This is a genomic window from Streptomyces sp. NPDC048185 (assembly GCF_043202495.1).
In the GTDB taxonomy this organism is placed as follows: Bacteria; Actinomycetota; Actinomycetes; order Streptomycetales; family Streptomycetaceae; genus Streptomyces.
The window spans coordinates 464,125-520,496 of the sequence record NZ_JBIDAN010000006.1 but is presented as its reverse complement, the minus strand read 5'-3'; the positions used below and the strand labels follow the sequence as shown (position 1 = coordinate 520,496).

General features: G+C 72.9%; 47 protein-coding genes (1 of these 47 running past the window's edge). 20 read left to right on the top strand and 27 right to left on the bottom strand.

Features of this window, described 5'->3' with window-relative positions; translation table 11 throughout:
* Positions 1-37 precede the first annotated feature (37 nt).
* The 6 genes from manA to ACGF3H_RS20980 form a co-directional block, all read right to left on the bottom strand.
* Complete coding sequence (manA, locus tag ACGF3H_RS21005; RefSeq protein WP_362500023.1) at positions 38-1,189, bottom strand: mannose-6-phosphate isomerase, class I; 1,152 nt, start codon at positions 1,187-1,189, stop codon at positions 38-40.
* A 72-nt stretch (positions 1,190-1,261) separates the two neighbouring features.
* Positions 1,262-2,389, bottom strand: a complete 1,128-nt coding sequence (locus tag ACGF3H_RS21000; protein ID WP_362500024.1) for an SIS domain-containing protein — start codon at positions 2,387-2,389, stop codon at positions 1,262-1,264.
* A gap of 70 nt (positions 2,390-2,459) precedes the next feature.
* Positions 2,460-2,630 carry a Trm112 family protein gene (locus ACGF3H_RS20995; protein ID WP_358867960.1) on the bottom strand — a complete coding sequence of 57 codons (171 nt, stop codon included), beginning with the start codon at positions 2,628-2,630 and terminating at the stop codon, positions 2,460-2,462.
* Positions 2,631-3,073: 443 nt separating this feature from the next.
* The gene (locus ACGF3H_RS20990; RefSeq protein WP_362500025.1) at positions 3,074-4,438 is read right to left on the bottom strand and encodes a phosphomannomutase/phosphoglucomutase; all 1,365 of its coding nucleotides are present in this window, start codon (positions 4,436-4,438) and stop codon (positions 3,074-3,076) included.
* Positions 4,439-4,498: 60 nt separating this feature from the next.
* Entirely contained in the window at positions 4,499-6,115 is a 1,617-nt protein-coding gene (locus ACGF3H_RS20985; protein WP_362500056.1) for an L-lactate permease, read from the bottom strand.
* Positions 6,116-6,264: 149 nt separating this feature from the next.
* Positions 6,265-6,636 (bottom strand): DUF3499 domain-containing protein, encoded by a 372-nt coding sequence (locus ACGF3H_RS20980; protein WP_362500026.1) that lies wholly within the window; start codon positions 6,634-6,636, stop codon positions 6,265-6,267.
* A 343-nt stretch (positions 6,637-6,979) separates the two neighbouring features.
* Here ACGF3H_RS20980 and ACGF3H_RS20975 point away from each other — a divergent pair, with 343 nt between their 5' ends.
* On the top strand, positions 6,980-7,432 hold the full coding sequence (locus ACGF3H_RS20975; protein ID WP_362500057.1) for a metallopeptidase family protein: 453 nt from the start codon (positions 6,980-6,982) through the stop codon (positions 7,430-7,432).
* A 31-nt stretch (positions 7,433-7,463) separates the two neighbouring features.
* Here the strand turns inward: ACGF3H_RS20975 and ACGF3H_RS20970 are convergent, their stop codons facing one another.
* From ACGF3H_RS20970 to ACGF3H_RS20960, 3 genes are all read right to left on the bottom strand, one after another.
* Positions 7,464-8,948, bottom strand: a complete 1,485-nt coding sequence (locus tag ACGF3H_RS20970) for a DUF5719 family protein (RefSeq protein ID WP_362500027.1) — start codon at positions 8,946-8,948, stop codon at positions 7,464-7,466.
* Positions 8,945-12,697, bottom strand: a complete 3,753-nt coding sequence (locus tag ACGF3H_RS20965) for a glycosyltransferase family 2 protein (RefSeq protein WP_362500028.1) — start codon at positions 12,695-12,697, stop codon at positions 8,945-8,947. Before ACGF3H_RS20965 ends, ACGF3H_RS20970 begins: the two co-directional genes overlap by 4 nt.
* Before the next feature lie 250 nt (positions 12,698-12,947).
* The gene (locus ACGF3H_RS20960; RefSeq protein WP_003975777.1) at positions 12,948-13,211 is read right to left on the bottom strand and encodes a WhiB family transcriptional regulator; all 264 of its coding nucleotides are present in this window, start codon (positions 13,209-13,211) and stop codon (positions 12,948-12,950) included.
* 686 nt (positions 13,212-13,897) lie between these two features.
* Here ACGF3H_RS20960 and ACGF3H_RS20955 point away from each other — a divergent pair.
* The 4 genes from ACGF3H_RS20955 (at position 13,898) to ACGF3H_RS20940 (ending at position 17,972) form a co-directional block, all read left to right on the top strand.
* Positions 13,898-14,413 (top strand): cysteine dioxygenase family protein, encoded by a 516-nt coding sequence (locus ACGF3H_RS20955; protein WP_362500029.1) that lies wholly within the window; start codon positions 13,898-13,900, stop codon positions 14,411-14,413.
* Between the two features lie 44 nt (positions 14,414-14,457).
* Entirely contained in the window at positions 14,458-15,417 is a 960-nt protein-coding gene (cofD, locus tag ACGF3H_RS20950) for a 2-phospho-L-lactate transferase (RefSeq protein ID WP_362500030.1), read from the top strand.
* On the top strand, positions 15,414-16,721 hold the full coding sequence (locus ACGF3H_RS20945; RefSeq protein ID WP_362500031.1) for a coenzyme F420-0:L-glutamate ligase: 1,308 nt from the start codon (positions 15,414-15,416) through the stop codon (positions 16,719-16,721). The genes cofD and ACGF3H_RS20945 overlap by 4 nt, the downstream gene beginning before the upstream one ends.
* A 240-nt stretch (positions 16,722-16,961) precedes the next feature.
* Positions 16,962-17,972 (top strand): DNA-3-methyladenine glycosylase 2 family protein, encoded by a 1,011-nt coding sequence (locus tag ACGF3H_RS20940; RefSeq protein ID WP_362500032.1) that lies wholly within the window; start codon positions 16,962-16,964, stop codon positions 17,970-17,972.
* 181 nt (positions 17,973-18,153) lie between these two features.
* Here the strand turns inward: ACGF3H_RS20940 and ACGF3H_RS20935 are convergent, their stop codons facing one another.
* Together ACGF3H_RS20935 and ACGF3H_RS20930 are read right to left on the bottom strand one after the other, a co-directional pair.
* Positions 18,154-19,239: an NDP-sugar synthase gene (locus ACGF3H_RS20935; protein ID WP_362500033.1), complete on the bottom strand. Its 1,086-nt coding sequence runs from the start codon at positions 19,237-19,239 to the stop codon at positions 18,154-18,156.
* Positions 19,240-19,342: 103 nt separating this feature from the next.
* A complete protein-coding gene (locus tag ACGF3H_RS20930; protein WP_362500034.1) occupies positions 19,343-20,821 on the bottom strand; it encodes an N-acetylmuramoyl-L-alanine amidase in 1,479 nt (492 codons plus the stop codon).
* Positions 20,822-20,960: 139 nt separating this feature from the next.
* On the opposite strand from ACGF3H_RS20930, the gene ACGF3H_RS20925 reads away from it, so the two are divergent.
* From ACGF3H_RS20925 to ACGF3H_RS20900, 6 genes are all read left to right on the top strand, one after another.
* Entirely contained in the window at positions 20,961-21,725 is a 765-nt protein-coding gene (locus ACGF3H_RS20925) for a TIGR03089 family protein (protein ID WP_362500035.1), read from the top strand.
* Positions 21,726-22,645: 920 nt separating this feature from the next.
* Positions 22,646-23,857: an LCP family protein gene (locus ACGF3H_RS20920; RefSeq protein ID WP_362500036.1), complete on the top strand. Its 1,212-nt coding sequence runs from the start codon at positions 22,646-22,648 to the stop codon at positions 23,855-23,857.
* 261 nt (positions 23,858-24,118) lie between these two features.
* Entirely contained in the window at positions 24,119-25,852 is a 1,734-nt protein-coding gene (locus tag ACGF3H_RS20915; RefSeq protein WP_362500037.1) for an LCP family protein, read from the top strand.
* A gap of 164 nt (positions 25,853-26,016) precedes the next feature.
* Positions 26,017-27,738: an LCP family protein gene (locus tag ACGF3H_RS20910; protein WP_362500038.1), complete on the top strand. Its 1,722-nt coding sequence runs from the start codon at positions 26,017-26,019 to the stop codon at positions 27,736-27,738.
* A gap of 204 nt (positions 27,739-27,942) precedes the next feature.
* Complete coding sequence (locus ACGF3H_RS20905; RefSeq protein ID WP_362500058.1) at positions 27,943-29,682, top strand: LCP family protein; 1,740 nt, start codon at positions 27,943-27,945, stop codon at positions 29,680-29,682.
* 79 nt (positions 29,683-29,761) lie between these two features.
* Positions 29,762-31,384 (top strand): LCP family protein, encoded by a 1,623-nt coding sequence (locus ACGF3H_RS20900; protein WP_362500039.1) that lies wholly within the window; start codon positions 29,762-29,764, stop codon positions 31,382-31,384.
* Between the two features lie 6 nt (positions 31,385-31,390).
* On the opposite strand, the gene ACGF3H_RS20895 is transcribed toward ACGF3H_RS20900, so the two are convergent.
* On the bottom strand, positions 31,391-32,437 hold the full coding sequence (locus ACGF3H_RS20895; protein ID WP_362500040.1) for a glycosyltransferase family 2 protein: 1,047 nt from the start codon (positions 32,435-32,437) through the stop codon (positions 31,391-31,393).
* Between the two features lie 273 nt (positions 32,438-32,710).
* On the opposite strand from ACGF3H_RS20895, the gene ACGF3H_RS20890 reads away from it, so the two are divergent.
* Complete coding sequence (locus tag ACGF3H_RS20890) at positions 32,711-34,087, top strand: LCP family protein (RefSeq protein ID WP_362500041.1); 1,377 nt, start codon at positions 32,711-32,713, stop codon at positions 34,085-34,087.
* 12 nt (positions 34,088-34,099) lie between these two features.
* Here ACGF3H_RS20890 and ACGF3H_RS20885 read toward each other — a convergent pair whose 3' ends face one another.
* Entirely contained in the window at positions 34,100-35,386 is a 1,287-nt protein-coding gene (locus tag ACGF3H_RS20885) for an LCP family protein (protein WP_362500042.1), read from the bottom strand.
* Positions 35,387-35,504: 118 nt separating this feature from the next.
* On the opposite strand from ACGF3H_RS20885, the gene ACGF3H_RS20880 reads away from it, so the two are divergent.
* Positions 35,505-36,071 (top strand): acyl-CoA thioesterase, encoded by a 567-nt coding sequence (locus tag ACGF3H_RS20880; RefSeq protein WP_350717556.1) that lies wholly within the window; start codon positions 35,505-35,507, stop codon positions 36,069-36,071.
* 69 nt (positions 36,072-36,140) lie between these two features.
* Here the strand turns inward: ACGF3H_RS20880 and ACGF3H_RS20875 are convergent, their stop codons facing one another.
* Positions 36,141-37,298: an acyl-CoA dehydrogenase gene (locus ACGF3H_RS20875; protein ID WP_362500043.1), complete on the bottom strand. Its 1,158-nt coding sequence runs from the start codon at positions 37,296-37,298 to the stop codon at positions 36,141-36,143.
* A gap of 180 nt (positions 37,299-37,478) precedes the next feature.
* Here ACGF3H_RS20875 and ACGF3H_RS20870 point away from each other — a divergent pair, with 180 nt between their 5' ends.
* Positions 37,479-38,822 (top strand): UDP-glucose/GDP-mannose dehydrogenase family protein, encoded by a 1,344-nt coding sequence (locus ACGF3H_RS20870; RefSeq protein ID WP_362500044.1) that lies wholly within the window; start codon positions 37,479-37,481, stop codon positions 38,820-38,822.
* A 113-nt stretch (positions 38,823-38,935) separates the two neighbouring features.
* Here the strand turns inward: ACGF3H_RS20870 and ACGF3H_RS20865 are convergent, their stop codons facing one another.
* Complete coding sequence (locus ACGF3H_RS20865) at positions 38,936-39,442, bottom strand: CGNR zinc finger domain-containing protein (protein WP_362500045.1); 507 nt, start codon at positions 39,440-39,442, stop codon at positions 38,936-38,938.
* 91 nt (positions 39,443-39,533) lie between these two features.
* On the opposite strand from ACGF3H_RS20865, the gene ACGF3H_RS20860 reads away from it, so the two are divergent.
* Complete coding sequence (locus ACGF3H_RS20860) at positions 39,534-39,905, top strand: VOC family protein (protein WP_362500046.1); 372 nt, start codon at positions 39,534-39,536, stop codon at positions 39,903-39,905.
* Between the two features lie 28 nt (positions 39,906-39,933).
* A complete protein-coding gene (locus ACGF3H_RS20855) occupies positions 39,934-40,326 on the top strand; it encodes a VOC family protein (RefSeq protein ID WP_362500047.1) in 393 nt (130 codons plus the stop codon).
* Positions 40,327-40,337: 11 nt separating this feature from the next.
* On the opposite strand, the gene ACGF3H_RS20850 is transcribed toward ACGF3H_RS20855, so the two are convergent.
* Entirely contained in the window at positions 40,338-41,468 is a 1,131-nt protein-coding gene (locus tag ACGF3H_RS20850; RefSeq protein WP_362500048.1) for a dipeptidase, read from the bottom strand.
* A gap of 107 nt (positions 41,469-41,575) precedes the next feature.
* A complete protein-coding gene (locus tag ACGF3H_RS20845) occupies positions 41,576-41,932 on the bottom strand; it encodes a MerR family transcriptional regulator (protein ID WP_362500059.1) in 357 nt (118 codons plus the stop codon).
* Between the two features lie 55 nt (positions 41,933-41,987).
* Here ACGF3H_RS20845 and ACGF3H_RS20840 point away from each other — a divergent pair, with 55 nt between their 5' ends.
* On the top strand, positions 41,988-43,130 hold the full coding sequence (locus ACGF3H_RS20840) for an alkene reductase (RefSeq protein WP_362500049.1): 1,143 nt from the start codon (positions 41,988-41,990) through the stop codon (positions 43,128-43,130).
* Here the strand turns inward: ACGF3H_RS20840 and ACGF3H_RS20835 are convergent.
* The 3 genes from ACGF3H_RS20835 to ACGF3H_RS20825 are packed head-to-tail and all read right to left on the bottom strand — an operon-like array spanning position 43,079 to position 45,941.
* Complete coding sequence (locus ACGF3H_RS20835) at positions 43,079-44,257, bottom strand: dipeptidase (protein WP_362500050.1); 1,179 nt, start codon at positions 44,255-44,257, stop codon at positions 43,079-43,081. The genes ACGF3H_RS20840 and ACGF3H_RS20835 overlap by 52 nt on opposite strands.
* A gap of 5 nt (positions 44,258-44,262) precedes the next feature.
* Positions 44,263-44,805 carry a 5-(carboxyamino)imidazole ribonucleotide mutase gene (purE, locus tag ACGF3H_RS20830; RefSeq protein WP_362500051.1) on the bottom strand — a complete coding sequence of 181 codons (543 nt, stop codon included), beginning with the start codon at positions 44,803-44,805 and terminating at the stop codon, positions 44,263-44,265.
* Positions 44,802-45,941: a 5-(carboxyamino)imidazole ribonucleotide synthase gene (locus ACGF3H_RS20825; protein WP_362500052.1), complete on the bottom strand. Its 1,140-nt coding sequence runs from the start codon at positions 45,939-45,941 to the stop codon at positions 44,802-44,804. The genes purE and ACGF3H_RS20825 overlap by 4 nt, the downstream gene beginning before the upstream one ends.
* Positions 45,942-46,105: 164 nt before the next feature.
* Here ACGF3H_RS20825 and ACGF3H_RS20820 point away from each other — a divergent pair, with 164 nt between their 5' ends.
* Positions 46,106-46,678 (top strand): GtrA family protein, encoded by a 573-nt coding sequence (locus tag ACGF3H_RS20820; protein WP_362500053.1) that lies wholly within the window; start codon positions 46,106-46,108, stop codon positions 46,676-46,678.
* A gap of 7 nt (positions 46,679-46,685) precedes the next feature.
* Here ACGF3H_RS20820 and draK read toward each other — a convergent pair whose 3' ends face one another.
* Both draK and ACGF3H_RS20810 read right to left on the bottom strand, forming a co-directional pair.
* A complete protein-coding gene (draK, locus tag ACGF3H_RS20815; protein ID WP_362500054.1) occupies positions 46,686-47,957 on the bottom strand; it encodes a two-component system sensor histidine kinase DraK in 1,272 nt (423 codons plus the stop codon).
* A gap of 35 nt (positions 47,958-47,992) precedes the next feature.
* A complete protein-coding gene (locus ACGF3H_RS20810; protein WP_355175935.1) occupies positions 47,993-48,670 on the bottom strand; it encodes a response regulator transcription factor in 678 nt (225 codons plus the stop codon).
* A gap of 547 nt (positions 48,671-49,217) precedes the next feature.
* Between ACGF3H_RS20810 and ACGF3H_RS20805 the strand changes: the two genes are divergently transcribed.
* The gene (locus ACGF3H_RS20805) at positions 49,218-50,714 is read left to right on the top strand and encodes an MFS transporter (protein WP_393816518.1); all 1,497 of its coding nucleotides are present in this window, start codon (positions 49,218-49,220) and stop codon (positions 50,712-50,714) included.
* Between the two features lie 544 nt (positions 50,715-51,258).
* Here ACGF3H_RS20805 and ACGF3H_RS20800 read toward each other — a convergent pair.
* Positions 51,259-51,834 carry an ATP-binding protein gene (locus tag ACGF3H_RS20800; protein ID WP_362497735.1) on the bottom strand — a complete coding sequence of 192 codons (576 nt, stop codon included), beginning with the start codon at positions 51,832-51,834 and terminating at the stop codon, positions 51,259-51,261.
* Between the two features lie 188 nt (positions 51,835-52,022).
* Positions 52,023-52,400 carry an STAS domain-containing protein gene (locus tag ACGF3H_RS20795; protein WP_362497737.1) on the bottom strand — a complete coding sequence of 126 codons (378 nt, stop codon included), beginning with the start codon at positions 52,398-52,400 and terminating at the stop codon, positions 52,023-52,025.
* A gap of 239 nt (positions 52,401-52,639) precedes the next feature.
* Here ACGF3H_RS20795 and ACGF3H_RS20790 point away from each other — a divergent pair, with 239 nt between their 5' ends.
* On the top strand, positions 52,640-53,566 hold the full coding sequence (locus ACGF3H_RS20790; protein ID WP_362497739.1) for an RNA polymerase sigma factor SigF: 927 nt from the start codon (positions 52,640-52,642) through the stop codon (positions 53,564-53,566).
* Between the two features lie 74 nt (positions 53,567-53,640).
* Here the strand turns inward: ACGF3H_RS20790 and hutI are convergent, their stop codons facing one another.
* The 3 genes in view from hutI to ACGF3H_RS20775 are tightly spaced (at most 38 nt apart) and all read right to left on the bottom strand, a layout consistent with a single transcriptional unit that may run on beyond the window.
* Positions 53,641-54,816 (bottom strand): imidazolonepropionase, encoded by a 1,176-nt coding sequence (hutI, locus tag ACGF3H_RS20785; protein WP_362497742.1) that lies wholly within the window; start codon positions 54,814-54,816, stop codon positions 53,641-53,643.
* A gap of 38 nt (positions 54,817-54,854) precedes the next feature.
* Complete coding sequence (locus ACGF3H_RS20780; RefSeq protein WP_362497744.1) at positions 54,855-56,198, bottom strand: formimidoylglutamate deiminase; 1,344 nt, start codon at positions 56,196-56,198, stop codon at positions 54,855-54,857.
* Positions 56,195-56,372, bottom strand: the 3' portion of a protein-coding gene (locus tag ACGF3H_RS20775; RefSeq protein WP_362497747.1) for an allantoate amidohydrolase. Its footprint extends 1,040 nt past the window's final position; the window shows 178 of its 1,218 coding nt (coding positions 1,041-1,218); the start codon falls outside the window, past its right edge; the stop codon is at positions 56,195-56,197. The genes ACGF3H_RS20780 and ACGF3H_RS20775 overlap by 4 nt, the downstream gene beginning before the upstream one ends.

Sequence of the window (56,372 nt, the reverse complement as noted above, 5' to 3'; positions counted from 1 at the left end):
GGGCGCCGGTGCGCCTGACCGGGTTGCCGCAATACCGTCAGACACGCACGGTGGCGCGGAAGAGCGTGCCGTTGCCGGACACTTCGGCCTTTTCGCCCGCCGGGACGAAGACGGACCGGCCGGGGGTGAGGTCGTGCTCGCCGGCCCGTACGGAGCCCGCCGTGCAGAGCAGGATCTGCGGGGCGGCGAGGGTGAGGTCGCGGGGGGCGGTCCCCTCGGGGAGGACGTGGCGCGAGAGGCGGAACTCGTCGATCGGGGTGTCGTAGACCTCCTCGCCGTCGGGGGACGCCTCCGGGCGGAGGACGCCCGGGTCGCCGGGCTCGAAGCGGACGACGCGCAGGAGTTCGGGGACGTCGACGTGCTTGGGGGTCAGGCCGCAGCGCAGGACGTTGTCGGAGTTGGCCATGATCTCGACGCCGAGGCCGTTCAGGTAGGCGTGCGGGATGCCGGCGCCGAGGTACAGGGCCTCGCCGGGCTGGAGCCGGACGTGGTTGAGGAGCAGGGCGGCGAGGACGCCGGGGTCGCCCGGGTAGTGGTGGGCGATGCCGGCGTAGGGCGCGTAGGCGCCGCCGAGGCGTTCGCAGGCGGCCGCGGTCTCGGCGACCGTGCGGGACATCTCCTCGGGGTCGGCGGTGAGGATCGCGGTGAGGACCTCGCGCAGGGCGGCGTCCTCGGGGTGGGCGCGGAGCAGGTCGACGTACGGCTTGAGGGAGGCGACGCCGAGGCCGTCGAGGAGGCCGGCGGTCTCGGTGGGGGCGCGGAAGCCGCACAGGCCGTCGAACTCGGTGAGGGCGCAGATCAGTTCGGGCTTGTGGTTGGCGTCCTTGTAGTTGCGGTGCGGGGCGTCCAGGGGGACCCCGCGGCGTTCCTCGTCGTCGTAGCCCTCCTTGGCCTGCGCCAGGTCGGGGTGGACCTGGAGGGAGAGCGGGGCGCCCGCGGCGAGGAGTTTGAGGAGGAACGGCAGGCGGGGGCCGAACCTGGCGACGGAGGCGCGGCCCAGTTCCTTCGCGGGGTCGGCGGCGACGACGTCGGCGAGGGTGCCCCGGTCGGTGCGGGAGGGGGCGCCGGGGTGGGCGCCCATCCACATCTCCGCCTGCGGTTCGCCGGTCGGCTCGGTGCCGAGCAGGGCCGGGATGGCGGTGGTGGATCCCCAGGCGTAGGGGCGGACGGTGTTGTCGAGGCGGTCCATGGGCTCTCTCTGCCGGTGCGTGCGCGGTGTGTGCGCGGTGCTTTTCCTGGTGCGTGCCTTGCGGGTACGAGATCAGGCGCCGGAGGCGAGCGCCAGGTAAACGGCGGCGAAATCCGTGATGGCGATCAGTTCGGCGAGGGTCTCCAGGTCGCCGCCCTCCTCCGGCTCGAGCTCGCTGATCGGCGTGTCGTGCCCCAGCGCCAGGTCGCGGGCGGCGGGGGCGGCGCTGAGGCCGCCGCCGGGGCGGTCGCGCAGCAGCACCACGCGCGCGTGCAGGACGGGTGCCTCGTCGACGCGGTCGCGGAAGAAGTCGTCGGGGTCGGCGGCCGCGGCGAGGCGGCCGGCGAGCAGGGTGCTGTGCGCGGCGAGCGCCTCGGGCAGTTCGGCGACGACCGCGGGGGTGCCGGCGAGTTCGGCGAGTGCGGCGGCGAAGCGGCGGCCCGCCGGTCCGGCGGAGGTGCCCTCGGTCCAGACGACGGGCAGGGAGTCGGCCACCTCGGCCGCCAGGGTCTTGGCGGGGTTGCTGTACGTCACGATGGCGGGCCCGCAGCGTTCGGCGACCTGGTCGAGGCGGTCGGCGACCTTCTCGACGGCCTCGGGCGGCGCCTCCAGCAGGCCGGTGCGGTCCAGCAGCGCGAGCAGCGGGGTGAGCAGCGCCCACAGGACGCCGGGGGCGGCGCCCGCGAGGGGCTCGTCGTGGTCGTAGGGGGCGGTCGCCATGGGGATGAACAGGCCGTGGGAGCCGTTCACCGACTCGCTGAGCGGGGTGCGGTCGGGGGCCACGGCCACGACGGTGCAGCCGCGGCGGTAGGCCTGTTCGGCGAGGAGGGCGAGGCCCGGTTCGGTGCCGTCGGGGGTGGCGATGAGCAGCAGGTCCACGGAGCCGGCCCAGCCGGGCAGTTCCCAGCGGAGGGCGCCCGCCGCGGCGGCCACGCCGGCGGGGGCGAGGCGGGCGACGGGGCTGCCGGCGCCGGCCAGGGTGCCGAGGAGGTCGGCGGCGTGGGTGGCGGCGGCTCCGGGACCGGCGATGAGGACGGCGCGGGGGCGGCCGTCCGGTTTGAGGTTGCCGACGCCGGCCTCGGCGGCGAGCCGGGCGGCGGTGCGTACGCGGGCACCGGCCTCGGCGGCGCCGCGGAGCAGGCCGCGGCGGTCGGCCTCGGCGAGGCCGTCCGGGGCGTCGAGGAGCGATTCGTCGAGCATGGCGGCAGTCTCCGATCGCCGGGGCGTTCGTTCGGTCGCGGGCGCGCGGCGCCTGGCCGGCGGTTACTCGCTACTCGGGGCGGCGGGCCTCGTCGACGAGGAGGACGGGGATGCCGTCGCGGACCGGGTACGCCAGGCCGCAGCCCTGGCCGGTGCAGATCAGCTCCGCGTCCTGCTCCTTGAGGGGGGCGTGGCAGGCCGGGCAGGCGAGGATCTCCAGGAGGCCGGCTTCGAGCGGCATGGGGGTTCCCTTCGGGGGCGGTGGGGCTCGTGTGGATCTGCTGGTCAGGGTACCGCCGGAGGGTGGGCGTGTGCCCCTGGGTGGGGCGGGGTGGCTTGGTGGGGGCGTGAGTGTGGGGGGGCGGGCGGGGTGGGCGCGGGCCGGGGTGGGGTCGGCGGTGCGGGCCGGCGCCGGCGAGGTGCCGGGGATGGGGTGGCCCGGTGGGGACCCGGCGAGGGTGCGGGCCGGGGGTGGGTGAGGCGGGCCGGCGCCGGCCGGGTGCCGGGGATGGGGTGGCCTGGTGGGCACCCGGCGACGGTGCGGGCCGGGGGCGGGTGAGGCGGGCCGGCGCCGGCCGGGTGCCGCTGCGCCCACCCGTGCCGCCCCAGCGGCACGACTGCCCGCAGCTACCGCACGACTGCCCGCAGCTACGACCGCGCCGCGGGCGGCCCGCGGGGGGTGGGTCAGGTGCGGATGAGGGTCAGGGCCTCGTCGCGGATCTTGGTCATCGTCGCCTCGTCGCGGGCCTCCGCGTTCAGGCGCAGGAGGGGCTCGGTGTTGGACGGGCGGACGTTGAACCACCAGTCGGCCGCCGTGACGGTCAGGCCGTCGAGTTCGTCGAGGGTGATGCCGTCGCGGCCCTCGTAGGCGGCGCGGATCGAGGCGAGGCGGGCCTGCTGGTCGGCGACGGTGGAGTTGATCTCGCCCGAGCCGGCGTAGCGGTCGTACTCGGCGACGAGGGCGGAGAGCGGGCCGTCCTGCCCGCCGAGGGCGGCGAGGACGTGGAGGGCGGCCAGCATGCCCGTGTCGGCGTTCCAGAAGTCGCGGAAGTAGTAGTGCGCGGAGTGCTCGCCGCCGAAGATCGCACCGGTCCTGGCCATCTCGGCCTTGATGAAGGAGTGGCCCACGCGCGTGCGTGCGGGTGTGCCGCCGTTCTCCTTCACGACCTCCGGCACGGACCAGGAGGTGATCAGGTTGTGGATGACGGTGCCCTTGCCGCCGTTGCGGGCGAGTTCGCGGGCGGCCACGAGGGCGGTGACGGCGGACGGGGAGACCGGGTCGCCGTTCTGGTCGACGACGAAGCAGCGGTCGGCGTCGCCGTCGAAGGCGAGGCCGAGGTCGGCGCCCTCCTCGCGGACGCGCTTCTGGAGGTCGACGAGGTTGGCCGGGTCGAGCGGGTTGGCCTCGTGGTTGGGGAAGGTGCCGTCCAGCTCGAAGTACATCGGCACCAGGTCGAGGGGCAGGCCGGCGAAGACCGTGGGGACGGTGTGGCCGCCCATGCCGTTGCCCGCGTCGACGACGACCTTGAGGGGGCGTACGGCGGTGAGGTCGACCAGGGAGCGCAGGTGGGCCGCGTAGTCGGCGAGGGTGTCGCGCCGGGTGACGGTGCCCCGGCGGGCGGACGGCTCCGGGGCGCCGGACGTGCTCCAGCCCTCCACGAGGGCGCGGATCTCGGCGAGGCCCGTGTCCTGGCCGACGGGCGCCGCACCGGCGCGGCACAGCTTGATGCCGTTGTACCGGGCGGGGTTGTGCGAGGCCGTGAACATGGCGCCCGGCAGGTCGAGTGCGCCGGAGGCGTAGTACAGCTGGTCGGTCGAGCACAGGCCGATCTCGGTGACGTCGGCGCCGCGGGCGACCGCCCCGCGCGCGAAGGCGCCGGACAGTCCCGGGGAGGAGGGCCGCATGTCGTGGCCGACCACGATGGCGTCCGCGCCGGTCAGCTCGACGAAGGCCGCGCCGAACAGCTCGGCCAGCGATTCGTCCCACTGGTCCGGGACCACACCGCGTACGTCGTACGCCTTCACGATCTGCGACAGATCAGCAGCCACGGCCAACCTTCCTGAAAGTCCTGTCGGAGCCCACAAACTACCCGTACGCACCGGTCCGGGTCAGGGCAGCATCCAGCCCAGGACCGGCGTGGACTGTCCGACCACGATCAGGCACATCACCAGCAGCAGGCCGAGGCTCCACGGCAGCACCTTGCGCAGCAGGTCGCCCTCGCGGCCGGCGAGACCGACGGCCGCGCAGGCGATGGTGAGGTTCTGCGGGGAGATCATCTTGCCGAGCACGCCGCCGGAGCTGTTGGCGGCGGCCAGCAGCTCCGGGGACAGGCCGGACTCGCGCGCGGCGGTCACCTGGAGGGCGCCGAAGAGGGCGTTGGCGGAGGTGTCGGAGCCGGAGACGGCGACGCCGAACCAGCCGAGCACCGGGGAGAGTAAGGCGAGTCCGGCGCCGGCCGCGGCGACGAAGTGGCCGATGGTGGCGGCCTGCCCGGAGAGGTTCATGACGTAGGCGAGGGCGAGCACGGAGGTCACGGTGAGGATCGCGTACCGCAGTTCGTACACGGTCGCGAGCCACTCCCTGACCGCCACGCGCGCGTGGACGCCGAGGACGACGGCCGTGGCCAGCCCGGCGAACAGCACGAGCGTGCCGCCGGTGGAGACGACGGGCCAGGAGAAGACGTTGCCGCCGACGGGCTCGCCGCGCGGGTCCGCCACGTCCAGGAACGGCCAGTCGAAAGTTCGGGTGGCCCTGGCCAGCCAGTCCTTCACGGGCGGGATCTGCGCGACGGAGAAGACGGCGAGGATCAGGGCGTAGGGGGCGTAGGCGCGCAGCACCTCACGGCGGGGGTCGTCCTCGTCGAGTTCCTCGCTGCGGGCACCGGTCAGCACGGACGCCCGGACGGGTTCGGCGGCGGGCCTGCGGGCCTGGGGTACGGCGACCAGGGCGCCGGCGCCGATCAGGGCGGCGCCGATGTCGGCGAGCTGGGCGGAGACGTAGTTGGAGGCGGCGAACTGGGCGACGGCGAAGGCCACGCCGCAGGCCAGGGCGGGCACCCAGGTCTCGCGCAGTCCGCGGCGCCCGTCCACCAGGGCGACCAGCAGCAGCGGGACGACGAGCGCGAGCAGGGGCGTCTGGCGGCCCACGACGGAGGCGACGTCGTCCAGCGGGAGTCCGGTGACCTGGGCCAGCGTGACCACGGGGGTGCCCATGGCGCCGAAGGCGACCGGTGCGGTGTTGGCGACCAGGGACACGACCGCCGCGCGCACGGGGTCGAAGCCGAGCGCGACCAGCATGACCGAGCAGATCGCCACGGGCGCCCCGAACCCGGCGAGGGCCTCCAGCAGGGCGCCGAAGCAGAAGGCGACGACCAGCGCCTGGATGCGCGGGTCGTCGGAGAGCCGGCCGAAGGAGCGGCGCAGGATGTCGAAGTGCCGGGTGCGGACGGTCATCCGGTAGACCCACAGGGCGTTGACGACGATCCACAGGATGGGGAAGAGCCCGAACACGGCGCCCTGCGCGGCGCTGGAGACCGTCTGGTCCAGCGGCATGCCGTAGGCGAGCCGGGCGACGAGCACGGCCGCGAGGAGGCCGGTGAGGCCCGCCAGGTGTGCCTTCATGCGGACACCGCCGAGCAGGACGAGGACGATCACCAGCGGCAGGGCCGCCACGAGGGCGGACAGGCCGAGGGAGTCGGCGAGGGGTTCCAGTTCCTGGACGTACACGGGCGCCTCCCCGGATTCCGCCATGCGAAAGCGTTTTCTCGCGGCTCCCGGAATGGTCGTGTCCGCGACAAGGAGACGTCAATGGGTGTGCGGGAAACGGATGTTCAGGAGTGAGCGCGGGTGACCGTGAGGCGCGGGGCGGGCGGGACTCAGTTGTCCGGCGAGCGCAGGACGCGCAGGTGGCCGCGGCGCGCGACCTCCATCGGGTCGGCCGAACGCGCCCCGCCGCCTCCCGCGGCCCGCTCCTGGGGACGGGCCGCCTCGCGCACCGCGTTGGCGAGCGCTTCCAGGTCGTCGCCGCTGGGGCGGGCCGGGGCCGAACCGTCGAGAAGCCGGACGACCTCCCAGCCGCGCGGGGCGGTGAGGCGCTCGGAGTGCTCGGCGCACAGGTCGTAGCAGTGGGGTTCGGCGTAGGTGGCGAGCGGGCCGAGGACCGCGGTCGAGTCGGCGTAGACGTACGTCAGCGTCGCGACGGCGGGACGGCCGCAGGCGGTGCGCGAACAGCGACGTACAGGGCTCACGATGTTGGACGGTACCGCACTCTTGAGCGGGCCGCGACGATCCCCCGCCAGGTCACACCACCGTGTCGCGATGTGAGACGGGCCACGGCCACCGCCGAGCGCACCCGCCTGACCTGCGTCGACGTGCATTTCCGTCATGCCGGGCGGGCATGGCGGCGGTCATAAGCTGATACAAACAGCGACATTTGCCATGCGCTTCATGGTCACGGAGAGATACGGAATCGAGCCCTGACTTGGCCGGAATGGTCATCCGATGACATCCGGTCCGGCGTGGCGCGGCGGCCGCCGGTGTGTCGTGCGGGGTCCGGCGCCCGGAGGCGGCGGGGACTACCCTTCACCAGTGATGGACAACCCCGTGACGCCCCGTGAGGCCGGCCGCCCAGGACCCCGCCGTCGTGATCGCCACGGCCGGGGCATGCGCGGCCCGATCGCACCGCCGCAGGTACCGCTCGCCGCCAGCCGCGCCGACCTGTTCGCGGACCTGGTGCAGGACTCCGTCGAACGCCTGGAGCGGCGGTGGCCGCAGCTCGCCGACATCGATTTCCACGTCCTGGAGGTCCCGCGGCTGGACGGGGCCGGGCAGGCCTGGAACGACGAGGCGGTGCCGCTGGGCGGCACGGTGCCCGCGGGGGACGGCCGGCGGGGGCGGGTGGTCGTCTACCGGCGGCCCGTCGAGATCCGCACGAAGGGGCGGGACGAGCGCGCGGCGCTGGTGCACGAGGTGGTCGTCGAACAGGTCGCGGAGCTGCTCGGGCTCACCCCGGAGACGGTGGACCCGCGGTACGGGGAGGACTGAGAGGCCCGCCGGCCGGGGCGGGCCGGCTCTGTCACCTCTGCAGCACCGACAGGTCCTCCTCCGCCTCCGGGACCGCCACCGTGCCCCGGTCGTCCGGGAGGGTCTGCACCGTGAAGGCCGCCGCGTCGTCGTCCGGCTGGGTCAGCGTGCGGGCCGCGTACACCGGGCCGCCGGACACGGGCTCCACCGTCAGCGCGTAGGTGCCCTTCAGACCGGCCGGGACCGGTGCCTGCACGTCCTGCGTGGTGCCGCTCTTGATCGTGTACGTCCGGGAGGCCGTCGCCCCGCCCTCGCTGCCCGCCGACGCCGTGACCTTCACCTGCGCGGTCCCCCGGGGCGCGGCCAGGGACAGGGTGGTTGCCTTGGCGCGGTTGTCCGCCGCGGTGGCGCGCGCCCCGACCGGGGCGGAGGCGGGGATGAACGCCGTCTCCTGCTTCTCGCCCTTGCCCCGGACCACCCGCAGCGCGGCCACGACCGGCACGGACCGGTCCGTCGGCGTCAGCACCACCGACCCGGCCTCGCCGCGCGTGACCTCGCCGAGGTCGACGCCCGTCGTCATGCCCGCCTTGACGCGCACCGTCTCGTGTCCGGCGGGCGTGATCAGCCCGGTCGGCGAGGCGAGCCGCACCTGCAGGTCGGCGTCGGTGTCACCGGGCGTGAACAGCACCAGGCGTACGGCCGTGGCGTCCTTGGGGATGCCGGGCAGCACCTGGCTGGCCGCCGGGTCCGCTGCCGCGGCCAGCCAGTCGCCGCCGGTCTTGTCGCTCAGGGCCTGCACCGCGGCGCCGACCCGTCCGCTGCGCACGCCGACGTGCACGGTGAGGTCGGTCTCCTGCGCGTCGCTGAGCGTGGAGAGCAGGATCGTCTCGGTGCCGTGGGCGGGCACCGTGATGCCTTCGCCCACCGGCGACTTCACGGCGCCGTCCTTGCCGAAGAGCTCGATGTCGACGACGGCCGCCGAGTCGTCGGGGTTCGTCAGGTGGACGTAGTCGGTGCGGTCGGCCGTCGTGGCGGCGCCGGGGAACCAGAACTGTGTGTCCGGGGCGGTGCAGTTGACGCCCAGCAGTCCGCGGCCCGTGCCGGCGGCGACCTCCGTGGTTGCCTGCACCGTCCAGCCCGGGGCGTAACTCCCTTCCGCGGTGCCGACGAACGCGGGCGTGCCGGCGCCGGTGGTCTTCGCGGTGACCGGGGTGCCGGGCGCCTTGGGCGTGACGACGGGCTTGCCGGCCTTCGCGTCGCCCTTCCCGCCCGAGTCCTGTGTCGCCGCGGCGAGTTGGGCCTTGCCCTTGGCCTCGGCGCCCTTGGTGACGGGCGTGAACGACGTGTACGACGTCTCGGCCAGGTCGGAGGTGCTGGGCGACGGGCACAGCAGGCTGGTCCGCTCCACCGGCAGCCGGGCGGCCGCGGCGCCGGCGGGGTCGGCGCCGGAGGCGTCCGGCGTGGACAGCGCCGCGAATCCGGTGACGGCGGCGAGCGCGGTGACGCCGGCGATCAGGGACAGGGTGGTGCGGTTCACTGCTGGCTCCCGTCGGGACGCTCACTGTCCGTGCCGTGCGGCTGGTGGGCCTGGGAAGGGTCGTACGGCGCCTCGTATCCGCCCTGGCCGTACGCCTGGTCGTACGCGGGGTCGTACGCGGGGTCGTAGGTGCCGACGGGGCCCGGGGCGCCGTAGGCGTACGGGTCGTACGGGGCCGCCTCGTACGGGCCGTCCTGGGCGCCCTGGTAGGCGTCCGTCCCGTACGGCTGCTGCTCGCCGTAGGCGGCCGGGTCGTACTGCTGGGCGTCCTGGTACTGGCCGACGCCGTACGTGCCGTAGGAGCCGTACTCGGCGCTCTCGTGACCGGACGGGTCCCAGGCGCCGGGCGCCTGCTGGGGGACGGTCACCGGGGGCTCCTGCGGCGGGGCGGGGACCGCGGCGGGGTCCGCCGCTCCGGTCTCAGGCCCGGCACCGGCGCCCGGGCCGGCCTCCGCCTCCGCCTCGGCCTCCGCCTGGGCCCGCAGGCGCCGGGCGCGGCGGCCCTCGCCGGCGACCGCCTGCGCGGGGACGACCGGCTCCTCGGGCAGGTCGTCGTCGATGTCGCGGCGGCGGCCGGGCAGGGCGAGGACCACCAGGACGACGGCGAGCAGGCCCTGGGCCCACAGCCAGGCGGTGTGGGTGAACGGATCGTCGTAGGTGACGTCCAGCCTGCCGCCGGAGGCGGGCAGTTCGAAGCCCTGGGCCCAGCCGTCGACCGTGGTGCGGGTGAGCGGCTTGCCGTCGAGGGTGGCGGTCCAGCCGTCGGCGGCGGTGTCGGCGAGGCGCAGCACGCGGCCCTCGGCGCCGGACGGGATCTTCGTGTGGATCTCCACCGGCCCCGCGGCGACCGGCTGCGGCTCGCCGGTGGCGGCGGCACCGCCGGACACGATGGTCGCGCGTGCGACGTCCCGGTCCACCTGCCACAGTCCGCTGCCGTCCTGCTGGCTGAGCCGCCTCAGGCCCGGGGTGGCGTCCAGGACGCGGACCACGTCGCGGGGGGCGCCCGCGTGCACGAGGACGTAGCGCACGGCGAACCCGCCGAGCTGATCGGCCTGGTCGGCGCCGGAGCCGGCCACGAGGTTGGCCACGACCTTGTCGAGCCCGCTGTCGCCCCCGTCGGCCGCGAGTTCGCCGTCGCCCAGGCGGACGCCCGCGCCGCGGACCAGCGTGTAGCTCACGTGGGCGGCGGAGTCGCTGTCGAGGACCAGGGTGCGGGCCTGGTCGCGGGTGACGCTGTCCTCGGCGACGAACGCGGGGACCTGCACGGGGTCACGGCGCTCCAGCGGACCGTCGGCACCGCCGGTCATCCAGCCGGCGGCGGCGACGAGCGGGCCGACGGCCGCGGCGAGGGCGATGAGCGCGGCGACCGGCTGACGCCAGCCGAAGCTCTGCTCGGCGACGCGGAAGCGTGCCCCGTCGGCGCCCAGGGCGGCGGCGGACAGCAGGGCGATGCCGTAGACGAGGGTCGCCGGGCCCGCCCAGGCGGAACGGTTCGACAGGACCGCGAGGACGAGGGCGACCAGCGCGACGGCCCAGGCCGTCCGGATCGCCACCTGCCGCTCGGAGCGCAGCAGGGCGGCCAGCGCGGCCAGCACGATGCCGATGAGGACCAGCCCGCCGACCGTGCCGGGGCCGCCGGGGCTGGCGCCGAGCAGGTCGAGCGCGGAGGCGGCCGACGCGCCGTACTCCAGGCCGGCCTCGTCGAAGAAACCGAACGGGAGCAGCGACAGCGACCAGGGCGCGAGCAGCAGCAGCGGCGTGCCGAGCTGGGCGAGCAGACGCAGCCCGTACGCCGTGATGTCGCCGCGCCGCAGGACCAGGACACCGATGCCGAGCAGCAGTGCGATGGGCCACACGACGGGTGTGAAGGCGGTGGTGACGGTCAGCAGCAGTGCGTACGCCCAGGTGGCGCGCCAGCTGCCGCGCGCGCCGGACCGGCCGGTCAGGCCGGCGGCGGTGACGCCCGCGCGCGCGGCGAGCGGGAGCAGCACGGCGAGGACGGCGGTGCCGATGCGGCCGCCGGCGAGCGCGCCGGTGGCGGCGGGCAGGAAGGCGTAGGCGACGGCCGCCCACGCGCGCAGCAGCCGGGAGGGCACGAGCGGGCGGGAGGCGAAGTACGCGGTGACACCGGCGAGGGGCACCGAGCAGACCAGCAGCAGGGTGACGGCCAGTCCGGTGGAGCCGAGCAGGACGGAGGCGAGCGTGGCGACGATGGCCAGGTAGGGCGGCGCGGAGGCGGTGCCGCCGGTGCCCACGGTGTGCCAGGCGTCCACGTACCGCGACCACAGCTCGCCGGCGCCGGCCGGGGCGGGCAGCAGTGCGCCGCCGGCCAGTGCGCCGCCGCCGAGGAGCGCGCGGCACGCGGCCAGGGAGACGAGCAGCAGCACCAGGAAGAGCACCGGGCCGGGTTTGCGGGCGATGCGCTTGAGGCGGGCGAACTGCTCGATCTCGAGGAAGTCGGCGTCGTCGCCGCCGGGTCCGGACTCGATGGCGCCGCCGTGCCGTCCGGCGCCCGCGGCCGCTTCGGCGTCGGAGCTGCCGGCGAGGCTGCCCGCGATCTGTTCGACGGTGACGCGGACGGTCGCGCCGGGGGGCGGGAACAGGGAGCGCAGTTCGTCCTTCTCGATCTGCGGGCGCCCGCGTTCGCGCCGTCCCGCGACGATGCGCTCGGGCCGCAGCAGCACGCTCAGCAGGCCCCGGATCTCGTCCAGCGCCTGACCGGGGACCTTGCCGACGAGATAGGCGAGGGTCCGCAGCAGGGTGCCGAGGACGAGGCGCAGCAGCACCCAGGGCAGGGCGGCGGTGCGGACGTTGACGAGGAGGGTGTGGACGGCGCCGGCCTTGTCCACCTTGTGCGGGGAGGCGGTGGTGCGCCCCGCGCAGTCGACGGCGCGGCGTTCCCGGGAGGCCGCCTCGGCGTGGCGTACGACGGCCTCCGGGGCGACGAGGACGCGCAGACCGGCGGCGTGCGCGCGCCAGCACAGGTCGACGTCGTCGCGCATCAGGGGCAGCCGGCGGTCGAACCCGCCGAGCCGCTCGAACACGTCACGCCGGATCAGCATGCCCGCGGTGGACACGGACAGGACGGACCGGACGTGGTCGTGCTGGCCCTGGTCCTGTTCCCGGCGGTCCAGGCCGGTCCAGCGGCGGCCGGAGTTGGCGATGGAGACGCCGACCTCCAGCAGTTGCCTGCGGTCGTACCAGCCGCGGAGTTTGGGGCCGACGACGGCGACGTCCTCGCGGCCGAGTTCGTACTCGTTGTCCACGACGCGCAGCAGCTGTGCCAGGGCGTCGGGTTCGGGGGCGCAGTCGTCGTGCAGCAGCCACAGCCACTGCACCGGGTCTCCGTGGGGCAGGTCGGGCAGGTCGTAGGCGTCGTCGCGCCAGGTGCGCGTGACGGGGTCCCACCCGCTGGGCCGCCGCAGGTACGCCAGGTCCTCGGGGGTGAGCAGCGGTGCGGTGCGCGCGGCCTCCTCGACGGCCTGGCCGAAGCCGGTGCGCCGGGCGAGGTGCAGCACGCGCTCGTCGCCGAGGGCCTCGCCGACCAGCCGGGCCGAGTCGTCGGCGCTGCCGGTGTCGGCGGCCACGGCGTACTGGACGGGGCGCTCCTGGCCGAGCAGCCCGGCGAGCGCGTCGGGCAGCCAGCGGGCTCCGTCGTGGGAGACGAGGACGGCCGTCACGACGTGGCGCGGGAACTCAGGTGTGGCAGCGAGGTCTTGCTGGGCTGCCGTGTGGCTGTGCACGGACATCGAGGTACGGGCCCCGGTTCGATGGACTGCGGTGGACACCCGTGCCTGTGGGGAACGGCGGGGCGTCTCGGACGAGCGCCCACACTATCGGCTGGGCATGGGGACGGCCCGCCGCCTGTGGACAACCCACCTGCGAGGGGCCGTTCATGCCGTTGTGCACATATGGGGGGGCGCCGTGCACCCGAAGGCGGGCCGGACGCCGGGTCAGGGCGGATCGGACGGCGGGTCAGACGGCGGGTCAGACGGCGGGTCAGACGGCGGCCTTTTTCAGACGGCGGCGTTCCCGCTCCGACAGGCCGCCCCAGATACCGAAGCGCTCGTCGTTGGCGAGGGCGTACTCGAGGCACTCGGAGCGGACCTCGCAGGCGAGGCAGACCTTCTTGGCCTCCCGGGTGGAGCCGCCCTTCTCGGGGAAGAAGGACTCGGGGTCGGTCTGGGCGCACAGTGCGCGCTCCTGCCAGCCGAGCTCCTCGTCCGCGTCGTCGACCAGCAGTTGCTGCACCAGCTCGGTCATGTGCGCCCCTCGTCCGTCCTTCGCGTCCCCGTGATCCAGCCGTTATCGATTCCGGCTGAACGACACGAGTGAAATTACAAGTGTGCTGCTCCGGGCGAGTCAAGCCGAGATCTGCTATTAGGGCCCTTATTCACTCTGCAGAACCAAGCCCCTGCAGAAAGTGTTCAAATCGCCATAAACCTCGACACGCCGACGAGGCCGCCGGAACCTCCACCCCCGCACAGACCCTGTGCAGGGGAGGACGTCCCGGCGTTCGTTCTCGTTCCGAAACACACGCCGAAGCGAACCTGATCACATTCGGATCACGGGATCGCAACGGGGGTTGTGCGCCCGGCTTGTGCCGCATGTGTCCCGGAACCCCCAGGGGCAAACCTTTCGCCTGCGAGATGAACCGGATGAGGTGAAACACGTCCCACATCACGGGCATCGAGTTGACAGTGCTGGTGTGAGCGGCTGTCCTTGTGGGCATGCTCGCGAACTTGGCGCTCGCCTCGACCCGCACCGCCGGGTCCCACGGTGCTGCCCGCGCTCGCTGTAGCTGTTGCCGCTGTACCAGCTGTTGAGCCATCACGCTCCGGCTGACCCGGGCCCACTCGACCCGGCCGTGTGATCCCACGCCCCGACCAGGGCGCCTTCCGCGTACCGCTCCTCCCCGCACCCTCCCCCGCCGAGGAACCACCGCACCCATGAACAGCGACAGCGACCTCCAGATCGCCGGCGACATCCTCGAAGTCCCGCACCTCCTCCAGGCACCGCGCGAGCACCCGGCCACCGTCGCCGAGTTCGCCGGGCTGCTCCGCTCCCTCGCCGCGGACCGCGCCCAGTGGGAGCACCTCGTCCGCTACGACGCGACGACGCGCTGGTACCACCGGCTGCGCACCGGCCCCGGCTACGAGGTGTGGCTGCTGTCCTGGCTGCCGGGACAGGGCAGCGGTCTCCACGACCACGGGCCCTCCTCCGGTGTGTGGACGGTGCTGGACGGCACCCTGACCGAGCACACCGAGCGCGGCACACGGGCGCTGGGCGCGGGGGCGCAGAAGGTGTTCGCGCCGGGGTACGCGCACGAGGTCGTCAACGACACCCTCGAGCCCGCTGTCAGCCTGCACGTCTACTACCCGGGGCTCACCGAGATGCCCATGCACTCCGCGCGCTGCTCGGCCGCCGCGCCGCACGACGCGGACGCCGGCGCCGGGGCGCTGTGACCACTGGCTGACGCAGTGTCGTGGCCGCCTGCGAGACTGGGCGCATGCGCATTGTGGTTCTGGCAGGCGGCATCGGCGGTGCACGGTTCCTGCGTGGTCTGAAGCGGGCCGCGCCGGACGCGGACATCACGGTCATCGGCAACACCGGCGACGACATCCACCTCTTCGGGCTGAAGGTCTGCCCGGACCTCGACACGGTGATGTACACGCTCGGCGACGGCATCAACGAGGAGCAGGGCTGGGGGCGGGCCGACGAGACCTTCCACCTCAAGGAGGAGCTCGCGGCCTACGGCGTCGGGCCGGAGTGGTTCGGTCTCGGCGACCGGGACTTCGCCACGCACATCGTGCGGACCCAGATGATCACCGCCGGGTATTCGCTCAGCGCGGTGACCGAGGCACTGTGCGACCGCTGGAAGCCCGGCGTGCGCCTCCTGCCGATGACCGACGACCGCGTGGAGACGCACGTGGCCGTCGAGCTGGACGGCGAGCGCAAGGCCGTCCACTTCCAGGAGTACTGGGTACGGCTGCGCGCCTCGGTGCCCGCCGAGGCGGTCGTGCCGGTCGGCGCCGAGCAGGCGACGCCGGCGCCCGGCGTCCTGGAGGCCATCGCCGAGGCGGACGTGATCCTCTTCCCCCCGTCCAACCCCGTCGTCTCGGTCGGGACGATCCTCGCCGTGCCCGGCATCCGGGAGGCGATCGCCGACGCCGGGGTGCCTGTGGTCGGCCTCTCCCCGATTGTCGGGGACGCTCCCGTGCGCGGGATGGCCGACAAGGTCCTCGCCGCGGTCGGCGTGGAGTCCACGGCGGCGGCGGTCGCCGAGCACTACGGCTCGGGGCTGCTGGACGGCTGGCTGGTCGACACGGTCGACGCGGACGCCGTGACGCGGGTCAAGGCGGCCGGCATCCTGTGCCGCGCGGTGCCGCTGATGATGACCGACGTCGAGGCCGCGGCGCAGATGGCCCGGGAGGCACTGGCGCTGGCGGAGGAGGTGCGGGAGGCGTGAGCGGGGGTGCTCCCGGCTACCGGGTCCGGGCGGTCGTCGGCCTGCCGGAGGTGCAGCCGGGCGACGACCTGGCCAAGCTGATCGCGGCGGCCGAGCCCGGTCTTGCCGACGGGGACGTGCTCCTCGTCACCTCCAAGATCGTCTCCAAGGCGGAGGGCCGCGTCGTACGGGCCACCGACCGGGAGGCCGCGATCGACGCCGAGACCGTGCGGGTGGTGGCCCGGCGCGGTGCGCTGCGCATCGTGGAGAACCGGCAGGGCCTGGTCATGGCGGCGGCCGGGGTCGACGCCTCGAACACGCCCGCCGGGACGGTGCTGCTGCTCCCCGAGGATCCGGACGCGTCCGCGCGGGCCATTCGCGAGGGTCTGCGGGACGCCCTGGGCGTCGACGTCGGCGTGGTCGTCACCGACACGTTCGGACGCCCCTGGCGGGCGGGCCTCACCGACGTGGCGATCGGCGCCGCGGGCGTGCGGGTCCTCGACGACCTGCGCGGCGGCACGGACGCGCACGGCAATCCGCTGGGCGCCACCGTCGTCGCCGTCGCCGACGAACTCGCCGCCGCGGGCGACCTGGTCAAGGGCAAGGCCGCCGGGCTGCCCGTCGCCGTCGTGAGCGGGCTGCGGCGGGTGGTGACCGGGGACGACGGCGAGGGCGCCCGGGCCATGGTGCGCGGCGCCCGCGACGACATGTTCCGGCTCGGCACGTCCGAGGCGGTCCGCCAGGCGGTCACGCAGCGGCGTACGGTACGGGCCTTCACGGACGAGCCGGTCGATCCCGGTGCCGTACGCCGGGCGGTGGCCGCGGCGGTCACGGCGCCGGCGCCGCACCACACGACGCCGTGGCGGTTCGTGCTGCTGGAGTCCGCCGAGTCCCGCACCCGGCTGCTGGACGCGATGCGGGACGCCTGGATCGCCGACCTCAGGCGGGACGGCAAGAGCGAGGAGTCGATCGCCAAGCGCGTGCGGCGCGGGGACGTGCTGCGCAACGCGCCGTACCTCGTCGTGCCCTGCCTGGTCATGGACGGCTCGCACACCTACGGGGACGCGCGGCGCGACGGGGCCGAGCGGGAGATGTTCGTCGTCGCCACCGGCGCCGGCGTGCAGAACCTGCTGGTCGCGCTGGCCGGGGAGCGGCTGGGCTCGGCGTGGGTGTCCTCGACGATGTTCTGCCGGGACGTCGTACGGGAGGTGCTGGGGCTGCCGGCGGACTGGGACCCGATGGGTGCCGTCGCGGTCGGTCACCCCGCGGAGGAGCCCCGGCCGCGGGCGGAGCGAGACGCGGAGGCGTTCATCGAGGTGCGGTGACGTGCCCTCGCGGGGAGCGGTGACGCGGACGGTGTCGGGGGCCGGGGCGAGCTTCGGGGGTACGGGCCTCGGCGCGGGTCCGGGACGCGCCTCGGGACGCGGGCGGCGTCGCGCGGCCGGGGCGGGCTTTGTGGCGGCGGACACCGTCGCGGGGCCGGGGCGCGCTTCGGGGACGCTCTACCCTCGTAGGGGCCTCTCGTTCCGCAGGGGTCGCTCCGTTTCCGTCCCAGGGGCTTGATCGTGGCAGGACGTTTCGCTCCCCGGCCCACGCGTACCACCGTGCGCGGCGGGGAGACCGTCGTGCCTGTGGCCGGGTTGCCGGTGCCCCGACAGGCCGTCGCCCCCGGGAAGGTACGGGTGTGGGTCCCGGACGGGCCGCTGGAGCTGGGGCTGGTCCTCGGGCCGCTGCGGCGCGGGCCGGGCGACCCGACCTTCCGGACGACACCGGACGGCTCGGTGTGGCGGGCCAGCCTCACGCCCGCCGGGCCGGGCACGCTGCGGGTCTGCGCGCGCGGCGGTGAGGTGCGGGGCGAGGCCTGGGGGCCGGGGGCGGAGTGGCTGCTGGAGCAGCTGCCGCGGATGCTGGGCGCCGACGACGACCCGTCCGCGTTCGTGCCCCGGCACCGGCTGCTGGCCCACACCTCGCACCGGCGGCCCGGGCTGCGGCTGACGCGGACCGGGCTGGTGCTGGAGTCGCTCATCCCGTCGATCCTGGAGCAGAAGGTCACGACGCTGGAGGCCTACCAGGCGTGGCGGCTGCTCGTGCGGAAGTACGGCGAACCGGCGCCGGGGCCCGTGGCCGGGCGGATGTACGTGATGCCGGCGGCGCGGACGTGGGCGCTGATCCCGTCCTGGGAGTGGCACCGGGCCGGGGTCGACAACAAGCGCGCCTCGACGATCCTGCGGGTCGTGCGGGTCGCCGCGCGGATGGAGGAGGCGGCCGGGATGGAGCCGGCGGCGGCGCAGGCACGGCTGGAGCTCGTGTCCGGGATCGGGCCGTGGACCTCGGCGGAGACCGTGCAGCGCAGTCACGGGGCGCCGGACGCGGTGACGGTCGGGGATCTGCACCTGCCGGGGATCGTGGGGTTCGCGCTGGGCGGGGACCGGGACGCGGACGATGCGGCGATGCTGCAGCTGCTGGAGCCGTATGCGGGGCAGCGGCATCGGGCGGCTCGGCTGGTGTTGCTGAGTGGGCGGGTGCCGGGGAGGCGGGCGCCGCGGATGGCTCCGCGGGGGATCGAAAGGCTCTGACGGGTGTCCGGCGCCGGGGCTCGGCCGGGGGTGGGTCGCGTGGCCCGGTGCTGACGGGGTGCCGCTGCGCCCACCCGTGCCGCCCCAGCGGCACGACTGCCCGCAGCTACGACCGGCGTCTTCGGGGGTGGCTGTCCGCAGTCGGGGCAGGGGCGGCTGTCCGGCGCTGGGGCGGGGGGCGTTATGTCGCGTCTGAGGAGAAGCGGAGGGCGGCTGCCGGTATGTGGGCGTTGCACCAGACCCGGGCGCCTGCGCGGAGTTCGTTGTCGGCGCCGATGACCGCGCCGTCGCCGATGACCGTGTCCGTGAGGACCGAGCGGGTGCCGACGCGGGCGCGGGTGCCGATGAGGGAGTCGGTGATGACGGCCCCCGGTTCGATGACCGCGCCGGGGAGGATCGTGCTGCCGAAGACGCGCGCCCCCTCCGCGACGAAGGCGCCCTCGCCCACCACCGTGCCGCCGGTCAGCTTGGCGTCGGGCGCCACCGTGGCCGTGGGCAGGATCAGCCGGTCACCGCAGCGGCCCGGTACCGCCGGGGAGGGAGCGCGGCCCAGGACCAGGTCCGCCGAACCGCGCACGAAGGCCGCCGGGGTGCCCAGGTCCAGCCAGTACGTGGAGTCGACCATGCCCTGGAGGTGCGCTCCGGTGGCGAGGAGTTCCGGGAAGGTCTCCCGCTCGACCGAGACCGGGCGGCCCGCCGGGATGGTGTCGATGACCGAGCGGCGGAAGACGTACGCCCCGGCGTTGATCTGGTCGGTGACGATCTCCTCCGGGGTCTGCGGCTTCTCCAGGAACGCCAGGACCCGGCCCGTGCCGTCCGTGGGGACCAGTCCGTACGCCCTCGGGTCCGTGACCTTCGTCAGGTGCAGGGAGACGTCCGCGCCCGTCGTCTCGTGGGTGCGCACCAGCGCGCGGATGTCCAGCCCCGTCAGGATGTCACCGTTGAAGATCAGCACCGGCTCGTCGGGGCCCGAGCGCAGCCGCGACGCCACGTTGCGGATGGCGCCGCCGGTCCCGAGCGGCTCCTCCTCCGTGACGTACTCGAGGTGGAGGCCCAGGGCCGAGCCGTCTCCGAAGTACGGCTCGAAGACCTCCGCCAGGTAGCTCGTCGCGAGGACGATGTGCTCGACGCCCGCCGCCTTCGCCCGCGCCAGCTGATGGGTGAGGAACGGCACCCCGGCCGCTCTCACCATGGGCTTCGGGGTGTGCACCGTGAGCGGGCGCAGCCGCGTGCCCTTACCGCCGACCAGGAGGATCGCTTCTGTCACCTGTCGTCTCTGCTTCCTGCCGGGACCGGCCGAAGTGTCTTTCGGCCGGCCAGTGTATGCAGACCGTGCGATGGCGCCTTCGATCCGTGCGGTGTTCGGTGCCTCAGCGGCCCTGGTACCTCGCCGCCGTGGAACGGGCCGTGCCGAGCTTGCCGTAGAGCTGCTTGCCGGGGCAGCTCGTGGCGAAGCCGTCGCGGTGACCCGAGATGACGTTCAGTCGTACGTTCTTACCTTTTCGGTAGAGATTGCCACCCCCGGACTTCAGGTATGTCTTGCCGCGCGGATTCATGCCGTGGAGACCGAGCTTCCACGCGGTGAGCCGGGCGACGGCCTTGACCGCGGCGGACGACGGTTTCTTCGAGCCGTAGGTGCCGAGGACCGCGATTCCCATGCTGTTGGAGTTGAACCCCATGGTGTGGGCACCCAGGACCGGCTTCGACACTCCCCCGGCCCGGCCCTCGTAGATCTTTCCGCACTTGTCGACGAGGAAGTTGTAGCCGATGTCCCGCCAACCCATGCTCTTGACGTGGTAGCGGTAGATACCGCGAATGACCGACGGGGCCTGCGAGCAGCGGTAGTTGTTGCCCGTGGCCGAGTGGTGCACGAAGGCCGCCTTGACCTTCTTCGTGTACACGAACTTCTTGTCGCGCAGCTTCTCGTCCGCGCCCCAGCCGCGGCGCGTGGTGATGCGCGGGCGCGGACCGACGTACGGCTTGGCCTTCTGCTGTTCCGTCAGCGTGCCGAGGGCGAGCAGTTCCTTCTCGGTCTGGGTGCGGCTCAGCGCGGGGATCTCGGTGGCGCCGAGGGGGGCGAGGCCGGCGTTGGCGGCGGAGGCGTCGAGGCCCTCGAGGGACGCGAAGACCTCGGCGGACTCGGCGGACCCGAGGGCCTCGACCGCCGCGGCGGCGTCGACGGGTTCGGCGGGTTCGACGGGTTCGACGGATCCGGTGGTGGTGCGGGACGCCTCGCCGGGGGCCGTCGCCTCCGCGGGGGGCTGCGGCGGTGCGCCCTCGCCGGGGTCGACGAGTTCGAGACGCATGCCGGCGGGGAGGGGGGACGTGGCGGGGGCGGCGTCCGTGGGGCCGTCCTCGTCCGCGGCGCGTACCCGCGCCTCGACGCCGTCCGAATCGCCCACCCACAGCGGTGCGGTGGCGCCGCGCACCCGGCCCGACGCGCTTTCGGCGGTGCCGGGGTCGGCGGCGTGGTCGGCGTTGTGCGTCTCGAGGTCCTGCCAGTCGGACCAGGCGCCGGTGGCGGTGGCACGGGTGCGGACCTGGACGCGGCCGTGCAGTTCGTTCGCCGGGTCGTCCCAGACGACGCCGACCAGGGAGAAGCGCCGTGTGTCCCGGCGGGGGACGCCCTGTGCGGGGGTGCCGGGGGCGGTGGAGGCGCGGTCGCCGGCGAGGGCCGCGAGCGGCACCGACTGGGTGCTGCCGGGGACGTACGCCGTGGCCGGGGCCTGAGCTGATGCCGGTGCCGCCCTTCCGGTGGCTGCCGTCGCCGTCGTGGGCGCTGTGGTGAGCGGGAGGGACAGTGCGGCCGCGCAGGTGACGCCTATGGAGGAAGTGAGGAATCCATGCATGCCCCTGATCTTGGACATGACCGGACAAATCTGTCCATGCGGGAATTGACGGTCCGTAGGGTTCGTTCGCCCGATCCGGTGGTGGTGCCGTGCCCCGTCCGCCCGGGGCGCGCTGCCGGACCCGCGTACGCTTGCGCGGGTGAACGCGACCGACCGCACCCCTGCCGACCTGCTGAGTTCCGCGCTCGCCGCGGACCCGGGACGCCCCCTGGTGACCTTCTACGACGACGCCACCGGCGAACGCGTCGAACTGTCCGTGGCCACCTTCGCCAATTGGGTGGCCAAGACCGCCAACCTGCTCCAGGACGAACTGTCCGTCGAACCCGGTGACCGGGTCGCGCTGCTGCTGCCCGCGCACTGGCAGACGGCGGTGTGGCTGCTGGCCTGCGCGTCGGTGGGCGTCGTCGCCGACGTGGCCGGTGACCCGGCGGCGGCGGACGTGGCGGTGAGCGGGCCGGAGCCGGAGTCGCTGGAGGCGGCGCGGGCGTGCTCGGGCCCGCGGATCGCTCTGGCGCTGCGGCCGCTCGGGGGGCGGTTCGCGCCGGCCCCGCCGGATGGCTTCGCCGACTACGCGGTGGAGGTGCCGGGGCAGGGCGACCGGTTCGTGCCGTACGCGCCGGTGGATCCGGAGGCTCCGGCGCTGATCGTGGCCGGGCGGGAGTTCAGCGGGGCGGAGGTCGTGGAGCGGGCGCGGGCGGAGGCGTCGGGACTCGGGCTCACGGGGCCGGGGGCGCGGATCCTGTCGGGGCTGCCGTACGACACGTGGGAGGGGCTGAACGCGGGGTTGTACGGACCGTTGGCGTCGGGGGGGTCGGTGGTGCTGTGCCGGCATCTGGAGCGGGCGGGGGACGGTGTGGTGGACCAGCGGATCGAGGCGGAGCGGGTTTCGGCTACGGCGCGGTGAGTATTTCGCGGTGTTGAGTGGTCCGGCGTCGGTGGGGGCGGGTGACGCGGGCGCCTGCCGGCGGGTGCCGCCGGGGGCGGGTGACGCGCGCCGGCGCCGACAGGGTGGTGCCGGCGGGTGACGCGGGCCCGCGCCGGCAAGTGCCGCCGGTGGGCGGGTGAAGGGGCCCGGCGCTGGTGCGGTGCCCCGGGTCGGTGACGCGGGTGGGTGACGCGGCCCGCGTGGACGGGTGCCGCCGGTGGGCGGGTGACGCGGGCCCGCGCCGGCAAGTGCCGCCGGTGGGCGGGTGAAGGGGCCCGGCGCTGGTGCGGTGCCCCGGGTCGGTGACGCGGGTGGGTGACGCGGCCCGCGTGGACGGGTGCCGCCGGTGGGCGGGTGACGCGGGCCCGCGCCGGCAAGTGCCGCCGGTGGGCGGGTGAAGGGGCCCGGCGCTGGTGCGGTGCCCCGGGTCGGTGACGCGGGTGGGTGACGCGGCCCGCGCTGACGGGTGCCGCCGGTGGGCGGGTGACGCGGGCCCGCGCCGGCAAGTGCCGCCGGTGGGCGGGTGAAGGGGCCCGGCGCTGGTGCGGTGCCCCGGGTCGGTGACGCGGGTGGGTGACGCGGCCCGCGCTGACGGGTGCCGCCGCGCCCACCCGTGCCGCCCTGGGGGTACCTCCCAGGCCGTTCAGGCGCTGGCGGAGGCACGACTGCCCGGCGGCTGGGGGTGGGGCGGGCGGGGGCGGGGCCGGGGCCAACGGTGACCCCTCGTCGGCGCGGCGGTCCGCGGCTGGGGTGGGACAGAGGCCGGCGAGGCGGATCGGGTTTCGTGTGGTGACCCGTTCGGCTCAGTCAGGTCCAGGGGTGTGTCGGTCTTCGGGTCATGATCGGGGGAGCGCGGGCACGCAGGGCGCGCTCGTACGGCACGAGGGGTTGAGGCAGACGTGAGCGACAGCGCGGGCGTGTCCTCGGACGGAGCCGGGACCCCGGGGCCGGGGGCGGGGCCGGGGGCGTCCGCGAGCGGGGACGGGCTGCGGCGCAGACGCCGGCGGCGCCGGCTGCGGATCTCGGGCCTCGTGGTCGCCGTGCTGGGCGTCACGGCCGTGGGCGTCGGGTGGGCGGTGTACGCCAAGCTGAGCGGGAACATCACCGCCGACGAGGCGGCGGCGGCCGAGCTCGCCCGGTACGAGAGGGAGCGGCCCACCTCCCTGGTCCGCGGCGCGCAGAACGTGCTGGTGATCGGGTCGGACTCGCGCTCCGGCGACGGCAACGAGCGCTACGGGCGGGACACCGGCACCGAGCGGTCGGACACCACGATCCTGCTGCACCTGGCGGCGGGCCGGGACAGCGCCACCGCCGTCTCGCTCCCCCGCGACCTGATGGTGGACGTGCCCGGCTGCCACCGCCGCGACGGCTCCGCCACCGCTCCGGTGTTCACCCAGCTCAACTATGCCTTCGAGGCGGGTGGTTCGGCGTGCACCATCCGCACGGTTGAGAAGCTGACCGGGATCCGGATCGACCATCACGTGGTCGTCGACTTCCAGGGTTTCAAGAAGATGGTCGACGCGCTCGACGGCGTCGAGGTGTGCCTGAGCAAGCCGGTCGACGACAAGGCCGCCCGGCTGAAGCTGCCCGCCGGCCGGGTGACGCTCGACGGGGAGCAGGCCCTCGGTTACGTCCGGGCCCGCAAATCCCTCGGCGACGGCAGCGACACCGACCGCATCGACCGGCAGCAGCGGTTCCTGGGGGCGCTCGTCAACAAGGTGCAGAGCGACGACGTCCTGCTGAATCCGGTGAAGCTCTACCCCGTGCTGGACGCGGCCACGTCGTCCCTCACGACCGATCCGGGTCTGGCGAGCCTGCGGGGCGTGTACGACCTCGCGCGCGGCCTGCGCGGCATCCCCACCGAACGGGTGCAGTTCCTGACCGTCCCCCGGGAGTCGTACGTGCGCGACGCCAACCGCGACCAACTCGTGCAGCCCGACGCCGGGAAACTGTTCGCCCGCCTGCGGACCGACGAACCGGTGGCGGTCGGCACGGGGCGGACGGGGGGCGGAGACGGGCCCGGTTCCGCGGCCGCGCGCGAGCCCCGGGCCGGGGACTCCCCCCAGCCGACGTTCAGCGGGAACAGCGCCGCCGAGGACATCTGCGGGTAAAGCGCGCCCCAAGACGGCGCAAGACAGGGCCAAGACGCGCACGACGCGGCGGACACTTCTCCAGCAAAAGGGACGGATTGACCGGTTGTAAGGATCGTGGAATGTGTCACCGTCGTCGCCGCACGCCGAATCGGGCGGTTAGTGTGAGCGATCCGGTGTGCCCGCCCATGAGGTTCCGTCCTGTGGTCGCGCACTGAGTGACCGAGACCGGGCGCCTGGAGGGGACGGCGCCGCGTGGCCCCGACGGAGGATCGGACAACCGTGGACGCGCAAGGCCGTGGGCGGGCAGAGGACATCGACCCCGCAGACCAGTGGGTGCTCAACCCGGACACCGGCGAATACGAACTGCGACTGACCCCTTCCGGACCGCAGTCGGAGGCCCCGGGCCCCCGGGCCGCCGGCTCCGGCGCGACACGCGGCCGCACCGCGAAGGCGTCCGCGCCCGCGACCGCCCCGGGGCGTGCGGTCCCGGGTCCGCGGCGGCGGCGTGGCGCACCGGAGGAGCCGCCTCCCGGGGGACGGGGCCGACGGCGGCCGGCGAAGAAGCGGTCGACGGGCAAGAAGGTCCTGATGTGGACCGGCGTCACCATGGCGATCGTCGTCCTCGGTGCCGCGGCGGGCGGGTACCTCTACCTGGAGCACCTCAACGACAACATCCAGTCCGTCGCCGACGACGGCGCGAGCACCGGTGGCTTCCAGAAGGACAAGGCCATCAACATCCTGCTGATCGGCACCGACAAGCGCACCGGCGACGGCAACGAGGGCTACGGCGACAGCGGAAGCGTCGGCCACGCCGACACCACGATCCTGCTGCACGTCTCCAAGGACCGCTCCAACGCGACCGCGCTCAGCATCCCCCGCGACCTGATCGTCGACATCCCCGACTGCCCGACCACGCAGGAGGACGGGACCAAGAAGGTCATCCCCGGTTCCACCGGTGTGCGCTTCAACACCAGCCTCGGCCAGGACGACCGTACGCCCAGCTGCACCATGCGGACCGTCACCGAGCTGACCGGGGTCACCCCCGACAACTTCATGGTCGCCGACTTCAACGCGGTCAAGACGCTGACCTCGGCGGTCGGCGGTGTCGAGGTCTGCCTGGCCAAGGACATCGACGACCCGGACTCGCACCTGAAGCTGGCCGCGGGCACGCACAACATCGAGGGCGAGCAGGCACTGGCGTTCGTGCGCACCCGGCACTCGGTGGGCTTCGGCGGTGACCTGAGCCGCATTCAGATACAGCAGCAGTTCCTCAGCGCGCTGATGCGCAAGCTGAAGTCGAACGACACGCTCACCAGCCCGTCGAAGATGGTGAAGCTGGCGGAGGCGGGCACCAAGGCGCTGACCGTCGACTCCAAACTGGACAGCATCGGCAAGTTGAAGGACCTCGGCCTGGAGCTGGGCAAGCTCAACACCAAGAACCTGACCTTCACCACGGTGCCGGTGGTCGACAACCCGGCCGAGAAGGTCAAGGCGACGGTCGTCCTCCAGGAGCAGCCCGCCGCCGAGGTCTTCAGCATGATCCAGAACGACGTCTCGTTCACCGAGGTCAAGCAGCAGCAGAAGAAGGAGGCCGCCGCCGTCGCGGCGCGCCTGCAGGGCACCAAGTCCGACCCCTCCGACGTCCGCGTCCGCATCCTCAACGGCGGTGCCGTCAGCGGCAGCGCCGGCAAGGAACTGCTCTACCTCCAGACCGAGGCCGGCGTCACCAAGTCCGAGAACGCCGGCAACGCCCCCGCGGAGGTCGCCAAGACCACCCTCGAGTACGCCCCCGACCAGGCCGACCAGGCCCGCGCCCTCGCCGACATCCTCGGCCTGTCCGGCGCGGCCATGAAACCCGGCCAGAGCGTCACCAACTCCCAGGGCCTGCCCACCATGACGCTCACCCTCGGCAAGGACTTCAAGGGCGCGGGAGTCAAGCTCAACGCCACCTCCGGAAAGGCCCCGGAAGGGGTGGAGAAGTCCACGGCGGACAAGGTCCAGTGCGCCAAGTGACCTGAGGGCTCCCTCTCGCGTCTTACCGGGCGGCCGTGTCGCGGCAGCGGCGCGCAAATCCGTCGGGGCGGCCGTACAGCCAACGGGGCGGCCCGTACGTCCAACTGTGCGAACAGAACGCGCCTGTGGGCATGTCGGCCGGCGCTAGGGGTGGGGAGAGGGACATGACGCAGAGTGGTGTGCGCGGGCAGGGCACGCGATCGGGTGCCGGCCGGCGCGGCCGGGGCGCCCGGCAGGAGGGCGGGGGCGAGGAGGGCCCCGGCGCGAGCGCGGAGGCCCGCTCCGGGGGGCACGGCGGCCGACGCGGCGCGGGGCACGGGAACGGCCGGCGGTCCGGGCGGCGGCGGGCGGGGCGCGGGCGCCGCGTGCTCAGGTGGTCGGCGTCGACGCTCGCGGTGCTGATACTCGGCACGGCCGGCGCCGGATACCTGTACTACCAGCACCTGAACGGCAACATCGAGAAGGGCGAGCGCAGCAGCGGCGACTCCAAGGCGCACAGGACCGAGCCGAACGCGGCCGGGCAGACGCCCCTGAACATCCTGCTGATCGGCTCCGACAGCCGCGCGTCCGACGCGAACGTGGCGCTCGGCGGCGGCAAGGACCACCGCGACAACCCGCCGCTGGGTGACGTGCAGATGCTGATCCATCTGTCCGCGGACCGCAAGAGCGCCGCGGTGGTGAGCATCCCCCGCGACACCCGGGTCGACATCCCCGCCTGCACGGACCCCGAGACGGGCGACGAGTACCCGGCGACCAACACGATCATCAACGAGTCTCTGGGCCGCGGCGGCGCCGGCTGCACCCTGGCCACCTGGCAGAACCTGACCGGTGTCTACATCGACCACTGGATGACGATCGACTTCGCGGGTGTCGTGTCGATGGCGGACGCCGTCGGCGGGGTCGAGGTCTGTGTGAACCAGAACGTGTCGGACCGGCCGCTGCCGGGGGTTCCCGGCGGCTCCGGGCTGAAGCTGACGGCCGGCCCGCACAAGGTGCGGGGCGAGCAGGCCCTCCAGTGGCTGCGGACCCGGCACGCCTGGGGCAGCGACCTGATGCGGGCCCGGGCGCAGCACATGTACATGAACTCGATGATCCGCACGCTGAAGGGTCAAAACGTCTTCACCGACACCGGCCGGCTGATGGACCTGGCCGAGTCGGCGACGAAGTCCCTGACGGTCTCGGAGGAGGTCGGCACGGTCAAGAAGCTGTACGACCTGGGGATGCAGCTGAAGACCGTGCCGACGGACCGCATCACCATGACGACGCTGCCCACCGTCGAGGACCCCGAGGACGAGAACCACCTGCTGCCGGACGGCGCGAACGCCGAGAAGGTGTGGGCGATGCTCCGCGACGACGTGTCCTTCGACGACAAGGGCGCGAAGACCGGCGGCAAGGGCACCGGCGCGGGTGACGGCGAGGGCGCCACCGGCGAGGACGGCGCCGGCAAGACCCCCGCGGACTCGGCCGCCGCCGACGCCGAGATCGACGTACTCGTGCAGAACGCCACCCGGTCCGACTCGCTCGGCCCGGTCAGCGGCCGTGCGGGCACGGTCGCCGAGGCGCTGGCGGAGAAGGGCTTCGACCGGGCGGCGAAGGACACCTCGGCGGCACTCTCCGAGGAACGGACCGTCGTCCGCTACCCGAGCGCCGACCTGGCCGGGGACGCGCGGCGGGTCGCGGCCGCGCTGGCCATCCCGGCGAACGCGGTGCAGAAGTCGGCGGACGTGTCCGGGGTCACGGTCGTCGTCGGCACCGACTGGCGCTCGGGCACGTCGTATCCGAAGCAGAAGACGCCGGAGGCGGGCGACCTGCCCGACAACAGCGACGCCCTCAACGGCGCCGACACCGGCAAGTGCATGGACGTCTACAAGCCCTACCGCTGGTAGGCGTTCACAGAAATGGTGCGGAATGCCCTGTTGTAGGGGAGTCGAATTTGTCACCGGTGTCGTTCGACGCTGAACTGGGCGGATAGTGTGAGCGCTCCAGTGCCCCCGCCGCGAGGTCCGCCCTGGCGTCGTGCACTTGTTGACCCCTTTACCGTGCGCCTTCGGGGAAGGCGCCGCGTGGCCCCGACGGAGGACTGGGAGACCGTGGACGCGCAAGGACGTGGGCGGGCGGACGACATCGATCCCGCAGACCAGTGGGTGCTCAATCCGCGGACCGGCGAATACGAACTGCGGATGCCGTCTTCCGCGCCGCAGCCGGGCGTTCCGAAGCCCCGCAGGAGCGCGCCGGACGAGGGCGACACCGGGGCCGGCGCCGACGGCCCGGCCCGTCGCCGCACGACGGCCCCCGGCCGGGACGTCCCCGCCCAGCGGCGCCGCGGCCCCGCACCGGAGGAACCGGCGCCCGGACGGCGCGGCCGGCGCCCGGCGAAGAAGAAGTCGACGGGCCGGAAGGTCCTGCTGTGGACCGGCGGCACGACGGCGTTCGTCGTCCTCGTGGCCGGTGTCGGCGGCTACCTCTACCTCAAGCACCTCGAGGGCAACGTCTCGACGACGGACGTCGGCAGCGCGGGCAGCAGCAGCTTCAGCAAGGACGAGGCCTTCAACATCCTCATCATCGGCACCGACAAGCGCACCGGTGAGGGCAACGAGGGTTACGGCGACGCCGGCAGCGTCGGGCACGCCGACACCAACATCCTGCTGCACGTGTCCAAGGACCGCTCCAACGCGACCGCGCTCAGCATCCCCCGCGACCTGATAGTCGACATCCCCGACTGCCCGACCACGCAGGAGGACGGGACCGAGAAGGTCGTTCCGGGCCAGCAGGGTGTGCGCTTCAACCGGAGCCTCGGCGAGAGCGGCCGGGACGCGGGCTGCACCATGCGCACGGTGAAGGAGACGACCGGCATATCGGTCGACCACTTCATGATGGCCGACTTCAACGCGGTCAAGACGCTGACCACCGCGGTCGACGGCGTGGAGGTCTGCGTGGAGCACGCCGTCGACGACAAGAAGTCCAAACTCGTCCTGCCCGCGGGCAAGTCCAAGGTGGAGGGCGAGCGGGCCCTCGCCTTCGTCCGCACCCGGCACGCCTTCGGCAACGAGGGCGACCTGGACCGCATCAAGGTGCAGCAGCAGTTCCTGGGCTCGCTGATGCGGAAGATGTCCTCCAGCGACACCCTCACCAGCCCCACCAAACTGGTGAAGCTCGCCGAGGCCGCCACGAAGGCACTCACCGTGGACAAGCCCATCGGCAACGTCGGCACGCTCAAGGACATGGCCCTGGAGCTGAAGAAGGTGCCGACCAAGAACATCACGTTCGCCACGGTGCCGGTGAAGGACAACCCCGCCGAGAAGATCCCGGCGACGGTCGTGGTGGACGAGGCGAAGGCACCGCAGGTCTTCAGCATGGTCCAGAACGACGTCTCGTTCACCGAGGTCAAGCAGCAGCAGAAGAAGGAGGCCGCCGCCGTCGCGGCGCGCCTGCAGGGCACCAAGTCCGACCCCTCCGACGTCCGCGTCCGCATCCTCAACGGCGGTGCCGTCAGCGGCAGCGCCGGCAAGGAACTGCTCTACCTCCAGACCGAGGCCGGCGTCACCAAGTCCGAGAACGCCGGCAACGCCCCCGCGGAGGTCGCCAAGACCACCCTCGAGTACGCCCCCGACCAGGCCGACCAGGCCCGCGCCCTCGCCGACATCCTCGGCCTGTCCGGCGCGGCCATGAAACCCGGCCAGAGCGTCACCAACTCCCAGGGCCTGCCCACCATGACGCTCACCCTCGGCAAGGACTTCAAGGGCGCGGGAGTCAAGCTCGACGCCACCTCCGCGAAGGCCCCGGAGGGGATGGACAAGTCCACGGCCGACCAGGTGCAGTGCGCGAGTTGACCTGACGGGCCCGCCGTGCGTCTCACAGGGTGCACGGCGGAACAGCGGTGGGCCGGCAGGGGTGGGGAAGGACGCGGAAGTGACGCAGAGCGGTGTGCAGGGGGAGGACACGCGGCAGGCCGCGTCGGACGCCACCGAGGGAGACGAGGCGGTCCCGGGCAAGGGGGACGACGCCGAGGGCGGCGCCGAGGCCGGCATACCCCGGCCCCGCCGGGGGCTGCGGTTGCTGCGCCGGATCGCGCTGGCCCTCGCCGTGCTGCTGATCGGCACGGCCGGTGCCGGCTACCTCTACTACCGGCACCTCAACGACAACATCGAGCACGACGTCCTGAACCTGGGCGACAGCAAGGTCGCCGCGCCGACGCCGAACGCCGCCGGCCAGACCCCGCTGAACATCCTCGTCATCGGCTCGGACGCCCGGGACAGCGAGGAGAACCAGCAACTCGGCGGCGCCCGCGAGACGTTCGGCTCCACTCCGCTGGCGGACGTGCAGATGCTGGTGCACCTGTCCGCCGACCGCAGCAACATGTCGGTCGTCAGCATGCCCCGCGACACCCTGGTGAAGATCCCGAAGTGCACCGACCCGGACGACGGGACGGTCTACCCGGCGAGCGAGGGCCGGGTGATGACCAATCAGAGCCTCGGCCACGGCGGCCCCGGCTGCACGGTGGCCACCTGGCAGGAGCTCACCGGCATCCACATCGACCACTTCCTGATGGTCGACTTCGCGGGCGTGGTGTCGATGGCGGACGCCGTCGGCGGCGTCCCGGTCTGCGTGGACGCCAACATCCACTCGCGTGTCGCCACGGGCCACGGCTCGGGCCTGAAGCTGGAGAAGGGCACCCACCCGGTGAAGGGCGAGCAGGCCCTGCAGTGGCTGCGGACCCGCTACGGCTTCGAGGACGGCAGCGACCTGGCCCGCGCCAAGGCCCAGCACATGTACCTGAACTCGATGGTCCGCGTGCTGCGCGAGAACGCCACGCTCGGCAACCCGGGCCGGCTGCGCGCGCTGGCCGAGGAGGCCACCGAGGCGCTCACGGTCGACCCGGGCCTCGACACCGTCAAGAAGCTGTACGACCTCAGCGGCGAGCTGCGCACGGTGGAGCCGGAACGCATCACCATGACCACGATGCCCAACCGGTACGTGGGCGCCCGCGTGGAGCCGACCGAGGACGCGGAGCAGCTGTTCCGGCTGGTGCGGGAGGACATCGCGCTGGACGGCAAGGACGCGAAGCCGAAGGAGCCCGGTCCCGGCCCGGCGTCGACGGCCCCCGCCGACCCGGCCGCCGCCGACGGCGAGATCGCGGTGCAGGTACGCAACGGCACCCGCACCGAGGACCTCGCGGCGGCCGGCGGGCGCGCCGACACGGTCGCCGGACTGCTGGTGGAGAAGGGTTTCACGCGCGCCGTCGCCGACCCCTCGGTGCTGCCGAGCGAGGACCGCACGGTCGTCCGCTACCCCAGCGCCGATCTGGCGGGCGACGCGCGGCGGGTCGCCGACTCCCTGGGGATCCCGGCGAGTTCGGTGCTGCGGTCGACCGACGTCTCGGGCGTCACGCTCGTCGTGGGCGCGGACTGGCGCGAGGACACGGCCTACGAGGCACCCGCGGCCGACGACAGCACCCCGGAGTCGGCCGAGGCCCTCAACGGCGCCGACACGAGCGCCTGCATGCACGTGAACCCGGGCTTCACCTGGTCCTGAGCGGCGTCACCGGGCGCCGGCGGCGTCGGCGTCCGGCTGGACCGCCGGGCGCCGCGACGCGATGACCCGCTTCGCCAGCGACTTGGGGCTGGTCAGGAAGCCGTAGCCCCACGACATGTGCATGGTCGCCAGCGCCACCGGGATCTGCGCCCGTGCCTTCAGGCCGAGGCCCTTGCCCGCCGGGAGCGAGCCCGCGACGATCGCGGCGAGGTAGCCGCCGGGCACGACGAAGCCCCAGGGGGTCAGCGCCACGCCCACCACGACGCCGGCGGCGATCGCGCACACGGCGGCCGGCGGGGCGAGGTAGCGCAGGTTGATGGAGCCGGAGTGGTAGCGGGCGACGACGTGCCGCCAGCGGCCGTAGTCCTTGTACTGCTTGGCCAGCGCCCGCACGGAGGGCCGGGGCCGGTAGGACACCTTCAGCTCGGGCGAGAACCAGATCAGGCCGCCGGCCTCCCGGATGCGGAAGTTCAGCTCCCAGTCCTGGGCGCGTATGAACTCCTCGTTGTACCCGCCCTGCCGCTCCAGCGCGTCGCGGCGGAACACGCCCAGGTACACCGTCTCGGCCGGACCCGCCTGGCCGCCGGTGTGGAAGGCCGCGTTGCCCACGCCGATCTTCGACGTCATCGCGGCGGCGACGGCGTCCTCCCAGGCGTTCTCGCCCTCGGCGTGCATGATGCCGCCCACGTTCTGCGCGCCGGTCTCCTCCAGCAGCCGTACGGCCGTGGCGATGTAGTCGGGCGACAGCATGCCGTGGCCGTCGACGCGGACGACCACGGGATGGCGCGAGGCCTTGATCGCGGCGTTCAGCGCGGCGGGCGTGCGGCCGGTGGGGTTCGGCACGGTGTGGACGCGGGGGTCCTCGCGGACGAGTTCGGCGGCGATCTCTTCCGTGCGGTCCGTGGACGGACCGACGGCGATCACGACCTCCATCTCGCCGGGGTACTCCTGGGCGAGGATGGCGCGGACGGCACCGCGCAGGTGCCGCTCCTCGTTGAGGACGGGCATGATCACGGAAACGGCGGGCAGCCGCACGTCGGACTTGGCGTTCATCGGTGCTCACGTTACCGCGAACGGGGGACACGGGTGCGCGCCGCGGGGGTCACGGCCCCGGGCAGCAGATCGTATGGGCCTACGGTGCTCACGGATCCCACGTCCGGCCCCAGGTCCCGCCCCCGCGGAGGTGTCACCTTGCCCACGCCGCCCCGCTCCCCCAGGGTCCCGGCATCGCCCCCACAGGGCGGTCCCCCGCCCCAGCGCACCCGTCCGCGGCCCTCCCGCCGCCCGCCCGGAGGTGCCGTACGGCGGAAGAGGCCACGCTGGGCCGTGCGGGCGGTGACGGCGCTGTCGGTGGTGGTGCTCGCCTCCGCCGGGATCGGGCACGCGGTGCTCTCCGGTCTGGACGCGGACATCGCCCGCGTCGACGCATTCAAGGACATGAAGAACCGTCCGCGGGGCGGTGACGGCATGAACGTCCTGCTGGTCGGCACCGACGGCCGCGACCGGATCAGCGCGGAGGAGCGGCGGAAGTACCGGCTCGGCGGTGCTCCCTGCCACTGCACCGACACCATCATGATCGTGCACATCTCGGAGGACCGGGAGCGGGCGAGCGTGGTCAGCCTGCCGCGCGACTCGTACGCCGTGACGCCCGACCACACCGACCGCACGACCGGCAGGCACCACCGGGGACACCCCGTCAAGCTGAACGCGGCCTATGCCGAGGGCGGGCCGCAGCTCACCGTCCGCACGGTCGAGAGCATGACCCACGTGAAGATCGACCACTATCTGGAGGTCGACTTCACCAGCTTCATGAAGACCGTGGACGTCCTCGGCGGCGTGCGGATCTGCACCGTCCAGCCGCTCAAGGACAGGTACACCGGGCTCGACCTGCCGGCCGGCAGCCACGAGCTGACCGGCGGGCAGGCCCTGCAGTACGTCCGCGCCCGCCACCTCGACGGGGCCTCGGACCTGAGCCGGATGAAGCGCCAGCAGCGCTTCCTGGCCGCGCTGATCGACCGGGCGACCTCCTCCGGGCTCCTGCTGAACCCGCTCAAGTTCCGCGACGTCACGCGGGCGGTGCTGGGTTCGGTGCGGGCCGACAGGGGATTCGGCACCGACGAGCTGCTGGCCCTCGGGCGGGCGATGCGGAACTTCTCGCCGTCGTCCTCCGAGTTCACCACCGTGCCGATCGGGCAGATGGGCTACGCCGTCAAGGGCGTCGGATCGACCCTCAAGTGGGACCCCGCCGAGTCGAAGCGGATCTTCGACGCCCTGCGCCGGGACGAGCCGCTGGCCCCGCCCGGCCCGAAGCCGGCGGGCCCGGCGCCGGTGCGGGTACCGGTCGACCCGAAGCAGATCCGGGTCCAGGTGGAGAACGGCACGCACACCGCGGGGCTGGGCAGGCGCGTGGACGACGCGCTGGCCGCGACCGGCTTCCTCACCACCCGGGCGCCGGTGAACGCCGCCGACCGCGCGGTGGCACGGACCGTGGTCGCCTTCGACCCCCGCTGGGACCGGTCGGCGAAGTCGCTGGCCGCCGCCCTGCCCGGCAGCGAGCTCAAGCCGGTCAAGGGCCAGGGGGGCACGCTGCGGGTGATCGCGGGCGCCGACTTCAGGCAGGTGGTGACGGTGCGGCCGGAGGACCCGCCGCAGGAGTCGGGCGCAGTGGTGCGCGGCGACGAGGTGGTGTGCGGGCAGCGGTGACCGGCCGCGGCGTCAGTTGCCGGAGACGGTGACCTTGTCGTCGTTCCTCAGCTGCTCCACCAGTTCCTTCACCTTGGCGTCGTCCCACTTGAGGTTTCCGCCGACGCTGCCGGAGACCGGCATGTTCATCGAGGTGCCGTCACCGCCGCTGACGCTCTTCATCGCCCAGAACATGCCGGCCAGGTCGAACAGGCCCATGTCCTTGTCGACGATCAGGGAGTCCAGGCCCGCGCCCATGGTCGGGTACAGCTTGAACGGGTTCAGCACGGTCGACGGGGTGGCCACCTGGCTCGCCAGGGCCGACAGGAACTTCTGCTGGTTCTTCGTACGGTCCAGATCGGAGCCGGGCAGCGCGTACCGGGTGCGGACGAAGGCCAGGGCCTCCTCGCCGTTGAGGGTCTGCTTGCCCTTCTTGAAGTCGGCGCCGGACTTCTTGTCCTTGATGTCCTGCGGGATGTCGATGTCGACGCCGCCGACGGAGTCCACGATGTTCGCGAAGCCGGCGAAGCCGATCTCCACGTAGTGGTCGATGTGCAGCCCGGTGTTGAACTCGACGGTGCGCACGAGCAGCTCGGGACCGTCCTCCGCGTACGCGGCGTTCAGCTTCACGTGGCGGCCGGTGCCCTCGTACTTCTTGCCGGACTCCGAGCCGACGAAGCTCGGGATCTCGACGTCCGAGTCGCGGGGCAGCGAGACCAGCGTCGACCCGTTGTCCCCGGTGTGGAGGATCATCATGGAGTCGGTGCGCTTGCCCTCGGCCGAGCCGGTGTGCAGGTCCTTCTTCTGCTCGTCGGTCATGCCCTCGCGGCTGTCGGACCCGACGATCAGGTAGTTCGTGCCCTCGCCCGCCTCGGGCCGGTCGATGACCTTGGACAGGTCGACCTCGCGGTTGAGCTTGGAGTCGGCCCAGAAGTAGGTCCCGACCGTGGTGACGACCAGCGCGGTCACCACCGTGATCGCCGTCCACTTGATCCGGCGCCGCCAGTCCGGCGCGGGGCGCCCACCGCCCGGGCCGGTGCCGCCGGGGCCGCGGCCGCCGGGGCTGCCGTAGACCTGGCCGGTGTTGTAACCGCTGTCGTACGCGTCCTGTCCGCCGTGGCCCTGGCCGTCGACGTACGACGGCTGCTGCGGCACCCCGCCCCCGTACTGAGGTGCGGTGCGGCCCGGGCCGGGCGGCGGCGCCGCGCCGCGGCGGACCTGACGCATCACCCGGGCACTCTCGGGCTGTGCGCTCGCGCTGCCGCGTCCGTACCGGCCGGCGCGGTTGTCACCGGGTCGTCCCTCGGGCCAATCATTCATGCGGACCAGTGTGCAGGTCCCGGCGGTACTGCTGACAGGGCCGTCGGAAAATAGGGGCGGCGCTGTTGCGAAGCTGACACAAATTACTCGGATGTGGTCCCGGCATAAGGTGGAGGGCATGACAGACCAGGCAGAACAGGCCTCGGCCGCGGAGTCGGCGACACCGGAGATCCCGGGCAAGCCGACCTCGGCTTCCCGCACCACCCTCAGCCACATCATGACGCACAGCGACACCAACCTTCTGGGCACCGTGCACGGTGGCGTCATCATGAAGCTGGTCGACGACGCGGCCGGTGCCGTGGCCGGACGGCACTCCGGCGGCCCCGCCGTCACCGCGTCCATGGACGAGATGGCGTTCCTCGAACCGGTCCGGGTCGGCGACCTCGTCCATGTGAAGGCCCAGGTCAACTGGACCGGCCGCACCTCCATGGAGGTCGGCGTGCGGGTGCTGGCCGAGCGCTGGAACGAGTCGGCCCCCGCCACCCAGGTCGGCTCGGCCTACCTGGTGTTCGCCGCGGTGGACGCCGACGGCAAGCCCCGCTCGGTGCCGCCGGTGGTCCCGGAGACCGAGAAGGACAAGCGGCGCTACCAGGAGGCCCAGATCCGCCGCACCCACCGGCTGGCCCGCCGCCGCGCGATCATGGAGCTGCGGGAGCGCCGGGTGGCGGAGGGCTACGAGGACTGACCTCCCCGCACCGACGCGAGAGGGCGCCCGGGACCGACGTCCCGGGCGCCCTCTCGCGTGTGAGAGCCGTTACGGCAGGTTGCGCGCCATGACGATGCGCTGGACCTGGTTGGTGCCCTCGTAGATCTGCGTGATCTTGGCGTCGCGCATCATGCGCTCCACCGGGTAGTCACGGGTGTAGCCGTAGCCGCCGAGGAGCTGGACGGCGTCCGTGGTGACCTCCATCGCCACGTCGGAGGCGAAGCACTTGGCGGCCGCGCCCTGGAAGGTGAGGTCGCTGTCGCCGCGCTCCGACTTCGCCGCGGCGGCGTAGGTCAGCTGGCGGGCGGCCTCGATCTTCATGGCCATGTCGGCGAGCATGAACTGGATGCCCTGGAAGTCGGCGATCGGCTTGCCGAACTGCTTGCGCTCCTTGACGTAGCCCTTGGCGTAGTCGAGGGCGCCCTGGGCGATGCCGAGGGCCTGGGCGGCGATGGTGATGCGGGTGTGGTCCAGCGTCTTCATCGCGGTGGCGAAGCCGGTGCCCTCCTCGCCGATCATGCGGTCGGCGGGGATGCGGACGTTGTCGAGGTAGACCTCGCGGGTCGGCGAGCCCTTGATGCCGAGCTTCTTCTCCGGGGCGCCGAAGGAGACGCCCTCGTCGGACTTCTCGACGACGAACGCGGAGATCCCCTTGGAGCGCTTGGTGGGGTCGGTGACCGCCATCACCGTGTAGTACTCGGAGACGCCCGCGTTGGTGATCCAGCGCTTGACGCCGTTGAGGACCCAGAAGTCACCGTCGCGCACGGCCTTGGTCTTCATGCCGGCCGCGTCCGAGCCCGCGTCGGGCTCGGACAGGCAGTAGGAGAACATGCCGTCGCCCTTGGCGAGCGGGGTCATGTACTTCTTCTTCAGCTCCTCGGAGCCGGAGAGGATCACCGGCAGCGAGCCGAGCTTGTTCACGGCCGGTATGAGGGAGGAGCTCGCGCAGACGCGGGCCACCTCCTCGATCACGATGACCGTGGCGAGGGCGTCGGCGCCCGCGCCGCCGTACTCCTCCGGGACGTGCACGGCGTGCAGGTCGTTCGCGGTCAGGGCGTCGAGGGCCTCCTGCGGGAAGCGGGCCTCCTCGTCGACCGCGGCGGCGTGCGGCGCGATCTTCGCCTCGGCCAGCGAGCGGACGGCGTCGCGGAGCATGCCGTGCTCCTCGGACGGGCGGTACAGGTCGAAGTCAGCCGATCCGGCCAAGGTCTCTCACGCTCCAAAACACTGTGATGCTGAGCACGCTAACTACCGTTAAGTAACCCAAATTTTAGAACGCCGCCGGGCCGGTGGATAGGTGAGGTTGACGACAGCCGCCCAGGGGCTCCGCCCGGCGCCCCGGATATGCTCGGGCGCGCACCTCAGCCGTACACCTCTGGAGCACCCATGGCCCTCAAGATCACTGTGATCGGCACCGGCTACCTCGGCGCGACCCACGCGGCGGCCATGGCCGAGCTCGGTTTCGAGGTGCTGGGCCTGGACGTGGTGCCCGAGAAGATCGAGATGCTCCAGCGGGGCGAGGTCCCGATGTACGAGCCGGGTCTCGAGGAACTGCTGCGCAAGCACGTCGCGGGCATCGAGGGGTCCAGCGGACGGCTGCGGTTCACCACCGACTTCGCGGAGGTCGCGGCCTTCGGCGACGTGCACTTCCTGTGCGTGAACACGCCGCAGAAGCACGGCGAGTACGCCTGCGACATGTCCTACGTCGACTCCGCCCTGGCCTCGCTCGCGCCGCACCTGCGCGGCCCCGCCCTGGTCGTCGGCAAGTCGACCGTGCCCGTGGGCAGCGCCGACCGGCTGGCCGTCTACCTCGCCGAGCACGCGCCGGCGGGCGGCGACGCCGAGCTGGCCTGGAACCCCGAGTTCCTGCGCGAGGGCTTCGCCGTCCAGGACACGCTGCGCCCGGACCGGATCGTGGTCGGGGTGCGCAGCGAACGGGCCGAGAAGCTGCTGCGCGAGGTGTACGCCACGCCGATCACCGAGGGCTCTCCGTTCGTCGTCACCGACTTCCCGACGGCCGAGCTGGTGAAGACCGCCGCGAACTCCTTCCTGGCGACCAAGATCTCCTTCATCAACGCGATGGCGGAGGTCTGCGAGGCCGCCGACGGCGACGTCGCCAAGCTGGCGGAGGCCATCGGGCACGACGACCGGATCGGCCGGAAGTTCCTGCGGGCCGGCATCGGCTTCGGCGGCGGCTGCCTGCCGAAGGACATCCGGGCGTTCATGGCCCGCGCCGGTGAGCTGGGCGCCGACCAGGCGCTGACGTTCCTGCGCGAGATCGACTCCATCAACATGCGCCAGCGCGGCCAGATGGTCGAGCTGGCCCGGCAGGCGTTGGGCGGCGGCCCGTTCCTCGGCAAGCGGGTCGCGGTGCTCGGCGCCACCTTCAAGCCCGACTCGGACGACGTACGGGACTCGCCCGCGCTGAACGTGGCCGGGCAGATCCACCTCCAGGGCGCGCAGGTGACGGTGTACGACCCGAAGGGCATGGAGAACGCCCGGCGGCTGTTCCCGACGCTCGGCTACGCCGACTCGGCGCTGGAGGCCGTGCGCGGCGCCGACGCCGTGCTGCACCTGACGGAGTGGCGGGAGTTCCGCGAGCTGGACCCGGAGGCGCTCGGCGAGGCGGCGGCGGCGCGGGTGATCCTCGACGGCCGCAACGCGCTGGACCCCGAGGCCTGGCGGCGGGCCGGGTGGACGTACCGGGCGATGGGCCGGCCGACGGCCTAGGCCCGGCCACACGACAGGTGACGCCGGTTCGGCCGAGGCTCAGTCGGCCGAACCGGCGTCCGTCCGCATTGTGCCCCACCCGGCCGCGCGCCGGCCGGTGAACCCCCGGGGCGTCACGCCTCCTTGGCGCGGTACCGGCGCATCTTCGCGCGCGCCCCGCACACCTGCATCGAGCACCACCGCCCCCGTCCGGCCGGGCTGCGGTCGTAGTACGCCCAGTGGCAGTCGGCGGCCTCGCACGCCTTGAGGCGGCTCCAGGTGCCCGCGACCAGCGCCTCGGCGACCGCCGCGGCGACGCGGGCGGGCAGGGACCCGGCACGGGCCGGGGCGAGGGCGGCGGAGCCGTCGGCCGGGTCGACCGTCACGACCAGCGGGGCCCCGGCCAGCAGCTCGCCGAGCGGGGTGACCGGGCGGTGCGGCGGGTGCCCCGCGTGCGCGAGCAGGGCCGCGCGCAGCGACTCGCGCAGGTCGCGCGCGTCCGGCACCTCGTCCTCCGTCAGGCCGAAGCGCGCCCGGTCCTCCGGCGTGCCCAGCGAGTCGGCGCCCGTCTCCAGGTCCAGCGTGTTCACCAGGGCCTCGATCACGTCCAGGCCACCCGGTGCGGGCGATCTCTCACTCATGCTTGCGACGTTACCCCCCATGGGGGAGCATGGAGTAACCGTTACCGGTTACTCCTGTATGAGGGTAACCGCTGACTTCAAGGAGGAAGTCATGGCCGTAGCCGAGCTGGGTGTCGTCGTCCTGGACTGTCCCGACCCCCACGCACTGGCCCGCTTCTACGCCGACGTCCTCGGCGGCACCGTCGAGGCCCAGAACGACGGACAGGACGAGTGGGTCGACCTGAGACTGCCCGGCGGGCAGGCCCTGGCGTTCCAGGCCGCGCCCGGGTACGTACCGCCGAAGTGGCCCGGGACCGACGGAGCGCAGCAGTTCCACCTCGACCTCGTCGTGCCGGACCTGGACGCGGCCGAGAAGGCCGTACTGGAGCTCGGCGCGCGTCCCCTGGACGCCGAGGACCGGTCCCGCACGTTCCGCGTCTACGCCGATCCCGCCGGGCACCCGTTCTGCCTCTGTGCCTGCTGAGACCACCCACATCACCGGAAGGAACCCCATGGCACCCGTGGCACGTTTCCGCTCCGTCGTCGTCGACTGTCCCGAGCCCCGCGAGCTGGCCCGCTTCTACGCGCAGGTCGGCGGCGGCACTCCCGACGAGGAGGACCCGGACTGGGTGGTGCTCCAGGTGCCCGGAGGGCCCCGGATCGCCTTCCAGCGGGTGCCCGAGCTGACCCCGCCCGAGTGGCCGCGCTCCGACCGAAACGCCCAGCAGTTCCACCTCGACTTCGACGGCGGGGCGACCTGGGAGGAGATGGACGCGGCGCACGAGAAGGTGCTCGCGCTGGGCGCCCGGCCGCTGGACCTGGAGGACCGGGAGAAGAAGGACTTCATGGTGTACGCGGATCCGGCGGGGCATCCGTTCTGCCTGTGCCGGATCGAACACCCCTGAGCCGACGGTGCTCAGCCGTCGAGCGCGGCGATCGTCGCGCTCGACGGCCGGCGCCGCAGCTGCGCCGCACGGGCGGTGAAGGCCGCGCCCCGCAGCACGCGCTGCACGTTGCCCCAGGTGAGCAGGGCGACGTCCGCCTCGTCCCAGCCGCGCCGCAGCAGCTCGGCGATCAGGCGGGGGTAGCAGGAGGCGTCGCCGAGCTCCAGCGGGTGCGCGGTGCCGGTGTCGTAGGTGCCGGACAGGCCGACGCTCCGCGGGCCGGCGACGGTGCGGACGTGGTCCAGGTGGTCGGCGACGTCCCGGACGGTCGGGCCGGTCTGCTCCGCGGTCAGCGGCACCATGCACAGGCCCCCGGCCGCGCCCAGCTCGGCGAGCAGGTCGTCGGGGAGGTTGGCGGGGTGCGGACGCAGGGCGCGGGCGGCGGACCGGGTGCACAGCGCGGGCGCCTTGGAGACGGCCAGGGTGCGGCGGACGGTCGGCTCGCCGGCGCCGGAGAGGTCCGCGAGGACGCCGAGCCGGTTCATCTCGCGGACGACCTCCTCGCCGAACCGGGTCAGCCCCGCCTCGCTCGCCCAGGAGGTTCCGGTCAGCGTGAGCACCCGCAGGCCGAGGGCGTGCAGGGAGCGCAGGATGCCGATGCTGTCGCCGAGCGCGGCGGCCCCGGCGGGGCCGGGCAGCACGGCGACGCGGCCGCAGTTGCGGGCGTCGATGGTCTGCCCGGCGTCGTGGGCCAGCCGGAGCCCCTCGGGGTGGGCGCCGACGACCGTCCTGGCCAGGTCGAGCTGTTCGAGCGTGGCGCCGACGGCCCGGTCGCCGTCGATGCCCTCGGGCAGGTGCAGCGACCAGAACAGGGCCCCGACGTGACCTTCGCGCAGCCGGGGCACGTCCGTGTGGACACCGCTCTCGCCGAGCTCCAGGTCGTACCAGGACAGGTGCTTGAGCGCGCGGGGCAGGCCGCAGTAGCCGTCGGCGACCGGGTGGGCGGCCAGCACGGCGCGGGCGCGGGTCAGCGGCTCGTCGTCGGGATCGGAGACCGGCGCGTAGGGCTCGGGCGGGAAGGCGTCGTCGGGCAGCGGGACGGGCAGGTCGTCGAGCTCGCCGGCCTCGGTACCGGTGTGCAGGTCGTCCTGGAGGTCTGCCATGACGGGCTCCGTACGGTCGTCGTGCGTTACGGCCACCGTCACACGGAGCAGGTGGGGCGGTCCTGATGAGTGCGCCGTTCGGGGGGCACGGCGCGCGGGGCCCACGCTCAGCCGCGGGCCGCGTCGATCACCTCGTCCAGGGTGTCCCGGGAACGGATCAGGTCGGCGATGGTCCGGTCGATGCGGGCGCGTTCCGCGGTGAGGTCGGCGACCAGTTTCGGCGTGGCGACGGCCGAGGGCCCGCCGTCCCCGTCCCGCATGCAGGGCAGCAGCTCGACGATCTTGCTGCTGCACAGCCCGGCCGCGAACAGCTCCTGGATGCGGATGACCCGGTCGACGGCCCCTTCCGCGTACTCGCGGTGCCCACCGGGCGTACGCTCGGCCGCGAGAAGTCCCTGCTTCTCGTAGTACCGCAGCGAGCGTTCACTGACGCCCGTACGCCGGGCGAGTTCGCCGATCCGCATGCCGTCGCCTCCGGGACTTGATTCTGACACTGATGTCAGGTTCTAGCGTACGGGCATGCCGAACACAACAGAGCTCTTCGCCTCCGCCCCGCTCGGACCGCTCACGCTTCCCAACCGTCTCGTGATGGCTCCGCTCACCCGCAACCGTGCCGAGGCGGACGGCACCCCGACGCCGCTCATGGCCACCTACTACGCCCAGCGCGCCACCGCCGGACTGATCATCGCCGAGGCCGCCACGCCGAACGCGGTCGGGCAGACGTACCCGAACATCACCGCCGTCCACAGCGCCCGGCACGTGGCGGGCTGGCGGCAGGTCACCGACGCCGTGCGGGAGGCGGGCGGGCGGATGTTCCTCCAGCTCCAGCACGGTGGCCGGGTCGGCCATCCCGCGACCAGCGGGCTGACGCCCGTCGCGCCCTCGCCGGTGCCACTGCCGGAGACGGTCTTCACGCCCTCGGGACACCGTCCGGCCGTCGTGCCGAGGGAGATGACCGCCGAGGACGTCCGCACCACCGTCGCGGACTTCGCGCGTGCCGCGCGCAACGCGCTCGACGCCGGGTTCGAGGGGGTCGAGGTGCACTCCGCCAACGGTCACCTGCTGCACCAGTTCCTGGCCGCCAACACCAACCGCCGCACCGACGGATACGGAGGTCCGGTCGCCGGGCGGATCCGGTTCACGGCCGAGGTGACCGAGGCCGTGGCCGCCGAGATCGGCGCCGACCGGGTGGGCCTGCGCGTCTCCCCCGGCAACACCGTCAACGGCATCGCGGAGGGCGAGACGGAGGAGATCTACACCGCGCTGGTGGAGCGGCTCGGCGGACTCGGCCTCGCCTATCTCCACCAGGTCTTCGCCGACCCCGCCGACCCCGTGTTCCGGAAGATCCGCGCCGGATGGCCGGGCGTCCTGATCGCCAACCCGGTGCTGGGCGAGGAGCCGGCCACGGACACCGTGCGCCGCGCCTCCGAGCGGCTGCTCGCCGCCGGCGCCGACCTGGTCGCCCTCGGCCGGCCCTTCCTGGCCAACCCCGACCTGGTGGAGCGGCTGCGGCTCGGGGCACCGCTGAACCCGGTACGGGACCGGTACCTCATGTACGTGGGCGGGGCGACCGGTTACACCGACTACCCCGCCCTCGGAGAGGAGACGGCTCAGCCGTCCAGGTCCTCGAGCGTCACGTTGGACGGCCCCCGTGTCGCCTGAAGCCCCCGGGCCACGTCCTCGGCGGCGTCCAGCACCCGCACCGCGTTCTTCCAGGTCAGCTTGGTCAGGTCGGCCCGGGACCAGCCGCGGTCGAGCAGCTCGGCGACCAGGTTCGGGTAGCCCGAGACGTCGTCGAGGCCGTCCGGCGTGAACGGTGTGCCGTCGTAGTCGCCGCCGATGCCGAGGTGGTCGACGCCGGCGACCTCGCGCATGTGGTCGAGGTGGTCGGCGACCGTGGACACCGTGGCGACCGGGCGCGGGGTGCGCTCCTCGAAGGCGTGGTGGACCTTCATCGCCTCCGGGCTGGTGTCCAGGTGGTGGAAGCCGTGCGCCCGCATGTTCTCGTCGGCGGCCGCCGTCCAGTCCACCGCGGCCTGGAGCACGAACTTCGGCACGAACGTCACCATCGCCATGCCGCCGTTGGCGGGCAGCCGCTCCAGCACGTCGTCCGGGATGTTGCGCGGGTGGTCGCAGACGGCCCGGGCGGAGGAGTGCGAGAAGATCACCGGCGCGGTGGAGGCGTCCAGCGCGTCCCGCATCGTCGTCGCGGCGACGTGCGAGAGGTCGACCAGCATGCCCTCGCGGTTCATCTCCCGCACGACCTCCCGGCCGAAGGCCGACAGACCGCCGACGCCGGGCTCGTCGGTCGCCGAGTCCGCCCACGCCACGTTGTCGTTGTGTGTGAGCGTCATGTAGCGCACCCCGAGCGCGTACAGCGCCCGGAGCGTGGCGAGCGAGTTGTCGATGGAGTGGCCGCCCTCGGCGCCCATCAGCGACGCGATACGGCCCTCGGCGCGGGCCGCCTCCATGTCCGCGGCGGTCAGCGCGGCCCGCAGCTGCTCGGGGTGGCGGTCGATCAGCCTCCGCACGCAGTCGATCTGCTCCAGCGTCGCCGTCACCGCACCCGGCAGGTCCGAGCGGACGTACACCGACCAGTACTGCGCACCGACGCCGCCGGCCCGCAGCCGGGCGAGGTCGGTGTGCAGGTGGGCGGACTGGTCCTCGGCGATGTCCCGGGCGTCGAGGTCGTAGCGGACCTGCTCGCGCAGCGCCCACGGCAGGTCGTTGTGACCGTCGACGACGGGAAACTCCCGCAACAGCTCCCGGGCCCGGTCCAGTGACGTCATCGGGGTCACTTCCCGAAGCCGAAGGCGGCTGCCGAGCCCGCGACCTTGTTGCGCAGGCGCTTGCCCTTCTCGGTCGCCTGGTCGTTGAGGTCCTGCTGGAACTCGCGCATCCGGGCGAGCAGGTCCTCGTCGTGGGCGGCGAGCATGCGGGCGGCCAGGAGGCCCGCGTTGCGGGCGCCGCCGACCGAGACGGTCGCGACGGGGACGCCGGCCGGCATCTGCACGATGGACAGGAGGCTGTCCATGCCGTCCAGGTACTTCAGCGGCACGGGGACGCCGACGACCGGCAGCGGGGTGACGGAGGCGAGCATGCCGGGCAGGTGGGCGGCGCCCCCGGCCCCGGCGATGATCGCCTTGAGTCCGCGGCCGGCGGCCTGCTCGCCGTAGGCGATCATCTCGTGCGGCATGCGGTGCGCGGAGACGACGTCGACCTCGTAGGGGATCTCGAACTCGTCGAGCGCCTTGGCGGCGGCCTCCATCACGGGCCAGTCGGAGTCCGACCCCATGACGATGCCCACGACCGGACTCACCGGGCTGGCCTGGCTCATTCGGTGATCGTCCCTCTCAGGTAGCCGGCAGCGTGACGGGCGCGCTCCAGCACGTCGTCCAGGTCGTCGCCGTAGGTGTTGACGTGGCCGACCTTGCGGCCGGGCTTCACGTCCTTGCCGTACATGTGGATCTTCAGCCGGGGGTCGCGGGCCATGCAGTGCAGGTACGCGGAGTACATGTCCGGGTAGTCGCCGCCGAGGACGTTGACCATGACCGTCCACGGTGCGCGCGGGCGGGGGTCGCCCAGCGGCAGGTCGAGGACGGCGCGGACGTGGTTGGCGAACTGCGAGGTGATCGCGCCGTCCATGGTCCAGTGGCCGGAGTTGTGCGGGCGCATCGCCAGTTCGTTGACGAGGACGCGGCCGTCGCGGGTCTGGAACAGCTCGACGGCGAGGTGGCCGACGACGCCGAGTTCCTTGGCGATGCCGAGGGCCATCTCCTCGGCGCGCAGGGCCAGCGCCTCGTCGAGGTCGGGGGCGGGGGCGATCACCGTGTCGCACACGCCCTTGACCTGCTGGGACTCGACGACGGGATAGGCCACCGCCTGGCCGTGCGGGGAGCGGACCACGTTGGCGGCCAGCTCGCGGACGAAGTCGACCTTCTCCTCCGCCAGCACGGGCACGCCGGCCCGGAAGGGCTCGGCGGCCTCCTCGGCGGAGTCGACGACCCACACGCCCTTGCCGTCGTATCCGCCGCGGACCGTCTTGAGGACGACGGGGAATCCCTCGCCCTCGGCCGCGAAGGCGGCCACGTCGGCCGGATCGCTGACGATCCGGTGCCGCGGACAGGGCACGCCGATCTCGACCAGTTTCGCTCGCATCACCCCCTTGTCCTGGGCGTGGACCAGCGCGTCGGGGCCGGGGCGCACGGGGATGCCGTCCGCCTCCAGGGCCCGTAGATGCTCGGTCGGTACATGTTCGTGATCGAAAGTGATCACGTCGCAGCCCCTCGCGAACGCGCGCAGCGTGTCGAGGTCGCGATAGTCGCCGATGACGACATCGCTGACGACCTGCGCCGCGGAATCCTGAGGGGTGTCACTGAGAAGCTTGAACCTGATGCCCAACGGGATGCCCGCCTCGTGTGTCATACGAGCGAGCTGGCCACCGCCGACCATGCCGACTACCGGGAACGTCACACCCCTAGCGTATCGGCCGCGCGGAGCCCACCGGTTTACCGGCCGTTCTCCGGCCGTCCCCCGGCCCCTCTGCCCGTGATTCCCGCGCCCGCAGGAAGATCGCATCCCCGGGTGGTTAGCATGACGTGACCGATGCCGACCGATGGACGGGGGCCTGCACGACCATGGGACATGGTTCCTCGGGTGCCCGTACGGCTCCCCCGGCACCCTCCGCACCCCGCGGCGGCCTGCGGCGGCGGCTCGACCGGCTGGTCCGTGAGGCCCTGAAGTTCGGCGCGGTGGGCGGCGCGGGAGTGCTCGTCAACCTGCTCGTCTTCAACCTGGTCCGGCACGTGACCGACCTCCAGGTGGTGCGGGCGAGCATCGTCGCCACCGTCGTCGCGATCGTCTTCAACTACCTGGGCTTCCGCTACTTCACGTACCGGGACCGCGACAAGAGCGGCCGCACCCGGGAGATGTCGCTGTTCCTGCTGTTCAGCGCGATCGGCCTGGTGATCGAGAACGGGGTGCTCTACACGGCGACGTACGGCTTCGGCTGGGACAGTTCGCTGCAGAGCAACATCTTCAAGTTCCTCGGCATCGGCCTCGGCACGCTGTTCCGCTTCTGGTCGTACCGCAGCTGGGTCTTCCGCACGCTGCCCGCGCCCGAGCCGAGGACGCGGGCGGCCTCCGCCGGGGAGCGGGAACGCCCGGCGGCGGTGCGCAAGGCCGACAGCGCCCCCGCGGCCCACCGCTGATTGGTGGCTAACGCACCGTCGTCCCCTCGTCCGGTGACGTCTTCTTCGGTGGCGTCCGGGACAGGAACAGGCCGAAGACCGGCGGCCGGGACTGGAGGAGTTCCAGACGGCCGCCGTCCGCCTCGGCCAGGTCCCGGGCGACGGCCAGGCCGATGCCCGTCGAGTTCCGCCCGCTGATGGTGCGCTCGAAGATCCGCGCCCCCAGGTCGGCCGGGACGCCGGGCCCCTCGTCGGTGACCTCGACCACCGCCTGGTTGCCCGTGACCCGGGTCCGCAGGGCCACCGTGCCGCCACCGTGCATCAGGGAGTTCTCGATCAGCGCGGCCAGCACCTGCGCCACCGCGCCCGGCGTGCCCACGGCCGTCAGGTGCCGCTTGCCGGAGCTGACGATCGCCCGCCCCGAGCTGCGGTAGGCGGGGCGCCACTCGGCGATCTGCTGCTGGATGACGTCGTCCAGCTCGAAGGTGACGGCGGAGCCGCTGCGCGGGTCGCGGGAGTTCGTCAGCAGCCGGTCCACGACGTCCGTCAGCCGCTCCACCTGCGACAGCGCGATCGTCGCCTCCTCCTTCACCGTCTCCGGCTCGTCGGTGAGGGTGATCTCCTCCAGCCGCATGGACAGCGCCGTCAGCGGCGTGCGCAGCTGGTGGGAGGCGTCGGCGGCGAGGCGGCGTTCGGCGGTGAGCATGCGGGCGATGCGCTCGGCGGAGGAGTCCAGGACGTCCGCGACGCGGTCCAGCTCGGGGACGCCGTAGCGCTTGTGCCTCGGGCGCGGATCACCCGAGCCGAGGCGTTCGGCGGTCTCGGCGAGGTCGGTGAGCGGGGAGGCGAGGCGGTTGGCCTGGCGGATGGCCAGCAGCACCGCGGCGATCACCGCGAGCAGCGCCACCAGGCCGATGATGAGCAGGGTCCGGCCGACCTCCCGGGTCACCGAGGAGCGCGGCTCCTCCACGAGGACCGTCTCGCCCTCTTCGCCGGTGGCCTTGCCCCGGATGACGTCGCCCTCCGGCTTGCTGCCGACCTCGATGACCCGCTCGCCGGGGATGCGGATCACGGCGTACCGGGCGTCCGCGACCTGTTCGCGCAGGAAGCCCGCGTCGACGGAGCCGGTGCCGAGCAGCCGGCTGTCCACGATGCTGGCCAGCCGCACCGCTTCCAGGTCCACGCGTTCCTGGGCGGTGGTGCTGATCGTGCGGGTCTCGACGATGACGAGGGAGACGCCGAAGACGGCGATCACGACGAGCACCACGGCGAGCGTGGACTGGATCAGTCGGCGGCGCATGTTCCCCTACGTACCCGCGTACGGCCCCGGAGGGCTCAGTTCTTCTCGAAACGGAAGCCCACGCCGCGCACGGTGGCGATGTAGCGGGGGTTGGCCGCGTCGTCGCCCAGCTTCTTGCGCAGCCAGGAGATGTGCATGTCGAGGGTCTTCGTCGACGACCACCAGGTGGTGTCCCAGACCTCGCGCATCAGCTGGTCGCGGGTGACCACCCGGCCGGCGTCGCGCACCAGGACCCGCAGCAGGTCGAACTCCTTGGCGGTGAGCTGGAGCTCCTCGTCGCCCATCCAGGCCCGGTGCGACTCGACGTCGATGCGCACGCCGTGCGTGGCGGGCGGCTGCTGCGGCTCGGCGGCACCGCGCCGCAGCAGGGCGCGGACCCGGGCGAGCAGCTCGGCCAGCCGGAAGGGCTTGGTGACGTAGTCGTCCGCCCCGGCGTCCAGGCCCACGACGGTGTCCACCTCGTCGGCGCGGGCGGTCAGGATCAGGATCGGCACCGCGTGCCCCTCGGAACGCAGCCGGCGGGCGACCTCCAGTCCGTCCATGCCGGGCAGCCCGAGGTCCAGCACCACCAGGTCGACGCCGCCCTGCATCCCGGCGTCGAGCGCGGTGGGGCCGTCCTCACGCACCTCGACCTCGTACCCTTCCCGGCGCAGTGCGCGGGCCAGCGGCTCCGAAATGGACGCGTCGTCCTCGGCGAGCAGTACACGGGTCATGAGCTGATGGTAGTCCGCTCGGAGCAACGCCCGGGGTGTGATCGGCGTGAGGGTCTCTTACCTCCGGACATGCCGGACAGGTGCCGCACCCGGGACCGGCGCATGCCGTCCGGCCTGCACCGGAGCCCCGGTGTCGGACCTGCGGCTGTGGGGTGCCATCCTGGAATGGACCTTCGAAAGACCGTTCGCGGTTCCGTCGTCACCTGTGATCCGCGTCTCAAGTCCTTCCATACCGGGCGGTGTCCTGCCGTATGGTGAATCAGCGCCTGTAGCACCCAGAGGACCTTTGGCGGCAGTTCGACGCTGAAGGTCGCTTTCGTGTGCGGGCCGGTCCACGGCCGGCCTCGAAAGGAATGACCTGTGGCCGGGCCTCATCGCGTGCAGTGAAGCGCGCGGAGGCGTGGATCCCGGTGGTCGCCGTCCATCGCTCCGTGATCCGGTGCGAATCCCTCAGGCGTGGGGTCGGACGGGTGAGGCCGCCGGTGCCGGCTGCCCCCCACCGGGCGCGCATCGCCTCATGAGCGCGTCCCGACAGCAAGGAACGACCATGGCGTCCAGCCTGACGAAGGACTCGGTCCGTCCGGGCACCCCCGGTTCCGAGAAGACCTTCTTCGGCCACCCCCGCGGACTGGCCACTCTCTTCATGACCGAGATGTGGGAGCGTTTCTCCTACTACGGCATGAGGGCTCTGCTCCCGCTGTACCTCGTCGCTCCCGGCGGTCTCGGCCTCAGCGCCGGCACCGCGACCGCGATCTACTCGGTGTACCTGTCGCTGGTGTACCTGCTCACGATGCCGGGCGGCTGGTTCGGCGACCGCGTCTGGGGTCCCCGCAAGACGGTCGCCATCGCCGGCGGCGTCATCATGCTCGGCCACCTCACGCTGGCCCTGCCCACCTCGGGCACGTTCTACGCGGGCCTGGGTCTGGTCGCCATCGGCTCGGGTCTGCTGAAGGCCAACATCTCCACGATGGTCGGCCAGCTCTACGACGGCCCGGACGACCCGCGCCGCGACGGTGGCTTCACCGTTTTCTACATGGGCATCAACCTCGGTGCCTTCATCGCGCCGCTGACCATCGGCACCATCGGTGAGAGCGTCAACTGGCACCTGGGCTTCGCGCTCGCGGCGGTCGGCATGGCTCTCGGTGTGGTCCAGTTCCTGATCGGCAGCCGCCACCTCGACCCCCACTCCAGCGTCGTCCCGAAGCCGCTGTCGGCGGAGGAGAAGACCTCGACGCTGCGCAAGGCCGCGTTCTGGGCCGCGATCGCCGTCGTGTTCTACGCGATCGTCGGCTTCTCCGGCCACTACACGCTGAACTGGATCCTGGTCCCGCTGACCCTGCTCGGTGTGATCATCCCGATCCTGGTGCTGTCCCGCATCAAGCGCGACAAGTCGCTGGACCGCGGCGAGCAGTCGAAGATGTCGGCGTACATCTGGTTCTTCGTCGCCGCGGCCGTGTTCTGGATGATCTACGACCAGGGCGGCTCGACGCTGTCGATCTTCGCGGACTCCTCCGCCGAGAACAGCGTGTTCGGCTGGGAGTTCCCGGTCTCGTGGTACCAGTCGGTCAACCCGGTCATCATCATGGCCCTGGCCCCGGTCTTCGCCTCCCTGTGGCTGGCGCTGAACCGCCGCGGCAAGGAGCCGAGCACGGTCGTCAAGTTCTGTGGCGGTCTGGTCCTGGTCGGCGCGTCCTTCTTCCTCTTCCTCGCCCCGCTGGCGATCGCCGACGGCGGTCACAAGGCGGCCGCGATGTGGCTGGTGGCGATCTACTTCGTCCAGACCTGTGGTGAGCTGATGCTCTCGCCGGTCGGCCTGTCGGTCACCACGAAGATGGCGCCGGTGAAGTACGCGTCGCAGATGATGGGCGTCTGGTTCCTGGCCGTCACCGCCGGTGACGCCACGACCGGCCTGCTCTCCATCGCCGGCGTCGACCTGAACAAGACGGGCATCGTGGCCCTGGAGGCCACGCTCGCCGTGGTCGCCGGTGTCGCGATCTGGATGTACCGCAAGCGCGTCAAGGAGCTCATGGGCGACGTCCGCTGAGGCCTGCCGGCCGGACCTTGCTGTCGGAGGGCCACCGCATCCCACCCGGATGCGGTGGCCCTCCGGGCATTCGGGGACGGGGCGCCCTACGGCCTCGCCGCCGTAGCTGCGGGGCAGACATGCCGCAGAGGCGCCCTCGACGTCGTAGCTGCGGACAGACATGCCGCAGACGCGCCCTCGACGTCGTAGCTGCGGACAGACATGCCGCAAGGGGCGGCCTGGATGACGTAGCTGTAGCTGCGGGCAGCAGTACATGCCGCAGGGGCCCCCTGGAGGACGCAGCTGCGGGCAGGCGTGCCGCAAGGGCGGCACGGGTGGGCGCAGGGGCGCACCGGTGGCGCGGGGCCGCGTGAGCCGTCCCCGCCCGGTCGCACGCAGTGCGCTTCGCCGGTCGGCAGCACTGAAACCCCGCCTCAGTGCGGGATACGGGGGCACGGGATGCCGTGAGAGACGTCCACGGGCCCTGGCGGCTCGGAAGGGCCAGGGCTGTGCCGTGACGCCGTTGCGACGGAAGGAGGGCGGGTCGGCCGACGCCCGGCGACGGTTACGCCGGGGCGCCCAGTTCCGCCCAGACCCGCTTGCCGGCGACGCCCGGGGTCCGGACGACGCCCCAGTCCAGGCACAGGCGCTGCACGATGAACATGCCGTGGCCGCCGGGGCGGCCCGCGCGGTGCGGGGTGCGGGGTGCGGGCTGGCCCGCGCCACGGTCGGAGACCTCCAGCCGGATCACCTTCTTGTCGCAGGTGATCGACAGCTCGTCCGGCCCCTCGGCGTGCAGGCACGCGTTGGTGACCAGCTCGGAGACGACGAGCAGCACGTCCTCCGCGGCGGCACGCTGGTCGGCGGTGGCGGAGGGCAGCCAGCCCCACGCGTACAGGGCCTGGCGGGTGAAGTCACGGGCGAGCGGCACGACGCCGCTCTGTTCGTCGAAGCTCAGCCTGCGGACCTGGCGGCCGCCCGCCACGCCCGCCGACGCGGATGCGGGCACGCCGGTCCCAGGAGCGGGCGTCCCGCTTCCCCCGGGCTCACCGGCCCCGGGTGCGTCCGCATCGGACGCCCCGGAAGCGCCGCTGGGCTCCGGACCGCGGTCGCCCGGCGAGTAGGGCCGGGTGGTGCTCATCAGCGCTTCACCTCACCGATTCACCAGTTCACGTTTCAAAGTCGTACACAGTCACAGTCACAGTCAGGATGTCTCCTGCCCGACCGGACCGGCTGAACACCCCTGTATTGGCCACGAAACACGGGACGGGGTGAAAACGCCGGCATCAGAGGCCGCACGAGACCCGCCGCCGCGCCCGCGGCGACGGCTCAGTCGGACTCGTCCGACAGGGCCGCCTCGAGCGTGTCGTGGAGGGTGAAGACCGCTTCGGCCCCCGTGATCTCGAACACGCGCGCCACCACCGGCTGCATGGCCACGAGATGCACGCCGCCTCCCGCGGCTTCCGCCTTCAACCGCGCGCCGAGCAGGACGTTGAGTCCTGTGGAGTCGCAGAACTCCAGACGCGAACAGTCGACGACGAGCCGGCTGAACCCCTTGGCGAGGCACTCCTCCAGAGGCTCGCGCAACAGATCGGCGGTGTGGTGATCCAACTCACCCGCCGGGGTTACGACGGCACTGGGGCCCTCTTCGCGCACCTCGACCAGAAGCCGACCCGACTGTGCGCTACCGACCGTCCCGCGGTCCATGCCGTCTCTCTCTCCCGACGTCGTGACTGCTGCTGACGCCCTCGAACACTACGCCTTCCCGCGGCACTCCGACACCCGAACAACTGCACACAAACGGACATACACGCACAGAACACACTTGCGGTGGGCTCGGTAAACCCGGTAGGCCTAGTAGGAACACACACCCGACACGGCCGGCTTTGGAGGCGCCGCACACCGCAGTGCACGCAATTGGCTTCGGCAGCCCTGTGCCGAGAACGATGGAGGACATCATGTCACCCCGGCTCGACGGATCGCGTACCCAGGAAGCGACGTCGACACTCCCTCCGGAACATCTGGATCCCATCGAGCACCACGACGCCGTCGTCGACCACGACGGCACCCTCGCCGGGCTTCCGGACATCCCCGCCTACGACGAGGTGACTCCGGCGGACGCCCGAGCCCTGTCGAAGACCCTCTTCGAGCGGCTCGAGTCGCTGGACGAAGGCACCCACGAGTTCTCGTACGTGCGCAACACGCTCGTCGAGCTCAACCTCGCGCTCGTCAAGTTCGCCGCCTCCCGCTTCCGCTCCCGCAGCGAGCCGATGGAGGACATCGTCCAGGTCGGCACCATCGGCCTGATCAAGGCGATCGACCGCTTCGAGATGTCGCGCGGTGTCGAGTTCCCCACGTTCGCGATGCCGACCATCATCGGCGAGATCAAGCGCTTCTTCCGCGACACCTCGTGGTCCGTGCGCGTCCCGCGCCGCCTGCAGGAGCTGCGGCTCGACCTGGCCAAGGCCGGTGACGAGCTGGCCCAGCGCCTCGACCGCGCCCCGACCGTGTCCGAACTGGCGGAGCACCTCGGCCTGTCCCGGGACGAGGTCGTCGAGGGCATGGCCGCTTCGAACGCCTACACCGCCTCCTCGCTGGACGCCCAGCCGGAGGAGGACGACGCGGAGGGCGCGCTCGCCGACCGCATCGGCTACGAGGACCACGGGCTCGAGGGCATCGAGTACGTCGAGTCGCTGAAGCCGCTGATCGCCGAACTGCCGCCCCGGGACCGGAAGATCCTCTCCCTGCGGTTCGTGGCGGGCATGACCCAGTCGGAGATCGGCGAGGAGCTCGGCATCTCCCAGATGCACGTGTCCCGGCTGCTGTCGCGGACGCTGGTACGGCTGCGCAAGGGGCTCACGGTCGAGGAGTGATCCTCACCGGGTGACGCTTGTCCTCCAGAGGGGCGGTCCGGGCCGGGCCGCCCCCCTTCGGGTTCCGGCGGACGTCACACGACGCGCACGCCGCGCCGCCACACCCCGTCGACCAGCGGCACGCCGGGCCGGTAGGCCAGGTGGACGTGGCTCGGGGCGTCGAGGAGGGTCAGGTCGGCGTACGCGCCCGGCGCGATGCGGCCGACGTCGTCACGGCGCAGGGCCGCCGCACCGCCCGCGGTGGCCGACCAGACCGCCTCGTCCGGCGTCATCCCCATGTCCCGCACCGCGAGGGCGATGCAGAAGGGGACGGAGGACGTGAACGACGAGCCGGGGTTGCAGTCGGTGGAGAGCGCGACCGTGGCGCCGGCGTCGATGAGCCGGCGGGCGTCCGGCCACTCGGCGCGGGTGGAGAATTCGGCGCCCGGCAGCAGCGTGGCGACCGTGTCGCTGTGGGCGAGGGCGTCCACGTCGGCGTCGGTGAGGTGGGTGCAGTGGTCGGCGCTGGCGGCGTCCAGCTCGACGGCCAGCTGGACGCCGGGGCCGTAGGAGAGCTGGTTGGCGTGGATGCGCGGGTGCAGGCCCTTGGCCCGGCCGGCGGTGAGGATCGCGCGGGCCTGGTCGCCGTCGAAGGCGCCCTTCTCGCAGAACACGTCGACCCAGCGGGCGTGCGGGGCGCAGGCGTCGAGCATCTCGCCGGTGACCAGGGCGACGTAGGCGGCCGGGTCGTCGGCGAGTTCCGGGGCGACGACGTGCGCGCCGAGGTAGGTGACCTCGTCGGTGTGGCGGGCGGCGATGCGCAGGGCGCGGGACTCGTCGGCGGTGGTCAGGCCGTAGCCGGACTTGGTCTCGAAGGTCGTGGTGCCCTGGCGCAGGGCCTCCGCGAGGTAGCGGGTGAGCCCGGCCTCCAGTTCCTCGTCGCTCGCGGCGCGGGTGGCGGCGACGGTGGTGCGGATGCCGCCGGCGCTGTAGGGGCGGCCGGACATGCGGGCGTTGAACTCCTCGGTGCGGTCGCCCGCGAAGAGGAGGTGGGAGTGGGAGTCGACGAAGCCGGGCAGGACGGCCCGGCCGCCGGCGTCGACGCGGTTGTCAGTGGCGGGTGCTTTGCTTGATTCACCGGTCCACGCGATGCGGTCGCCGTCGATGACGACGGCCGCGTCCCGGACCAGTCCGAGGGGGGAGTTGTCGCCGAGGGAGGGGTCGTTGGTGACGAGTGCGGCGATGTTGGTGATGACGGTGCTGCTGCTCATGGTGTCCGTGACGTCCTCGTGGGGGCGGGGGTGGGTGGTCAGGCGTGCAGGGCTTCGACGGCCCGCGCGAGGGCGCCGGACACGTCGGCGACGAGCGTGTGGGCCCCGTCGCGTACGACGTGACGCCCGCCCACGACCGTGTGCCGTACGTCCGCCGCGGTCGCCGCGAATACCGCCGTCTCGGCGCCGAGCCTGGGCAGCGGCCCCGCTGTCCTGACCGAGTCCAGGGCGATCGTCGTGAGGTCGGCGCGGGCCCCGGCCTCGATGCGGCCGGCGTCGTCCCAGCCGAGGGCGGCATGACCGTCGGCGGTGGCGGCGCGCAGCAGGGCGGCGGCGGTCCAGTGGCCGCGGGTGCGGGTGCGCAGGCGTTCGTTCAGCTCCATGGCGCGCGCTTCTTCCAGCAGGTCGACGACGGCGTGACTGTCCGAGCCGAGGGAGAGCGGGGAGCCCGCTCGCTGGAGGGCGGCCGCCGGGCCGATGCCGTCGGCGAGGTCCCGTTCCGTGGTGGGGCACATGCAGGTGCCGGTGCGGCTGTCGCCGAGCAGGGCGACGTCCTCGTCGGTGAGGTGCGTGTTGTGGACGCCGGTGGTGCGGGGTCCCAGCACGCCGTGGTCGGCGAGGAGGCGGGTCGGGGTGCGTCCGTGGGCCCGCAGGCAGGCGTCGTTCTCGGCCGTCTGCTCGGACAGGTGCACGTGCAGCGGGGCCCGCCGTTCCCCGGCCCAGTGCGCCACGGTCGCCAGCTGGTCCGCGGGCACGGCCCGTACGGAGTGGATGGCCGCACCGATCCGTGCGTGATCCCGTTCCTTGAGAACGGAACAGCGTTCCGCCCAGGCCTCCGCCGTCCCGTCGGAGAAGCGGAGCTGATGGGTGTTCGGGGGTTCGCCGAAGCCGGCGGAGAGGTAGCAGGTGTCGAGGAGGGTGATGCGGACGCCGGCCGCGGCGGCGGCCTCGATCAGGGCCTCGCCCATCGCGTTGGGGTCGGCGTAGGGGGCGCCGCCGTGGGCGTGGTGGACGTAGTGGAACTCGCCGACGGTGGTGATGCCGGCCAGGGCCATCTCGGCGTACACCGCGCGGGCGAGGTCGTGGTAGGTCTCGGGGGTCAGCCGGTCGGCGACGGAGTACATGACCTCGCGCCAGGTCCAGAAGGTGCCGGAGCCGACCTGGACGGTGCCGCGCAGGGCCCGGTGGAAGGCGTGGCTGTGGGCGTTGGCGAGTCCGGGCAGGGTCAGGCCGCGGAGGATCTCGGAGCCGGGGGGCGGGGTGGCGACGCCCTGCCGGACGGCGGTGAAGCGGCCCTCGCCCACCTCCAGGGCGACGCCCGGCTCGACGTGGGTGCCGAGCCAGGCGTGTTCCAGCCAGTACGTCCGCGGGGTGGGGGTCACGTGCGGGCCAGCCCTTCCAGTACGTCGGCGAGTGCGTTCACCCCGGCCACGCAGTCGTCCTCGGCGGCGGATTCGGCCGGGGAGTGCGAGACACCCGTGGGGTTGCGTACGAACAGCATGGCGGTCGGGACGCGTCCGGAGAGGATTCCCGCGTCGTGTCCGGCCCCGGTGCCG

What these genes read in the sequence shown, in the direction of transcription:
- ACGF3H_RS20870 (WP_362500044.1), top strand. Translation starts at nt 37,479, where the DNA reads ATGGCCCTCAAGATCACTGTGATCGGCACCGGCTACCTCGGCGCGACC.
- ACGF3H_RS20930 (WP_362500034.1), bottom strand. Translation starts at nt 20,821, where the DNA reads ATGCATGGATTCCTCACTTCCTCCATAGGCGTCACCTGCGCGGCCGCA.
- cofD (WP_362500030.1), top strand. Translation starts at nt 14,458, where the DNA reads ATGCGCATTGTGGTTCTGGCAGGCGGCATCGGCGGTGCACGGTTCCTG.
- ACGF3H_RS20855 (WP_362500047.1), top strand. Translation starts at nt 39,934, where the DNA reads ATGGCACCCGTGGCACGTTTCCGCTCCGTCGTCGTCGACTGTCCCGAG.
- ACGF3H_RS20860 (WP_362500046.1), top strand. Translation starts at nt 39,534, where the DNA reads ATGGCCGTAGCCGAGCTGGGTGTCGTCGTCCTGGACTGTCCCGACCCC.
- ACGF3H_RS20885 (WP_362500042.1), bottom strand. Translation starts at nt 35,386, where the DNA reads ATGAATGATTGGCCCGAGGGACGACCCGGTGACAACCGCGCCGGCCGG.
- purE (WP_362500051.1), bottom strand. Translation starts at nt 44,805, where the DNA reads ATGAGCCAGGCCAGCCCGGTGAGTCCGGTCGTGGGCATCGTCATGGGG.
- ACGF3H_RS20880 (WP_350717556.1), top strand. Translation starts at nt 35,505, where the DNA reads ATGACAGACCAGGCAGAACAGGCCTCGGCCGCGGAGTCGGCGACACCG.
- ACGF3H_RS20965 (WP_362500028.1), bottom strand. Translation starts at nt 12,697, where the DNA reads ATGTCCGTGCACAGCCACACGGCAGCCCAGCAAGACCTCGCTGCCACA.
- ACGF3H_RS20845 (WP_362500059.1), bottom strand. Translation starts at nt 41,932, where the DNA reads ATGCGGATCGGCGAACTCGCCCGGCGTACGGGCGTCAGTGAACGCTCG.
- ACGF3H_RS20865 (WP_362500045.1), bottom strand. Translation starts at nt 39,442, where the DNA reads ATGAGTGAGAGATCGCCCGCACCGGGTGGCCTGGACGTGATCGAGGCC.
- ACGF3H_RS20850 (WP_362500048.1), bottom strand. Translation starts at nt 41,468, where the DNA reads ATGGCAGACCTCCAGGACGACCTGCACACCGGTACCGAGGCCGGCGAG.
- ACGF3H_RS20840 (WP_362500049.1), top strand. Translation starts at nt 41,988, where the DNA reads ATGCCGAACACAACAGAGCTCTTCGCCTCCGCCCCGCTCGGACCGCTC.
- ACGF3H_RS20790 (WP_362497739.1), top strand. Translation starts at nt 52,640, where the DNA reads ATGGAGGACATCATGTCACCCCGGCTCGACGGATCGCGTACCCAGGAA.
- ACGF3H_RS20955 (WP_362500029.1), top strand. Translation starts at nt 13,898, where the DNA reads ATGAACAGCGACAGCGACCTCCAGATCGCCGGCGACATCCTCGAAGTC.
- hutI (WP_362497742.1), bottom strand. Translation starts at nt 54,816, where the DNA reads ATGAGCAGCAGCACCGTCATCACCAACATCGCCGCACTCGTCACCAAC.
- ACGF3H_RS20820 (WP_362500053.1), top strand. Translation starts at nt 46,106, where the DNA reads ATGGGACATGGTTCCTCGGGTGCCCGTACGGCTCCCCCGGCACCCTCC.
- ACGF3H_RS20895 (WP_362500040.1), bottom strand. Translation starts at nt 32,437, where the DNA reads ATGAACGCCAAGTCCGACGTGCGGCTGCCCGCCGTTTCCGTGATCATG.
- ACGF3H_RS20975 (WP_362500057.1), top strand. Translation starts at nt 6,980, where the DNA reads ATGGACAACCCCGTGACGCCCCGTGAGGCCGGCCGCCCAGGACCCCGC.
- ACGF3H_RS20835 (WP_362500050.1), bottom strand. Translation starts at nt 44,257, where the DNA reads ATGACGTCACTGGACCGGGCCCGGGAGCTGTTGCGGGAGTTTCCCGTC.
- draK (WP_362500054.1), bottom strand. Translation starts at nt 47,957, where the DNA reads ATGCGCCGCCGACTGATCCAGTCCACGCTCGCCGTGGTGCTCGTCGTG.
- manA (WP_362500023.1), bottom strand. Translation starts at nt 1,189, where the DNA reads ATGGACCGCCTCGACAACACCGTCCGCCCCTACGCCTGGGGATCCACC.
- ACGF3H_RS20910 (WP_362500038.1), top strand. Translation starts at nt 26,017, where the DNA reads ATGACGCAGAGTGGTGTGCGCGGGCAGGGCACGCGATCGGGTGCCGGC.
- ACGF3H_RS20800 (WP_362497735.1), bottom strand. Translation starts at nt 51,834, where the DNA reads ATGAGCACCACCCGGCCCTACTCGCCGGGCGACCGCGGTCCGGAGCCC.
- ACGF3H_RS20995 (WP_358867960.1), bottom strand. Translation starts at nt 2,630, where the DNA reads ATGCCGCTCGAAGCCGGCCTCCTGGAGATCCTCGCCTGCCCGGCCTGC.
- ACGF3H_RS20805 (WP_393816518.1), top strand. Translation starts at nt 49,218, where the DNA reads ATGGCGTCCAGCCTGACGAAGGACTCGGTCCGTCCGGGCACCCCCGGT.
- ACGF3H_RS21000 (WP_362500024.1), bottom strand. Translation starts at nt 2,389, where the DNA reads ATGCTCGACGAATCGCTCCTCGACGCCCCGGACGGCCTCGCCGAGGCC.
- ACGF3H_RS20960 (WP_003975777.1), bottom strand. Translation starts at nt 13,211, where the DNA reads ATGACCGAGCTGGTGCAGCAACTGCTGGTCGACGACGCGGACGAGGAG.
- ACGF3H_RS20795 (WP_362497737.1), bottom strand. Translation starts at nt 52,400, where the DNA reads ATGGACCGCGGGACGGTCGGTAGCGCACAGTCGGGTCGGCTTCTGGTC.
- ACGF3H_RS20810 (WP_355175935.1), bottom strand. Translation starts at nt 48,670, where the DNA reads ATGACCCGTGTACTGCTCGCCGAGGACGACGCGTCCATTTCGGAGCCG.